Annotated in this window: 50 protein-coding genes, 3 tRNA genes and 1 pseudogene (1 of these 54 running past the window's edge); 30 read left to right on the plus strand and 24 right to left on the minus strand. The window is 45.5% G+C overall.

Annotated elements, in window-relative coordinates; genetic code table 11:
* The 4 genes from B092_RS0101355 to B092_RS0101375 all read left to right on the plus strand — a co-directional run.
* A partial coding sequence (locus B092_RS0101355; RefSeq protein WP_018573449.1) for an IS200/IS605 family transposase occupies positions 1 to 275 on the plus strand: 275 nt, incomplete at its 5' end.
* A gap of 595 nt (positions 276 to 870) precedes the next feature.
* Positions 871 to 3,486, plus strand: a complete 2,616-nt coding sequence (gene mutS / locus B092_RS0101365; RefSeq protein ID WP_115148583.1) for a DNA mismatch repair protein MutS — start codon at positions 871 to 873, stop codon at positions 3,484 to 3,486.
* Positions 3,487 to 3,577: 91 nt separating this feature from the next.
* Positions 3,578 to 3,654: transfer RNA gene (locus B092_RS0101370), tRNA-Arg, on the plus strand.
* Positions 3,655 to 3,755: 101 nt separating this feature from the next.
* Positions 3,756 to 3,831 (plus strand) — tRNA-His (locus B092_RS0101375).
* Positions 3,832 to 4,100: 269 nt separating this feature from the next.
* Here B092_RS0101375 and B092_RS0101385 read toward each other — a convergent pair.
* Positions 4,101 to 5,627 (minus strand): aldehyde dehydrogenase family protein, encoded by a 1,527-nt coding sequence (locus B092_RS0101385; protein ID WP_018573452.1) that lies wholly within the window; start codon positions 5,625 to 5,627, stop codon positions 4,101 to 4,103.
* A gap of 260 nt (positions 5,628 to 5,887) precedes the next feature.
* On the minus strand, positions 5,888 to 6,337 hold the full coding sequence (locus tag B092_RS0101390; protein ID WP_018573453.1) for a single-stranded DNA-binding protein: 450 nt from the start codon (positions 6,335 to 6,337) through the stop codon (positions 5,888 to 5,890).
* Positions 6,338 to 6,567: 230 nt separating this feature from the next.
* On the opposite strand from B092_RS0101390, the gene B092_RS0101395 reads away from it, so the two are divergent.
* The 3 genes from B092_RS0101395 (at position 6,568) to bamC (ending at position 9,424) form a co-directional block, all read left to right on the plus strand.
* Positions 6,568 to 7,191 (plus strand): L-threonylcarbamoyladenylate synthase, encoded by a 624-nt coding sequence (locus B092_RS0101395; protein ID WP_018573454.1) that lies wholly within the window; start codon positions 6,568 to 6,570, stop codon positions 7,189 to 7,191.
* A 160-nt stretch (positions 7,192 to 7,351) separates the two neighbouring features.
* Positions 7,352 to 8,248 carry a 4-hydroxy-tetrahydrodipicolinate synthase gene (gene dapA / locus B092_RS0101400; protein WP_018573455.1) on the plus strand — a complete coding sequence of 299 codons (897 nt, stop codon included), beginning with the start codon at positions 7,352 to 7,354 and terminating at the stop codon, positions 8,246 to 8,248.
* Positions 8,249 to 8,281: 33 nt separating this feature from the next.
* Positions 8,282 to 9,424: an outer membrane protein assembly factor BamC gene (gene bamC, locus B092_RS0101405; RefSeq protein ID WP_018573456.1), complete on the plus strand. Its 1,143-nt coding sequence runs from the start codon at positions 8,282 to 8,284 to the stop codon at positions 9,422 to 9,424.
* Between the two features lie 62 nt (positions 9,425 to 9,486).
* Here bamC and B092_RS0101410 read toward each other — a convergent pair whose 3' ends face one another.
* Positions 9,487 to 9,690: a hypothetical protein gene (locus B092_RS0101410; protein WP_018573457.1), complete on the minus strand. Its 204-nt coding sequence runs from the start codon at positions 9,688 to 9,690 to the stop codon at positions 9,487 to 9,489.
* A 199-nt stretch (positions 9,691 to 9,889) separates the two neighbouring features.
* On the opposite strand from B092_RS0101410, the gene B092_RS0101415 reads away from it, so the two are divergent.
* Positions 9,890 to 13,537: an indolepyruvate ferredoxin oxidoreductase family protein gene (locus B092_RS0101415; RefSeq protein ID WP_018573458.1), complete on the plus strand. Its 3,648-nt coding sequence runs from the start codon at positions 9,890 to 9,892 to the stop codon at positions 13,535 to 13,537.
* A gap of 82 nt (positions 13,538 to 13,619) precedes the next feature.
* Positions 13,620 to 14,972 carry an NADP-specific glutamate dehydrogenase gene (gene gdhA / locus B092_RS0101420; protein ID WP_018573459.1) on the plus strand — a complete coding sequence of 451 codons (1,353 nt, stop codon included), beginning with the start codon at positions 13,620 to 13,622 and terminating at the stop codon, positions 14,970 to 14,972.
* A gap of 93 nt (positions 14,973 to 15,065) precedes the next feature.
* On the opposite strand, the gene accD is transcribed toward gdhA, so the two are convergent.
* The 4 genes from accD to B092_RS0101440 all read right to left on the minus strand — a co-directional run bounded on the left by accD (position 15,066) and on the right by B092_RS0101440 (position 20,382).
* Positions 15,066 to 15,938 (minus strand): acetyl-CoA carboxylase, carboxyltransferase subunit beta, encoded by an 873-nt coding sequence (gene accD / locus B092_RS0101425; protein WP_026253523.1) that lies wholly within the window; start codon positions 15,936 to 15,938, stop codon positions 15,066 to 15,068.
* 5 nt (positions 15,939 to 15,943) lie between these two features.
* Positions 15,944 to 16,777 carry a tryptophan synthase subunit alpha gene (gene trpA, locus B092_RS0101430; RefSeq protein WP_018573461.1) on the minus strand — a complete coding sequence of 278 codons (834 nt, stop codon included), beginning with the start codon at positions 16,775 to 16,777 and terminating at the stop codon, positions 15,944 to 15,946.
* A 12-nt stretch (positions 16,778 to 16,789) separates the two neighbouring features.
* Entirely contained in the window at positions 16,790 to 17,989 is a 1,200-nt protein-coding gene (gene trpB / locus B092_RS0101435; RefSeq protein WP_018573462.1) for a tryptophan synthase subunit beta, read from the minus strand.
* 65 nt (positions 17,990 to 18,054) lie between these two features.
* On the minus strand, positions 18,055 to 20,382 hold the full coding sequence (locus B092_RS0101440) for a RelA/SpoT family protein (protein WP_018573463.1): 2,328 nt from the start codon (positions 20,380 to 20,382) through the stop codon (positions 18,055 to 18,057).
* 119 nt (positions 20,383 to 20,501) lie between these two features.
* On the opposite strand from B092_RS0101440, the gene B092_RS0101445 reads away from it, so the two are divergent.
* Complete coding sequence (locus B092_RS0101445) at positions 20,502 to 21,038, plus strand: flavodoxin family protein (protein WP_018573464.1); 537 nt, start codon at positions 20,502 to 20,504, stop codon at positions 21,036 to 21,038.
* Here B092_RS0101445 and pncB read toward each other — a convergent pair.
* Complete coding sequence (pncB, locus tag B092_RS0101450; protein ID WP_018573465.1) at positions 21,035 to 22,237, minus strand: nicotinate phosphoribosyltransferase; 1,203 nt, start codon at positions 22,235 to 22,237, stop codon at positions 21,035 to 21,037. The genes B092_RS0101445 and pncB overlap by 4 nt on opposite strands.
* Before the next feature lie 149 nt (positions 22,238 to 22,386).
* On the opposite strand from pncB, the gene fdxA reads away from it, so the two are divergent.
* The 6 genes and pseudogenes from fdxA (at position 22,387) to B092_RS0101480 (ending at position 27,903) form a co-directional block, all read left to right on the plus strand.
* A complete protein-coding gene (gene fdxA, locus B092_RS0101455; RefSeq protein WP_018573466.1) occupies positions 22,387 to 22,710 on the plus strand; it encodes a ferredoxin FdxA in 324 nt (107 codons plus the stop codon).
* Positions 22,711 to 22,729: 19 nt separating this feature from the next.
* A complete protein-coding gene (locus tag B092_RS0101460; protein WP_018573467.1) occupies positions 22,730 to 23,515 on the plus strand; it encodes a ferredoxin--NADP reductase in 786 nt (261 codons plus the stop codon).
* An 85-nt stretch (positions 23,516 to 23,600) separates the two neighbouring features.
* Positions 23,601 to 24,812, plus strand: a pseudogene (locus tag B092_RS0101465) (polyhydroxyalkanoate depolymerase); the annotation flags it as partial.
* A gap of 540 nt (positions 24,813 to 25,352) precedes the next feature.
* The gene (gene rsxB / locus B092_RS0101470) at positions 25,353 to 26,030 is read left to right on the plus strand and encodes an electron transport complex subunit RsxB (protein ID WP_018573469.1); all 678 of its coding nucleotides are present in this window, start codon (positions 25,353 to 25,355) and stop codon (positions 26,028 to 26,030) included.
* Positions 26,023 to 26,718 (plus strand): endonuclease III, encoded by a 696-nt coding sequence (nth, locus tag B092_RS0101475; RefSeq protein ID WP_018573470.1) that lies wholly within the window; start codon positions 26,023 to 26,025, stop codon positions 26,716 to 26,718. Before rsxB ends, nth begins: the two co-directional genes overlap by 8 nt.
* Positions 26,719 to 26,739: 21 nt before the next feature.
* A complete protein-coding gene (locus B092_RS0101480) occupies positions 26,740 to 27,903 on the plus strand; it encodes a metallophosphoesterase (protein WP_018573471.1) in 1,164 nt (387 codons plus the stop codon).
* Positions 27,904 to 27,962: 59 nt separating this feature from the next.
* On the opposite strand, the gene B092_RS0101485 is transcribed toward B092_RS0101480, so the two are convergent.
* The 3 genes from B092_RS0101485 to clpS form a co-directional block, all read right to left on the minus strand.
* Positions 27,963 to 29,111 carry an ABC transporter substrate-binding protein gene (locus B092_RS0101485; RefSeq protein ID WP_051077695.1) on the minus strand — a complete coding sequence of 383 codons (1,149 nt, stop codon included), beginning with the start codon at positions 29,109 to 29,111 and terminating at the stop codon, positions 27,963 to 27,965.
* Between the two features lie 108 nt (positions 29,112 to 29,219).
* On the minus strand, positions 29,220 to 31,532 hold the full coding sequence (gene clpA, locus B092_RS0101490; protein WP_018573473.1) for an ATP-dependent Clp protease ATP-binding subunit ClpA: 2,313 nt from the start codon (positions 31,530 to 31,532) through the stop codon (positions 29,220 to 29,222).
* A gap of 67 nt (positions 31,533 to 31,599) precedes the next feature.
* Complete coding sequence (clpS, locus tag B092_RS0101495) at positions 31,600 to 31,908, minus strand: ATP-dependent Clp protease adapter ClpS (protein WP_018573474.1); 309 nt, start codon at positions 31,906 to 31,908, stop codon at positions 31,600 to 31,602.
* 170 nt (positions 31,909 to 32,078) lie between these two features.
* Here clpS and B092_RS14620 point away from each other — a divergent pair, with 170 nt between their 5' ends.
* Positions 32,079 to 32,594 (plus strand): DUF192 domain-containing protein, encoded by a 516-nt coding sequence (locus B092_RS14620; protein ID WP_018573475.1) that lies wholly within the window; start codon positions 32,079 to 32,081, stop codon positions 32,592 to 32,594.
* 60 nt (positions 32,595 to 32,654) lie between these two features.
* On the plus strand, positions 32,655 to 33,032 hold the full coding sequence (locus B092_RS0101505) for a hypothetical protein (protein ID WP_018573476.1): 378 nt from the start codon (positions 32,655 to 32,657) through the stop codon (positions 33,030 to 33,032).
* Between the two features lie 99 nt (positions 33,033 to 33,131).
* On the opposite strand, the gene sodB is transcribed toward B092_RS0101505, so the two are convergent.
* Together sodB and xseA are read right to left on the minus strand one after the other, a co-directional pair.
* On the minus strand, positions 33,132 to 33,713 hold the full coding sequence (gene sodB, locus B092_RS0101510) for a superoxide dismutase [Fe] (RefSeq protein WP_018573477.1): 582 nt from the start codon (positions 33,711 to 33,713) through the stop codon (positions 33,132 to 33,134).
* Positions 33,714 to 33,718: 5 nt separating this feature from the next.
* A complete protein-coding gene (gene xseA, locus B092_RS0101515; RefSeq protein WP_018573478.1) occupies positions 33,719 to 35,119 on the minus strand; it encodes an exodeoxyribonuclease VII large subunit in 1,401 nt (466 codons plus the stop codon).
* A 733-nt stretch (positions 35,120 to 35,852) separates the two neighbouring features.
* Between xseA and lpxK the strand changes: the two genes are divergently transcribed.
* The 8 genes from lpxK to argF all read left to right on the plus strand — a co-directional run bounded on the left by lpxK (position 35,853) and on the right by argF (position 42,912).
* Positions 35,853 to 36,923, plus strand: coding sequence for a tetraacyldisaccharide 4'-kinase (lpxK, locus tag B092_RS0101520; RefSeq protein WP_018573479.1), 1,071 nt, complete (start codon positions 35,853 to 35,855; stop codon positions 36,921 to 36,923).
* A gap of 41 nt (positions 36,924 to 36,964) precedes the next feature.
* Positions 36,965 to 37,147, plus strand: a complete 183-nt coding sequence (locus B092_RS0101525) for a Trm112 family protein (protein ID WP_018573480.1) — start codon at positions 36,965 to 36,967, stop codon at positions 37,145 to 37,147.
* Between the two features lie 19 nt (positions 37,148 to 37,166).
* Positions 37,167 to 37,949: a 3-deoxy-manno-octulosonate cytidylyltransferase gene (kdsB, locus tag B092_RS0101530; RefSeq protein WP_018573481.1), complete on the plus strand. Its 783-nt coding sequence runs from the start codon at positions 37,167 to 37,169 to the stop codon at positions 37,947 to 37,949.
* 105 nt (positions 37,950 to 38,054) lie between these two features.
* A complete protein-coding gene (gene adk, locus B092_RS0101535; protein WP_018573482.1) occupies positions 38,055 to 38,717 on the plus strand; it encodes an adenylate kinase in 663 nt (220 codons plus the stop codon).
* Positions 38,718 to 38,821: 104 nt separating this feature from the next.
* Positions 38,822 to 39,580 carry an SDR family NAD(P)-dependent oxidoreductase gene (locus tag B092_RS0101540; protein ID WP_018573483.1) on the plus strand — a complete coding sequence of 253 codons (759 nt, stop codon included), beginning with the start codon at positions 38,822 to 38,824 and terminating at the stop codon, positions 39,578 to 39,580.
* On the plus strand, positions 39,580 to 41,181 hold the full coding sequence (gene murJ / locus B092_RS0101545) for a murein biosynthesis integral membrane protein MurJ (RefSeq protein ID WP_018573484.1): 1,602 nt from the start codon (positions 39,580 to 39,582) through the stop codon (positions 41,179 to 41,181). Before B092_RS0101540 ends, murJ begins: the two co-directional genes overlap by 1 nt.
* Positions 41,182 to 41,518: 337 nt before the next feature.
* Positions 41,519 to 41,785 (plus strand): 30S ribosomal protein S20, encoded by a 267-nt coding sequence (rpsT, locus tag B092_RS0101550; protein WP_018573485.1) that lies wholly within the window; start codon positions 41,519 to 41,521, stop codon positions 41,783 to 41,785.
* Between the two features lie 173 nt (positions 41,786 to 41,958).
* Positions 41,959 to 42,912 carry an ornithine carbamoyltransferase gene (gene argF / locus B092_RS0101555; RefSeq protein ID WP_018573486.1) on the plus strand — a complete coding sequence of 318 codons (954 nt, stop codon included), beginning with the start codon at positions 41,959 to 41,961 and terminating at the stop codon, positions 42,910 to 42,912.
* Positions 42,913 to 43,002: 90 nt separating this feature from the next.
* Here argF and B092_RS0101560 read toward each other — a convergent pair whose 3' ends face one another.
* From B092_RS0101560 to B092_RS0101605, 10 genes are all read right to left on the minus strand, one after another.
* Positions 43,003 to 44,154, minus strand: coding sequence for a sensor histidine kinase (locus B092_RS0101560; RefSeq protein WP_018573487.1), 1,152 nt, complete (start codon positions 44,152 to 44,154; stop codon positions 43,003 to 43,005).
* 2 nt (positions 44,155 to 44,156) lie between these two features.
* Positions 44,157 to 44,831: a response regulator transcription factor gene (locus B092_RS0101565; RefSeq protein ID WP_018573488.1), complete on the minus strand. Its 675-nt coding sequence runs from the start codon at positions 44,829 to 44,831 to the stop codon at positions 44,157 to 44,159.
* A gap of 200 nt (positions 44,832 to 45,031) precedes the next feature.
* Positions 45,032 to 45,107: transfer RNA gene (locus B092_RS0101570), tRNA-Val, on the minus strand.
* 220 nt (positions 45,108 to 45,327) lie between these two features.
* Entirely contained in the window at positions 45,328 to 45,606 is a 279-nt protein-coding gene (locus B092_RS0101575) for an HU family DNA-binding protein (protein ID WP_018573489.1), read from the minus strand.
* Positions 45,607 to 45,839: 233 nt separating this feature from the next.
* Complete coding sequence (locus tag B092_RS0101580) at positions 45,840 to 47,081, minus strand: cystathionine gamma-synthase family protein (protein ID WP_018573490.1); 1,242 nt, start codon at positions 47,079 to 47,081, stop codon at positions 45,840 to 45,842.
* A gap of 67 nt (positions 47,082 to 47,148) precedes the next feature.
* Positions 47,149 to 47,886, minus strand: a complete 738-nt coding sequence (gene rlmB / locus B092_RS0101585; RefSeq protein WP_018573491.1) for a 23S rRNA (guanosine(2251)-2'-O)-methyltransferase RlmB — start codon at positions 47,884 to 47,886, stop codon at positions 47,149 to 47,151.
* Between the two features lie 63 nt (positions 47,887 to 47,949).
* Positions 47,950 to 50,322 carry a ribonuclease R gene (gene rnr / locus B092_RS0101590; protein ID WP_169333953.1) on the minus strand — a complete coding sequence of 791 codons (2,373 nt, stop codon included), beginning with the start codon at positions 50,320 to 50,322 and terminating at the stop codon, positions 47,950 to 47,952.
* A 192-nt stretch (positions 50,323 to 50,514) separates the two neighbouring features.
* Positions 50,515 to 51,276: a TSUP family transporter gene (locus tag B092_RS0101595; protein WP_018573493.1), complete on the minus strand. Its 762-nt coding sequence runs from the start codon at positions 51,274 to 51,276 to the stop codon at positions 50,515 to 50,517.
* A gap of 79 nt (positions 51,277 to 51,355) precedes the next feature.
* Positions 51,356 to 51,955 carry an NAD(P)H:quinone oxidoreductase type IV gene (gene wrbA, locus B092_RS0101600; RefSeq protein ID WP_026253529.1) on the minus strand — a complete coding sequence of 200 codons (600 nt, stop codon included), beginning with the start codon at positions 51,953 to 51,955 and terminating at the stop codon, positions 51,356 to 51,358.
* 96 nt (positions 51,956 to 52,051) lie between these two features.
* The gene (locus B092_RS0101605) at positions 52,052 to 53,914 is read right to left on the minus strand and encodes an ABC transporter ATP-binding protein/permease (protein ID WP_018573495.1); all 1,863 of its coding nucleotides are present in this window, start codon (positions 53,912 to 53,914) and stop codon (positions 52,052 to 52,054) included.
* A gap of 144 nt (positions 53,915 to 54,058) precedes the next feature.
* On the opposite strand from B092_RS0101605, the gene B092_RS0101610 reads away from it, so the two are divergent.
* Genes B092_RS0101610 through B092_RS0101625 form a run of 4 tightly spaced genes read left to right on the plus strand, consistent with a single transcriptional unit; the run spans position 54,059 to position 57,289 of the window.
* Positions 54,059 to 54,886, plus strand: a complete 828-nt coding sequence (locus tag B092_RS0101610) for a ferritin-like domain-containing protein (protein WP_018573496.1) — start codon at positions 54,059 to 54,061, stop codon at positions 54,884 to 54,886.
* Positions 54,887 to 54,908: 22 nt separating this feature from the next.
* The gene (locus B092_RS0101615; protein ID WP_018573497.1) at positions 54,909 to 56,204 is read left to right on the plus strand and encodes a D-amino acid dehydrogenase; all 1,296 of its coding nucleotides are present in this window, start codon (positions 54,909 to 54,911) and stop codon (positions 56,202 to 56,204) included.
* Positions 56,205 to 56,224: 20 nt separating this feature from the next.
* Positions 56,225 to 56,695 carry a TM2 domain-containing protein gene (locus tag B092_RS0101620; protein ID WP_018573498.1) on the plus strand — a complete coding sequence of 157 codons (471 nt, stop codon included), beginning with the start codon at positions 56,225 to 56,227 and terminating at the stop codon, positions 56,693 to 56,695.
* A 27-nt stretch (positions 56,696 to 56,722) separates the two neighbouring features.
* A complete protein-coding gene (locus B092_RS0101625) occupies positions 56,723 to 57,289 on the plus strand; it encodes a T6SS immunity protein Tdi1 domain-containing protein (RefSeq protein WP_018573499.1) in 567 nt (188 codons plus the stop codon).
* A 75-nt stretch (positions 57,290 to 57,364) separates the two neighbouring features.
* On the opposite strand, the gene nadC is transcribed toward B092_RS0101625, so the two are convergent.
* Positions 57,365 to 57,671, minus strand: the final stretch of a protein-coding gene (nadC, locus tag B092_RS0101630; protein ID WP_018573500.1) for a carboxylating nicotinate-nucleotide diphosphorylase. 566 nt of this gene lie beyond the right edge of the window; 307 of the gene's 873 nt are visible here — the last part of the coding sequence; its start codon lies off the right edge, out of view; the stop codon is at positions 57,365 to 57,367.

The raw sequence follows: 57,671 nt of genomic DNA on the forward strand, positions 1-57,671 counted from the left end.
TCTTTGTGACTAAATACCGCCGTGACGTATTTACAAAAGCCATCCTTAACGACCTTCAGGAAATTTTCGCTAGTGTGTGCGCTGATTTTGAGGCCGAGTTAGTGGAGTTTGATGGGGAGGACGACCATGTTCACTTATTAGTGAACTACCCCAACATTAAAAAGAAACTGTGGAAAGGGGCTTTATGGTCGCCAAGTTATTTTGCTGGAAGCTGTGGCGGCGCGCCGATTGAAATCATTCGACAGTATATCGAGCAACAGCAAACGCCACCATAGATTCAAAGGACGGCGTTGCCGTCCGCGCTATTCACCCTCGCCCTAAACGACGAGGCTTTCCGCGCATTTTGGTAAATGTCACAGGACATGCAAATTCTTCAATTTCACTTTGAGACATTTCTAATGTCATCGATAATCTCCTAATTTTCTCTGCCTACGCTAGATTATGGTATAAAAAACGCATCTATATAATAAAATTAATGTACAAGCATTATACAGTAGGCAGTGCTTGGTTAAACAGCCTTTTCCATGCAATAACAGGCTGCGCGGCTTTCTTGCAATGCATTCTTTGCTCATATAAAATTAAATGAGGACTGTGCATGCGCAGGTATTGACCATTCCTGTTAAGATCTAACTCGACCTAACAATAAAACCAGCCATCATGTAACGCCTTTTAAACTTAGAATCGTTGCTGATGCAGATCGAATACGTCGACCATTACAAGCTCACCGCCTTGCAAGTCCGGTTAACGCACTACATACCCTACGTCGAATATGCGCATTCTTCTTACTCACAATACGCCTAAAATAAACAACAAGATAGGCACTAAATTACAGCAAGAAGATCGCCAAGTAACACTAACCATTGAATTTGCATGACTACTACTGATTTATCTTCGCACACCCCCATGATGCGGCAATACCTGACGCTCAAACAAGAAGCACCGACGATGCTATTGTTTTACCGTATGGGTGACTTTTATGAAATGTTTTATGACGATGCAGTAAAAACCGCACGCTTGCTCAATCTCACATTAACCAACCGTGGCAAAAGCGCAGGTGAACCTATTCCTATGGCGGGTGTTCCTGTCCATGCGATGGAACAGTATCTCGCGCGTTTGGTTCAGATGGGCGAGTCAGTTGCCATCTGTGAACAGATTGGTGATCCGGCGACTTCTAAAGGCATTGTCGAACGTCAAATTGTACGAACCGTCACTCCCGGTACGTTGACCGATGAAAACCTCTTACCAAGCAACAGTGATCGCCCTCTTTTGGCGATTTACCTACCGACCAAAGGTCGTAATAAAAAATACGGTTTAGCTTGGATGAACTTGGCAAGTGGTGAATTTAAAGTTAATGAGTGCACGGACGAACAATTTGAAACCGAGGTTCACCGCATCGCACCGGCAGAAATAATTACTGCCGACTCGTTTAAGCTCTCGCTCAATTATGATGTGGCCTATAGCAAAACCGCTGACTGGCATTTTGAGCTCAGCGCAGCTCAAGAGAAGCTTTGTGACCATTATGGTGTCGATAATCTAAGTGCTTTTGGCATTGACGAACTAAGCAATGCCACTATCGCTGCCGGTGCCCTATTAAGCTATGTAGAAAACACGCAAAAGCGTAACCTGTCACATATCAAGCCACTGCAATTGGATGATATACAAGAATATTTGATTTTAGACCCGGTAACACGCAAAAATCTGGAAATCACCCAAACCATCAGCGGTGAGACCAGTCCTACCTTATTTAGCCTACTGGATCATTGTCACACGCCCATGGGCAGTCGCTTACTAAGACGCTTTTTACATCATCCCTTACGTCACAACGCACCGATCAAAGAGCGCCAACTCTGCGTACAGGCTTTTTATGATCATCATATCGCCCGTAGTTTTGATGACCCGATTAGTCTATTTGAAAAATTTCTAAAAAGCACGCCCGACATTGAGCGCATTGCCACTCGTATTGCCTTAAGCTCTGTACGCCCTAAAGAATTAGCGGCATTACGTGATACCTTAAGTAGCTTGCCGCAGCTCAATCAGATCATCTACGAGCATTTTAGTGACACGCCCGCGATTCTTAAATTACAGGAAGCACTAAACTTAGCTCCACAACTAGCCGACTTATTGCAAAGAGCAATCGCCGAAGAGCCGTCCACGATGATTCGTGATGGCGGAGTCATCGCAACGGGCTTTGATAGCGAGTTAGATGAATTGCGCAGCTTATCTAATGACAATGGGGAATTTTTACTACAACTTGAGAGTCGCGAACGTGAAGCCACCGGTATCGCCAATCTCCGCGTTGAATATAATCGCGTCCATGGCTTTTTTATTGAGGTCAGTAAAGGTCAAATTGATAAAGTACCTGCTGAATACCGACGCCGTCAGACCTTAAAAAATGTTGAACGCTATATAACACCCGAACTTAAAGAATGGGAAGATAAAATTCTCTCTGCTAAAGAGCGCTGCCTAAGTCGCGAGAAATGGCTCTTTGAACAAATCATCACCGAGCTACAAACCTATGTTGATCCTATGCACAAAACCTCTGAGGCATTGGCGCAATTAGATGTTTACATGGCCTTAGCTCAACATGCTTATCTCAACCAATGGGTTGCACCGGAGCTCGTTGAAGGACCAATCATTAAGATCACTCAGGGTCGCCATCCGATTGTTGAGCGTACGATAGAGCGCTTTACGCCTAACGACTGCCAACTCGATCCACTGCGTCGAATGCTACTTATTACCGGTCCTAACATGGGCGGTAAATCTACTTACATGCGTCAAACAGCACTGATTGTTTTACTGGCTCGCATCGGTAGCTTTGTACCAGCAACCGCGGCACAAGTGGGTTTGATTGATCGTATTTTCACACGTATTGGTGCTGCTGACGACCTGGCTGGCGGACGTTCAACCTTTATGGTTGAAATGACAGAAGCGGCAACCATTTTAGCCTCCAGTACGCCTAATAGCTTAGTGCTCATGGATGAAATTGGTCGCGGCACCTCAACTTATGACGGCCTTTCTTTGGCTTGGGCAATTGCCTGCCGTTTACTGACACACAACCAAGCGTTAGTATTATTTGCCACACATTATTTTGAGTTAACCCGTTTAGCGGAGCAGTTTGACCATGTGGCGAATGTCCACCTAAGTGCAGCAGAATCACCGCAGGGATTGGTATTTTTACATGAAGTAAAAAATGGCCCTGCCAGTCGCAGCTACGGGATACAAGTAGCACAACGCGCCGGTATTCCAATGGCAGTCATCAGACAAGCAAAGCGTGAACTCAACAACCTCGAAATGAGTGCAGAAGACCGTCCTCAGTTAGACTTATTTAGCCTCCCTGAAGAAGAGCTTAACGAACAGGCGAATGACGATCACATTGAGCTTAAAGCACTTAAAGAAGCACTAAGCGCCATTGATCCTGACGCACTAAGCCCACGTGAAGCCCTGGATGTGTTGTACCAATTGAAAAATCAATTTGAGGAGCATTAGAACCTCTTTGCTCAGAAACCACATTAATTTGTATTTTTCTGTGATTCTTTGGACAAAAAGGAATTAGATGAGTTAAGATTACACCTTTCCGGTGCCAGTAGCTCAACTGGATAGAGCACCCGCCTTCTAAGCGGGCGGTTGTGAGTTCGAGTCTCGCCTGGCGCGCCAAACACAATCAAATTAAGTCAATTTGATTAAAATTTTAAGTATTAGCTTTAAATAGCTTGACATAGTTAATTTATCTGCTATACTTATTAATTCTTTCAGTGGTGACCGTAGCTCAGTTGGTAGAGTCCCGGATTGTGATTCCGGTTGTCGTGGGTTCGAGCCCCATCGGTCACCCCATAAAATTACTTTATATCAGTTACTTACAGCTTTATAAATCGTATCCATTTATAAACTGGAGAACGGAAAGCGAATTGGAGAATTTCCAATCAATTGATTTTAAGGTTAAAGCAAATATTGGACGCATTATGCGTCCTTTTTTTATGCCTAAAAACATCAACTCTCACAAGAAGCCATATCCATATACCGTAGAAAAACCACTTAAATAATAAAAAATCAGCACTTGAATAACACGCAGGTGCTGATTTTTATCTTTTAAAGCCTTTGATTTAGAAAAAACCTAACGCTTGATCGCTATAGCTCACTAATAAACATTTAGTCTGCTGGTAATTTGCTAACGCCATCTTGTGTGTCTCACGACCAATACCTGATTGCTTATATCCACCAAAGGCTGCATGAGCCGGATACACGTGATAACAATTAGTCCATACACGACCAGCCTGAATGCCACGGCCCATACGATAAGCTTGCGATCCGTCTCTACTCCATACACCGGCCCCTAAACCAAAAATCGTGTCATTGGCAATCGCAAGCGCTTCCTCTTCATCTTTAAAGGTAGTCACTGCAGCAACCGGACCAAAGATTTCCTCTTGGAATACACGCATTTTGTTATCACCTAACAGCATCGTAGGCTTCACGAAATACCCTTCATCAAGCTCACCACCCTGTCGGTTTCTACTGCCACCAGTTAAGCAAGTAGCTCCCTCCTCTCTTCCCAGATCGATATAACCTAAAATCCGATCAAGCTGGGTTTGAGAGACCTGCGCACCAATCATGGTTGATTTATCTAAAGGATGGCCCTCTTTAATACTCTCTACTCGCGCCACCACTTTTTCAATAAAACGCTCATAGATGGACTCTTGAATTAAGATCCTTGAAGGCGCTGTACACACCTCACCTTGATTGAGAGCGAACATAGCCGCCCCTTCCAAGGCTTTATTTAGAAAAGCATCATCAGCCGACATGACATTTTCAAAGAAGATATTTGGGCTTTTACCACCCAATTCTACTGTCGCAGGGATTAAAGTTGCCGCAGCATTACGCAAAATCTGCTGGCCTACCGGCGTTGAACCGGTAAAGGCTATCTTCGTAATACGATTACTAGTCGCCAAGGCATCGCCGGCCTCTTTACCAAAACCATTGACAATATTTACTACGCCGGGCGGCAATAAATCGCCAACCACTTCCATTAATAACATAATCGAGGCTGGCGTCTGTTCAGCCGGCTTCATCACCACCGTACAACCTGCAGCCAATGCCGGAGCCAATTTCCAACTTGCCATCAACAATGGGAAATTCCATGGAATAATCTGGCCAACAACACCAATAGGCTCTTGGAAATGATAGGCAACAGTATTTGGTTCAATATCAGATATCGCCCCCTCTTCCGCTCTTAGGCAGCCTGCAAAATAACGAAAATGGTCAACCGCCAAGGGTAAGTCCGCACCTAAGGTTTCACGCAAAGCCTTACCGTTATCAAGCGTTTCAGCCACGGCTAGTCGCTCAAGATTTTGCTCAATGCGATCCGCAATACGAAGTAGCACTGCCGAACGCTCTTGCACTGGCGTAGCCGCCCAAGCTTTAAAAGCAGCATGAGCTGCATCCAATGCCAAATTTATGTCATCTTTGTCAGAACGTGCTACCTCACAAAATACCTGACCGGTGATAGGGCTTATATTTTCAAAATAATTACCGTCGACAGGCGGAACCCATTTGCCTCCAATATAGTTGTCGTAGCGTTTTTTAAATGGAAAATCTAGATCAATTCCAAAGCGTTTCAGATCCGTCATACTCATTGCAAGTCTCCTAAGTGAATTTATTGACATCTTCGAACTACATACATCTTCGAACTACATATAAGCGATGCGCTCATCCTTATAAGATAAATATATCGCTTAATACCAATGTAGCAGTATTGTCATAAACCACTAGACGTACCCTCACTTAGGACATGGATATGATAAAAATCAATAACATAGGGTGATTTTTGACAGACGGCATATTATTTAAATACCAAACAATAAAAAACAGTACACCGTCAGTCTCCAACCAGTATCTAATTTAATTTTTCCTCAATCATCATTGAAACTGTCTGATTTTCTTGTGCTAAAAACTCCGCTTCCAGATCATCAAAGTCAGCGTCATCCACCATAATTGATTTAGGCTTATTTTTTGTCCAAATCATTTTTAACTCACGCGCATGAATCTCACTAATACTTCGCACCACACCGTCATCATCAGTATATTGACGATGCTTAATACGCCCTCTTAGCCATAGCTTATCGCCAACATCCATAAAGTCACTCACACGCTGTGCCAAATTACCCTTAAACAAAACAATATGCCACTGCGTATCCACAAACAACTCACCGCTTGAACGATCACGCCATTTGTCAGTGGTTGCCAGTGATAAACGAAGGTGTGCTGTGCCGTCTTGAAAATACCTAAGCTCCGGTGGATGTCCTAAATTACCCATCAAAACTACTTCATTAATGCAAGAAGTCATATGACGCTCCTCTGATAAAAATAAAAAACACTTATCCAAAAATGAAAAAGCGTAAGGCCTAGTGACCTTATTTATTACTGTAGAACAGTTGAGCGCACACACAGCCTTAGCTGGAGCTATTTATCCACCGTCAAAAGCCCCTGCGACAAACTAACAATTAGATCTAGCAATCTTTTTTTGATTACTTTAAGATGATCGTATTGTCTTTAACAACTAATAAAGGATGTGCGATGGCTATTGTATATAACCTACACCCTGATGACCCACAGCAGCGTTTAATCAATCAAGCAGCGGGCTTATTGGCTAATGGCGGTATCTTAGCGATACCAACCGATTCAAGTTATGCCTTAGTAGCCAGACTGGATGATAAGGATGCAGCTGATAAACTACGCACACTACGCGGTTTAGATGATCGCCACCACTTAACATTACTTTGTCGTGACTTATCAGAAATCGCCAAATTTGCCCAAGTAGATAATCAACAATACCGTCTACTAAAAGCAGCTACCCCAGGCCCTTGGACCTTCATTCTTGAAGCTACTAAGGACGTACCAAAGCGAGTCCACCACCGTTCACGCAAGACGATAGGTATCCGTGTACCAGAGCACAAAATTGCCCTTATGTTTTTAGAAACAGTCGGTGAGCCGTTACTGGCAACTACGTTTATTGCTCCCGGCGAAGAAACACCCTTTACTGACATTGCAGATTTCCAAGCCGATTATCAACATGAATTAGCAGGCATCATCGATGCTGGCGCTTGTTTAGGTATCGGCACTACCGTTATTGATTTAACTCAAACACCTGCCGAAATAGTCCGCCGTGGCTCCGGTGACCCGACCACTATCGGCTTATAAACTCCCTACGACAATCTATTTGCACATTAAGGCACACCGCTTAACAATTTGTTATAGCCTGTGCCTTAATATTCTGCATGTCAGGATGTTTTTTTAATGTAAACTAAAGAGCTAAGATTATTATTCAGTTTCTGACGTTTTGTTATTTAAGGATGTAATTATGTCAAGCAACCCTTACCCAGTTTTTAGGGGTAGTATTCCAGCGCTAATCACCCCGATGCTGCAAAATGGCGAAGTGGACTTTGAAGCGTTTAAAAAGCTGGTAGATTGGCATGTACAAGAAAAAAGTGACGGCTTAGTAATTATCGGCACGTCAGGCGAATCTCCGACCATCGATTTTAAAGAGCATGCTGCGTTACTCTCAACTGCTGTAGAGTTTGCTGCTGGCCGCATTCCTATTATTGCAGGCGTTGGTGGCAATTCCACCAAAGAGGCGCTGCATCTAACCCAAGAAGCAGAAAAAGCCGGCGCTCAAGCGGGTCTATCGGTCGTACCATACTACAATAAGCCGACCCAAGAAGGTCTATACCAGCATTTTAAATACATAGCTGAAAATAGTAGCTTGCCAATTATTTTATATAATGTGCCCGGACGTACGGTCGCTGATATGTCGACTGAAACCATATTGCGTTTAGCAGAGGTTCCAGGCATTATCGGCATTAAGGATGCCACCGGTGATATCGCTCGTCTCGGTCAAGTCATGAAGCACAAACCGGCAGATTTTCAGGTACTGAGTGGTGATGACCCGACCGCTGCTGCGTTAATTTTACTGGGTGGTCAAGGTAATATTTCCGTTACCGCCAACGTCGCTCCTCGCCTTATGCATGACTTATGTTTTGCTGCACTTGAGGGAGATCTTACCAAGGTACGCGAACTTAATGCTAAGCTCTCAACTCTTAACAAAGTTCTTTTCGCTGAAGCTAACCCTATACCGGTTAAATACGCGTTGGCTAAAATGGGTAAAACCGATTTAGGCTATCGCTTACCGCTAGTTGAGCCATCTGATGCGACAAAGGCCTTGGTTGATGCAGCCCTAAAAGAAATTAACTTAATTTAATTAAAAGAGCCATTCCAGAAGGAATTACTATAAATGCTAAAACTGCAAACACACATTCGTTTCTTGGCCTTAGCTGCCTGCACCACAGCTGTGATGACTGGCTGCAGCACTGTTGATGATTTGCTGGGCCAAGACCAAGTCGACTATAAAAGTACTGTTCGCGCGGATCCGTTAAGCTTGCCACCTGATCTATCAGATACTCAGATTAATACACCACAATACAGTATTACCGGTAATACGGCATCTGCGCTCGCTTACAACGAATCACAGGAAAGAGCAGCAGCATCGAATCAAGGCTTAAATGTCTTACCGGAAGTTGACGGTATGAAGGTTGTTCGCAGCGGCAATACTCGCTGGTTGCAGCTTGATGCCGATCCTAATCTGGTCTATCCACGCCTAATTTCCTTCTGGAATAATGAGGGTTTCACAATCAATCGTGATAACCCTCAAGCCGGGATTATCGAAACTGACTGGGCTGAAAACCGCGCCAAAATTCCTGGCAACTTTTTACGCCGCGCATTAGGCTCTATTGTTGATATGGTGTCAGATAGTGGCGAACGCGAGCGCTTCACTACCCGCTTAGAGCGTTATGGTAATACCACCGAAGTTTATATTAACCACCAACGCATGATTGAAACTGCTATGGACCGTGACGGTACCACCTTTAAGTGGTTACCCGCTGAAGAGGACCCCGGTCTAAACGCTGTTATGCTGTCGCGTCTAATGGCCTTTTTAGGGGCTGAAGAAAAGCGCGCACAAAATGCTGTACGCAATGCACAGGAAGTTTCTTCAGGTGCCTCAGCAGATACAGCAACACAGCTACTAAGCCCTGTCCCCGGTCAAACAGCATTGAGCTCATCGCTCTCAGCTGATGACACCTGGCGTCGTGTAGGTTCATCACTAAACAGCGCCGGCTTCACTATCCACAGCTCAGATCTGGCAAGCGGTACGTATACTGTTCGTTACCTGGATACTGATACCGGTGAAAAGCGCCAAGCTAGTAACTTCATCAGTCGTTTATGGGGTGATCAGGGTAATATCACACCGGTACCCTATACGATTAGAGTGACGCCTCAAGCAAGCGGCTCCATCATTTCTGTCTACAACAAAGAAGGCCAAGAGGAAAACTCTGCCACCGGCGCACGCATCCTGAGAGTCATCTCCGAGCGCTTCTAAGCTAATCGTATACTATTAACCGCTCTCTCAAAGACTCCGAAATCAATTTTTCGGAGTCTTTTTTAATTTTTATCCTTTGGTTTCTGCAGCAAGATAATCGCGTGAATCATTATCAGAAAAACCACCACAAAAAAACCAAGCATAAAGCCCACTAAAATATTGCTCGTCACAATCCAAAAAATAATTGTTAAGAGCAATGTGCACACTATCCAGCGGCGATTAATCCACTCAAATAAAATAGACACACCAGATTTAAACTTACTCATTCTAAAACCTTTTATTTAATCCTCTAAAAACGTTTCTAAGCGTTGATACAAGCTGTTACTCATACAGTTCTTATCGGTTTAACCCTAATAATAAAAACTCTCATAATAGAGCATAATGAACGGTAAGCGTTCACAAGACGCTAGCGATAAAAACGCAGATTATCCATTTGCGTAAATCACAGATTAGGAGACAGTACGGATGAATAAAGCAATTAATAATCCGTTTGATGATACTACTTCAACAGCAGACAAACAAAGTGGAGCTGATATTTCAACATCAAAAACAACCAATTTAGCTCCGGGTCATGAAGATATTAGTCTAGATACCAAATACACTGCCCGTTCCGGCCGTGTATTTATGAATGGTACACAAGCATTGGTTAGGCTTCCTCTAATTCAAAAGTTGCGAGATGAGCAAAACGGACTAAATACCGCAGGCTTCATCTCAGGCTATCGCGGTTCGCCTTTGGGTAATGTTGACCTAGCCTTATGGAATGCCCAAAAGCATCTTGAAAAGCACGACATCGTATTTCAGCCTGGGCTTAATGAAGACCTCGCAGCCACCAGTGTCTGGGGCTCACAGCAGCTTAACCTTTTCCCCGAAGCAACCCGTGAGGGTGTATTTTCCATGTGGTATGGTAAGGGGCCCGGTTTAGATCGCTCGATGGACGTTTTTAAACACGCCAATAATGCGGGAAGCGCAAAGTACGGCGGTGTCTTATTAATCGCAGGCGATGATCATGGCGCCAAGTCCTCAACCGTTGCATACCAATCCGAGCATGTACTACAAGCGGCGGGCATTCCTGTCCTCTACCCTTCTACTGTTCAGGAGTATTTAGATTTCGGTATTCATGGCTGGGCCATGAGCCGCTACTCCGGGCTATGGGTTAGCATGAAATGTGTCACAGACGTCGTCGAATCCAGCGCCTCGGTTGATGTCGATATTAGCCGTGTACAGATACAGTACCCCGAAGATTTCAAATTACCCGACGATGGTTTAAATATTCGCTGGCCTGATACTCCCTTGGCTCAAGAAGAGCGTTTAAACAACTATCGTTGGTATGCGGCACTCGCCTACGTTCGTGCCAATAAAATTGACCGTATTGTCATAGACTCTCCCAATGCAAAGTTCGGCATTATGACGGCAGGCAAGGCCTACCTTGACGTGCGCCAAGCATTAATTGACTTAGGCCTAACCAAAGAAACTAGCGCCACCCTAGGCATTCGTCTATACAAGGTAGGCTGTGTGTGGCCTTTAGAAGCCCAAGGTGCACGCGAGTTTGCAGAGGGTTTAGACGAAATCCTTGTTGTTGAAGAAAAGCGCCAAATCATGGAATACGCTCTCAAAGAAGAGCTTTACAACTGGCGCGATGACGTACGCCCCGAGGTTTACGGCAAGTATGATGCCAAAGAAGACGGCGGTGGCGAATGGTCTGTACCTAGAGGCCCATGGCTACTGCCTCCAAATGCTGAATTATCTCCTTCTATTATTGCTAAAGCCATTGCGCAGCGCTTATTAAAACGTGATTTACCCGCTGATATTCGTGCCACCATTGAAACTCGCCTAGCGATCATTCGCGCCAAAGAAAAAGACAGTCAGCGTATTTCAGTTGTGACCGAACGTAAGCCTTGGTTCTGTTCAGGTTGCCCACATAACACCTCAACTCGTGTACCCGAAGGCTCTCGCGCAGTCGCCGGTATTGGTTGCCACTATATGACCATCTGGATGGATCGTAATACCGAGACCTTCACTCAAATGGGTGGTGAGGGTGTGACTTGGATTGGTCAACAGCACTTTACCAACACCAAGCATATTTTTGCCAATTTAGGTGACGGTACTTATTTCCACTCAGGTATTCTTGCTATCCGTGCTGCCATTGCCGCAAAAGCAAATATTACCTATCGTATTTTATTTAATGACGCAGTGGCAATGACAGGCGGTCAACCGGTTGATGGCACCCTGACCGTGCCAGCGATCAATGCTACATTAATCGCTGAAGGGGTCAAAAAGATCGTGATCGTCAGTGATGAACCGGAAAAATACAAGGGCGTATCATTAGTCAATAATCCTGAGATTCATCATCGCGATAATTATGATGCCGTCATGGAGGAGCTACGCAATACCGAAGGCACCACCATTATTATTTATGATCAAACCTGTGCAACAGAAAAGCGTCGACGCCGTAAGCGTGGCACTTACCCTGATCCACAGCGTCGTGTTTTTATTAATGATGAGGTATGTGAAGGCTGCGGTGATTGCAGTGAAAAATCCCACTGTTTATCAGTCGAACCTTACGAAACACCACTAGGCACGAAGCGCCAAATTAACCAGTCCAGCTGTAACAAAGACTTTTCCTGTGTGAAGGGCTTTTGTCCAAGCTTTGTGACTGCTGAAGGCGCTGAAATGATAAAACCGAAGATTGACGGCGCTAATATTCCGGTATTAGACAGCAACATGCCGAAGCCGCAGTTACCTACGATTAATCGAGCCTACAACATTTTAGTACCGGGCGTAGGTGGAACCGGCGTTGTTACCGTCGGTGCTATTCTCGGCATGGCCGCACACTTAGAAAGTAAAGGTGTGCATGTCTTGGACATTACCGGATTAGCTCAAAAAGGTGGTGCTGTGATTAGCCACGTACAAATCGGCTATCAGCCATCCGACCTTTATGCTACTCGAATCGGGATTGGTGAAGCAGACTTAATTTTAGGTTGTGATTCACTGGTTGCCGCATCCAAAGAAATTACCTCAAAGGCACAAAAAGGTCGCACTTGGGGGGCCATTAACCAAGCCAAGGTACCTACCGCAGAGATTATCGCTAATCGCAAATGGCGTTATCCCAGCAAAATTACCGAGTACGATATTAGAGATGTTTTGGGTGAAGAAAATGTCAGCTTCTTTGATGCCAATCGCAAAGCATTGAAACTACTCGGCGATACTATCTTTGCAAACCCCTTATTAATGGGTTATGCATGGCAGCTGGGTAAAATACCTTTGCAATACGAGAGTCTGATGCGGGCGTTTGAGTTAAATAACGTAGCGATCGAGAAAAATAAGGAGGCCTTTGAATGGGGTCGTCATTTAGCCATTCACGGACCCGACTCCGTCAATACCGATCCGGTTTCAAAAATCACGATCGATGATGATGACGCAGCCACCACCAAGCCTATTGCGATGGTTGAAAGTCTTGATGCGCTTATCGAACGCCTAAGTAATCGTTTAATAGATTATCAAAATGCAAAGTATGCGGAGCAATTTAAGCAAGTAGTCGCCTCAGTTCGCGAGGTAGAGCATCATATCGCCGGTAGTCATGCTCGCCGATTGACTCAAACGGTAGCACGAAATCTGCACAAACTGATGGCCTATAAAGACGAATATGAGGTCGCCAGACTCTATCTACGCAAAGAGTTTTTTGACCGCTTAAGACGCCAATTTGAGGGTGAACCGGGTAAGGACTATCAATTATATGTCCACCTGTCACCGCCAAGCTTAAAGATGAAAGATAGCGATGGCACACCTCGTAAGAAAAAATATGGTCCTCGTATCTTTACGCTATTTAAGATATTGACTAAGTTGAAGTTCTTACGTGGTACAGCGTTTGATCCGTTTGGCAGACACCCGGATCGGGTGTTAGAGCGTCAGCTCATTGTTGAGTATCTTGATACGCTGGAACAAATCAAATCATCGCTAAACGATCACAATTACGATATTGCTTTGGAATTGGCTAATTATCCTGACGATATTCGAGGATATGGCCCTGTCAAAGAAAAATCGCTCGTGGCGGCGACGCAGAAAAAAGAAAAACTGCTTAAGCAATTAATTTCTAATACTAATTTAGCGGCATAAGAAATTTTTACTTGCTTAAAAGTAGCTTACAATAGGAAAATAGATAGTCGATAAAACTTCTCTATTTTCCTATTACAAGATCATGAGCTACTTAGATAACGTCTTCAGTCACTTTCATCAACATAATCCACACCAGCCCGAATTTACCCAAGCGGTACATGAAGTGCTGGAGACTTTAGCACCTTTATTTGAGCGCGAATCAAAGTACGAAGAACACAGCATTTTAGAGCGCATCATCGAACCTGAAAGACAAATTGTTTTCCGTGTGGCTTGGACGGATGATACGGGCAAAGTGAGAGTCAATCGAGGTTTTCGTATCCAATACAACTCAGCCCTCGGTCCATACAAAGGGGGTATTCGCTTTCACCCGACGGTTTCCCCCAGTGTAATTAAGTTTCTCGGCTTCGAGCAAATCTTCAAAAATGCACTCACCGGTTTATCAATCGGTGGCGCCAAAGGCGGCGCTGACTTTGATCCTAAAGACAAATCACCAGGTGAAGTGATGCGTTTTTGCCAAGCTTATATCACGGAGCTTTATCGTCATATAGGTGCGACGGTCGATGTACCTGCCGGTGATATCGGCGTCGGCTCCAGAGAAATTGGTTATATGTTTGGTCAGTATAAGCGCATTACCGGCCGCTATGAGGGTGTACTGACAGGCAAAAGACCTCTCTGGGGTGGTTCCCTAGCTCGTACCGAAGCGACCGGCTATGGCTGTGTGTACTTTGCTCAGCATATGCTTAAAGCACGCAATAGAGACATGGAAGGTAGAATTTGTGTCGTTTCCGGTGCTGGCAATGTAGCAATCTATACCATTGAAAAACTGCAACAACTAGGGGCAATTCCCGTTACCTGTAGCGATTCTCGCGGCTTTATTTATGATAAACATGGTATCAACCTTCAAACACTTCAATCGCTCAAAGAAGGTGCCAATGAGAGCTTAGAGCTTTATTTAAAATATCACCCTGACGCAGTTTATACGCCGGTGAGTGACTACCCGGACGGACAAAACGGAGTTTGGTCGGTGCCATGCGATTTGGCCTTTCCTTGTGCAACACAAAATGAACTTAATGCCAAGGATGCTCAAACCCTCCTAGCTAATGGTTGCTTTTTAGTGTCCGAAGGTGCCAACATGCCTTCTACACCTGAAGCAGTTGAACTGTTTTTGAACGCTAAAATTTTATACGGCCCGGGTAAAGCGGCTAACGCAGGCGGTGTTGCTACCAGTCAATTAGAAATGGCGCAAAATGCCAGCATGCAACAATGGAGTTTTGAACAAGTGGATAGTCGCCTTAAGCTGATTATGGAAAATATCTATCGCCAATGCGCTCATACTGCTGAAGAGTTTGGGGAGCCTAATAACCTAGTATTAGGGGCAAATATTGCCGGATTCCGTCGCGTTGCCGATGCAATGATTGAGCAAGGCGTTTATTAATTTTAATTTTCCAAAGGTTGGGGAGTTAATCAAGAGCCATGATCAAAATGATCATGGCTCTTCTTTAATCACCTGGTAGCGTGTGAAGCAGTGCTACTCCGCCACCGCCTCATAGGATTTACGTGTAAATAAAGCAATCAAATGGGCGATGGTTGAACGCATTTCATTACGATGAACCACCATATCAATTGCGCCTTTTTTCAACAGGAATTCAGCGCGTTGGAAGCCCTCGGGCAGCTGCTCACGCACCGTTTGTTCAATAACGCGAGGACCAGCAAAACCGACTAAGGCGTTTGGCTCAGCAATGACTACATCACCCATAAAGGCGAAACTGGCTGATACGCCCCCCATTGTCGGGTCAGTTAAGACGCTGATAAATGGCAAACCGGCATCCGATAAACGAGTTAACATCGCATTGGTTTTAGCCATCTGCATAAGAGAGAATAAACTTTCCTGCATACGTGCGCCACCTGAAGCACTAACGCAAATAAAAGCGGTACGATTATCAATTGCGTACTGAACACCGCGCGCAAAACGCTCTCCGACGACAGACCCCATCGAGCCACCCATAAAGCCAAACTCAAAGCAGGCTAAAGTGGTCGGAACATGCATGATTGTACCGCCAACCACAACAATCGCGTCATTTTCTTGGGTATCCTTTATGGCTTCAGTTAAGCGGTCAGGATAACGACGAGAATCTCTAAACTTTAGAGGATCCTTGGAACGCAAATGCTCGCCAATTTCTACTCTACCCTCTGGGTCTAATAAAGAGTTGATGCGAGCACGGGCATTGATGCGCATATGGTGCCCGCAATTTGGACATACATTTAATGCTTTTTTAAGCTCATCGCTGTATAGCGCTGAGTCACAACTAGGGCATTTAACCCAAACCCCTTCTGGTACGCGTTTAGTGTTTTTATCTTCGCGATTAATTCGTGGGGGTAAAATTTTATCTAACCAACTCATCATTTTTACTCTTTTGTTACGGTTTCAAGGCCTTGGCGGATAGAAGCTAACCATTCGCCGGCACTGCTGGCCGCTACGTGATCATGCTGATCTTCAGTATGTCCTTCAATCGCAGCTTGCATGGTATTAATTAACTGGCTGCCAATGACTACTGCATCAGCAACAGACGCAATGGCACGTGCACTCTCAACATCTCGGATACCAAAACCCACACCAACCGGAATATTAACAAAACGTTTAATATTTTGTACTTTTTTCTTAACATCTTCGGTATCTAAGGTAGCGGAACCCGTCACACCTTTAAGTGAAACATAGTAAACATAGCCCTTAGCGATTTCACCGACCTTTTTGATACGTTCATCCGTGGAGGTTGGTGCGATTAAGAAAATAGGTGCTAAATCAGCTGCTTCAAAATATGCGGCAACCTCATCAAACTCTTCAGGCGGGAAATCCACGACTAACATCCCATCGACTCCGGCTTGGGAAGCTGACTGAGTAAAGTGCTCCCACCCCATCGCTTCAATAGGATTAGCATAGCCCATCAGCACAACCGGCGTTTCCTGATTTTCCTGACGGAATTGCTTAACCACCTCTAATACACCATTGAGTGTCATGCCCTTAGCCAGAGCACGCTCAGAGGCTAACTGAATCACTTTACCATCGGCCATAGGGTCCGAGAAAGGTACGCCTAACTCGATGATATCAACACCCCTTGCAACCATCTCATGCATAATAGCCACAGTGGCAGCGGCACTGGGATCACCGCAAGTAATATACGGTACTAGAGCAGCGCGCGTATTACAGCGAGTAAAAACATCATCAATTCGTTTAATAGACATCTTCTGCGCCCCTTACAACTCGATATTGCCATACTCGGCAACCGTGTGAATATCCTTATCGCCACGACCGGATAAATTAACTAAAATAATCTTATTTTTATCCATCTGCGGAGCCACGCGAGCCGCATAAGCTAAGGCGTGAGAAGATTCAAGCGCCGGAATAATGCCCTCAATTGAGCAACAGTCATGAAACGCTTTAACGGCTTCGCCATCATCAACAATATCGTAAGTAGCTAATTCCAATTCTTTTAATAAGGCATGCTCAGGACCCACGCCCGGGTAGTCCAATCCGGCAGATACTGAGTGTGTGCTTTGAACCTGGCCATCGTCATCTTGAATCACTAAGGTGCGATTACCGTGTAAAATTCCGGCCTTGCCGATATTAAGTGAGGCAGAATGAAGGCCACTCTGCACGCCCTTACCGCCCGCTTCAACGCCCACTAAACTCACATTTTCATAGGCTAAGTACGGGTGAAAAATACCGATAGCATTGGAACCCCCACCGACAGCAGCGACCACCATATCAGGCTGACGACCTGCAGCCTCCTGCATTTGCTCAATGGCTTCACGACCAATTACACACTGGAAATCTCGAACCATCTCGGGATAAGGCATAGGACCGGCAACCGTACCGATGATGTAAAAAGTATCATCAACATTGGTGACCCAATCACGCATCGCTTCATTTAGAGCGTCTTTAAGCGTTCTTGAGCCGCTCTCGACAGGAACCACTGTCGCGCCCAAAAGCCTCATACGATAGACATTAAGTGCCTGACGACGCACATCTTCGGCGCCCATATAAACGACACACTCTAAACCATAACGTGCAGCCACTGTGGCGGTCGCTACACCGTGTTGACCGGCACCGGTTTCTGCAATAATACGTGTCTTGCCCATGCGACGAGCAAGCAAAATCTGACCGATACAGTTATTAATTTTATGCGCGCCGGTGTGATTTAAATCCTCACGTTTAAACCAAATTTGTGCACCACCCAGCAACTCGGACCAGCGCTTGGCATGGTAGACCGGACTCGGGCGTCCAACGAAGTGCTTGAGCTCATAATCATACTCAGCTAAAAACTCAGCATCGTCTTTGTATTTTAAATAGGCTTCTTTTAGCTCATCTAGAGCGTGAACCAAGGTCTCCGCCACAAAGCGGCCACCGAAACGCCCAAAATGTCCTGACTCATCAGGATAGTTGTACTCTCTCAAGAGACCTCCGCTAATTCTTCAAGTAAATAGTTGATTTTACCTCAATTTGCTTAGCAATATACTGACTAAGAGCGATTCACCGAATGCACCTCAGGTAACTCTGAAATTGCACTAATGACTTTACGCACATCACTACCGCCTCGCACTTCAACGGTATATAACAAATTGGCTTTGCCTTGCCGACTTTGTGTATTGAGACCCGCAACATTAATCTTATGCTTGGAAAACAATTCCGTAATATCGCGAATCAAACCCGGTCGGTCCAACGCTGATACAGAAATATTGATAGGATACAAACGATCCTCCGTGTTACCCCAATCAACCTCAATAATTCGCTCAGGATGCTTTAATTCTAAAGCCTTGATACTAGGACAACCCTCGCGGTGTATGGTCACCCCACGTCCACGAGTAATGAAGCCGTGAATCTTATCGGGAGGAGCGGGATGGCAGCAACCGGCCAACTGAGTTAGGAGTGAATCAACACCAACGACTAAAACGCCATTTTTGCTATCTGTATTGATTTGCGATTGATGCTGACGGCTCAACACCTCTTTGTCAGGACTTGGCTCTTCCTGCTCAACAAAGGCTTGGGCAATATTGCGCAGGCTAAACTCTTCTTTTGCTGCTGACACGTACAAGTCCTCAGCATGACTAAAGCCAAGCTTCTGCGCTAACTGCTCAAGATTGGTGGCAGTTTTACCAAGCCGCTGCAACTCTTTTTCTACCAAATCCTGACCGGTAGAAATACGCTGTTGCAACTCAACGGCATTAAACCAAAGCCTGACTTTCGCTCGCGCTCTCGGGCTGGCTAAATAGCCCAATTGTGTATTGAGCCAATCACGAGAGGGACCGCCTGACTTTGCGGCAATAATCTCGACGGTCTGACCCGTTTGCAACGGTGTATTTAATGCCACCATATTGCCATCTACCTTGGCACCACGACAGCGGTGGCCCAGATCGGTATGCAATCGATAAGCAAAGTCGACCGGCGTACTCCCCTCGGGTAGCTCAATAACTCGTGCTTGAGGAGTTAAGACATAAATACGTGAGAAATTTTTTTGATCGACCGGCTTCCCAGGTATAGACTCCTTGTCTTTAATAAGGTGGCCTTCAGCGCTCTCTTCTAAAGCGAATTCTCCAGTAGAAGCACCTAAAATTTCCTCTTGTAATTGTGAGGCTTCCTGCTCGGACAAGCCCTCTTCACGGCGCCATGACAGCAACTGTCGCATCCACGAGATCTGTCGATCATATAAGCTTGAAGCGGATGTTTCCCCACCCTTGGCTCCTGATTCCTTGTAGCGCCAGTGAGCTGCCATGCCATACTCAGCAAACTCATGCATTTCGTGCGTGCGAATTTGCACCTCAAAATTACGACCATGCTCATCCTGAACGACCGTGTGTAATGAGCGATAACCGTTAGGTTTTGGCCTTGCAATATAATCATCAAACTCATTCATAACCGGTGTCCAAAGGGAATGAGCCATGGACAATGCCGTATAACAATCTCGCTCCGTACCAGTTACGATACGAATCGCATGCAAATCATAAATTTCTTCAAATGAGAGATTTTTATTGCGCATCTTATTGTAAATACTATAGATATGCTTGGCTCGACCTGATACATCAGCCTTAACATTGAGCTGATGTAGGTTTTTCTTGAGCTTAGCAATAAAATCCTCCACCATTGACTCACGCTCGGTGCGTCGAACCTCAAGCTTTTTGGCAATATCTCGATAGATCTCAGGTTCTAAAAATCGTAATGACAGATCTTCTAACTCCCACTTAATTTGCCATATCCCTAAGCGATTGGCCAAAGGAGCGTAAATATCACGAGTTTGTTGGGCTAAAATGACCGGGCACTGGCGCTTTGACTCGCTGTACCAACGCAGCGTTTGCAGGCGTGATGCTAAGCGCAGAATCACAATACGTAAATCAGTGGCTAATGCTAATAACATCTTACGCAGCATCTCTTGCTGGTCTTGGACAGAGTCACTATCCGTATTTTCAGCTAAGGTTGCTTGTGCACCGACACGAATTAAGGTGCGTGTACCTTGAACTAGGTTAAGTACTTCCAGACCAAAAAGATCCAAAATCTCCTGACGAGTGTCATGCGATACTTTGGGGTCCTCGCTGCTGGGCAAAACGGCTAGAATGCCGGCAATCATCGACGTGACATCCATCTGCAACAACGACAAAGAATGCAAAACGCCTTTTGCATGGCGCACACACGGTTCAGCGGTAAACATCTCTACCCCTGAAAGACGCTTTTCTGCCCACTCAATAGCTAATTGCAACTTAGCGGCATCCTTTTCACCTAAATCCTGATAAATTGGAGCTAACCAAGATTCGCTGAAGTGATGCTCATCCTCACCCGCAAGTACTTTTTTAATCATTTGAACTACTTATAAAAATCCAATCACTATCATGCTTTAGTTATAGTCATAATAGCCATTATCAACTAAGATGATTGCTATTATTTATATTAATAAGATATTTTACTTCTTAAAACAGAATGAGCTCAAATACAAAAACGTTATTAGTTATATGGCATAGTCGCACCTCCGCGTCAAAACAAGCAGCCTATGCAGCGGCTAGGGCTGCGGAAGCAACGATTGGAGAATTACTGACACTTGAGGACAGCACACAGAATCCCGACAAATACGCTGTTTTATTAAGAAAGTCATCAAAGGTCACACTGGATGAACTGCTCAAAGCGCAAAGTTATTTATTTTGCGCGCCGGAAAACCTTGCCAGTCTAAGTGGACAAATGAAGGAGTTTTTTGATTCTTTTTATTATGATTTATTAGGGAAAATTGAGGGTAGACACTATAGTGCAATCATCGCTGCAGGCACAGATGGTGCCGGCGCAAAAAAGCAACTTGAACGTATTTGTACCGGCTGGCGCTTAAATCAGGTGGTACCGAGCATCATTCTCAACACCGCCAGCGCTACCGAAGAGGAAATCCGCGCCCAAAAGCACCTCAGCCCGGAACAGATTGCCCGAGCTGAGGAAATTGGCAGTACATTGATCGCTTTATTATCGACTTAATTAGCCGTCTTCACCATCTCTTCCGGGACCGGCAAATTAAACACGTGACGTAAATAAGCCAGATAAGCCGGGTCATCACACATGGTTTTACTTGGCTCATCTGAGACCTTAGCGACCGGTTGCCCATTGCAGCTAACCATCTTCATAACAATTTGCAGCGGTTGTACGCCCATATCATTTGTTAGGTTTGTGCCGATACCAAAAGAAACCTTGGTGCGCCCCTTGAATCGCTCAGCAATTTCCATCGCCAAAGGAATATCCAAGCCGTCTGAAAAAATTAAGGATTTGTTTCTTGGGTCAACTCGATGCTTTGTGTAATGTGCAATCATCCGCTCACCCCAATCAAACGGGTCGCCTGAATCATGACGCGCGCCATCAAACAACTTGCAAAAATACAGATCAAAGTCATTTAAAAAGGCATCCAGACCGTATACATCGGATAAAGCGATGCCTAAATCACCTCGGTACTCCTTGGCCCACGTCTCAAACGCAAACACTTGTGAATCACGCAAACGCGGCCCTAAGGCCTGACAAGCCTGCAAATACTCATGCCCCATTGTCCCTAGCGGCAAAGTATCATACTCTCGTGCTAAAAGCACATTACTTGTGCCGACAAAACTGGGCCCCATCTCTTCGCGTAATGTCTTTACAACCTCGTAATGCCATGACCTTGAAAAGCGTCGTCGCGTGCCGTACTCAGCGACTTTAAAAAACTCTCCCTGCGGGTCAAAGCTTCTGATCATCTGAATTTTATCTTGCAAACGCTGTCGCCCCTCTGCCAAATCCAAATCAGGATAAGTATTGCGAAAATAAACTTCATTAACAATGGCTAAAACAGGGATCTCAAACAGAATGGTATGCAACCAGGGCCCTTTAACCTCAATCGAAATTTCATTGGGCCCTTCACCTTCACTGATAAAAAAGTTCCGCTCAGATAACTGAAACAGCCCCAAAAAATCTATAAAATCGGGCTTGATAAAACGCAGCGTACTGAGATAATCCAGCTCATCCTGCTTGAAGCGTAGGCTGCATAAATGACGAACTTCTTCTTTGATCTCATCAATATAGGGACGTAAATTTATATTTTCATTGCGACATTTAAAACGATAACCAGCATGTGCTGATGGAAACTGATGCAAAACGACCTGCATCATACTGAACTTATATAAATCCGTGTCCATTAATGAGTTGATAATCATTTTCATTCCGATAAAAGACGTAATTAATCAATACATTACCACAGTAAGGGGTTTTCGACACTTGCGGGCTTAGTATTGGTTAAAATACAAGTTATAAGTTTTAAGGGTGCGTATTTATCTACCCTATTTTATTTGGAGTTGTCTGAATCATGACACATGTAGTTACTGAAAACTGTATTAAGTGTAAATACACTGACTGTGTAGACGTTTGTCCCGTTGACTGTTTCCTCGAGGGTCCTAACTTCTTAGTGATCGACCCTGATGAGTGTATTGACTGTGCGGTCTGTGTCCCCGAATGTCCTGCCAACGCGATTTTTGCCGAGGAAGATGTGCCCGAGGATCAAGTCAGCTTTATCGAACTCAACGCAGAGTTGACCCCGCTATTCACACCCATTACACGCACGCGCGATCCTCTACCTGACGCCGACGAGTGGAATGGTGTCGAAGACAAGTTAAAGTATTTAGAAAGATAGTTATTAAGCAAGGAGCAAAATGACTGATTTACCATATACCGTTCAAACCGTTGTTGAAAAAAAGATCTGGGTTCCGGGCAAGCTTTTCTCAGTCAAAACGACAAGAGATCCTGCCTTTAGTTTTAAACCCGGTCAATACGCTCGTTTAGGCCTGGCCTTAGGTCTGGATGAGGACAACAAGACACCGCCGGCATCTGATATGACTTGGCGTGCTTTTTCTATGGTAAATCAACCGGATGACGAGCATCTTGAGTTTTTCGCCACCTTGGTGCCCGACGGCTTATTTAGCCCAAGTCTTTATGAGCTTGAGGTTAACGACACGATCTATATCGACAAAACAGCCTTCGGCTTTCTTACGATCGATCAGTTCCCTCAGGGCGGTACACTTTGGTTAGTCTCTACCGGTACAGGGCTGTCGGCTTTCTTACCCATGCTGGGTGATGAAAAAACATGGCAGCTTTTTGACAAGGTCATTTTATGTCACGGCACACGCCAGATCGATGAGTTCGCTTATACTGACTTAATTGATGAGGTCAAAGCGCGCTTTGGTGAGCGTTTTACTTATCTACCCATTTCCACCCGTGAAGCGCATAAAAATTATCCACAAAAGCGTTTTACTGATTTAATTGCCAGTGGTGAATTAGCAGAACTCGCCGGTCACCCCATGGATCCAGAAGACGGCCGTTTTATGCTCTGCGGCAACCCGGGCATGACCACAGAAGCACGAAAATTATTAGGTGAACTCGGCTTCAAATCAGGCAGACGGGGCAATTTAGGTAATTTAGCGGTTGAAAAGTACTGGTAATCATTAGCTGTTAACTTTAATTAATTGTAGTTTTCGTTTATTCCATTGAGTATTTAAAGCAAATATCACTAAGGAGATATTTAAAATGCTGTATACCTTGCATGAAATCAATCGTATTGCGCTGTCGCCATTAACTTACGCATCGTCACTCGTCGCTGAGGCTTTTTCTAACCCCTTTAGCCCTTATTCTTACTTACCGTATTCTCGTCGAGTAGCCGCACGTTACGATTTATTTAACCGTATCAGCAAAGAATATCAGAAGCCTGAGTGGGGTATCGATGAGGTCGAGATCAATGGCCAGTCTGTGAGTGTCACGCCCGAAGCTGTTATTACCAAGCCTTTCTGTCACTTGATTCACTTCAAACGCAGCGCTTCTAAAAATCCCGGTGGCGATCCTACTGTACTCATTGTTGCCCCAATGTCCGGCCATCATGCGACCTTATTGCGCGATACCGTGCGGCGTATGCTAACTGACTTTGATGTATACATCACAGACTGGGTAGATGCCCGTAACGTACCGGTAAACCAAGGTGCTTTTGACTTAGACGAATACGTTTACTATATTATTTCATTCTTACACGCATTAAATAAGCGCGTACATATCATGGCTGTCTGTCAACCAAGCGTACCGGTGTTTGGGGCAGTATCGCTTATGTCACAGCAAAATGATCCTTTAGTACCACTTAGCATGACACTAATGGGTGGTCCTATCGATACAAAGCGCTCACCTACCGTTGTTAATGACTTAGCTGATAAGCGCTCGCTTTCTTGGTTTGAAACTCAAATGATTCAGCGGGTACCGTCTCGCTACCCCGGTGCCGGGCGCTTAGTTTACCCAGGCTTCATGCAGCTCATGGGATTCATTGCAATGAATCCACGTAACCACATGAAGTCCTACTATGAATACTATCTTGATCTCATGCGCGGCAATGAACCTGAAGCCGAAAAGCATCGCTCTTTTTATGATGAGTACAATGCCGTCTGTGACCTACCTGCTGAGTTTTACTTACAAACAGTCAAAGTGGTATTCCAAGACAATGCCTTAGCAAAAGGCACATGGAAAGTCGGCAGCCATTTAATTAATCCTAGTGCCATCACGTCCACCGCCCTCCTCACGGTAGAGGGTGAATTAGACGATATTACCGGCATCGGTCAAACCAGTGCAGCCCACGATCTTACCCCCCATCTTCCAGCCGACAAAAAAGAAGCTTTTGTTGCTGAAGGCAGCGGCCACTACGGGATTTTCTCCGGTAGTCGTTGGCGTAATAATATCTTTCCCGTGGTCGCTAATTTTATTAATGCGGCCCAAGAAGACGAAGAACAGCAGTTACTTGCCCGCCTAAGGGCGGAAGTTGAGTCAGCTATTCGCAAAGAAAATGAAGCCAAGGAGCGCGCTAAAATGCGCGAACAGGCACGTATGCAACGCAAAGCCGCTGAAGAGGCCGAGATAGCCAAAGCTAAAGCCCGTGAGGAAGCGTTAGAAAAAGCAAAACAAGAGGCACTCGAAGCCGCTGAAGCGGAAGCCAAGTTATTAGCTAGCGCCAGATCTAAAGCAGCCGAAGATGCTAAAGCCAAAGCCGAAGCTGAGAAAAAAGCAGCGGCAGAAGCTGAACGCTTTGCCAAGACAGCAGAAGCTAAAGCACAGCCCCAGGCAACGACTGTCGTCGCTAAGCCTTCATCCCCGCAAACTGCATCAGGCGAGGCGGCTCAACGCACGATAGACGGTTTAGCCGCAAAGACAACCACAGCTGCAAGCACGCCCAAACAGGCAACCAGAAAGCAAGCTGCTCGCAAAACAACGCCACCTGCAGCAAAGAAGTAACATTATTTTTAAGCTATGACATCTTTAGTTGAAAAAGTGCACTCTGTTTTACCACAAACACAGTGCACTAAATGCGGTTATGATGGTTGCCTACCCTATGCCAAGGCAATAGTTGAAGGCGAAGAGATTAATCGCTGTCCTCCGGGAGGTGACGATGGCATAGCAGCACTTGCTAAGCTACTTAACCGCTCGCCTCTACCATTAAATACAGAAGAATGTGGTGAACATATTCCATTACAGCTCGCTCTCATCGAAGAGCGCCACTGTATTGGCTGTACGCTCTGTATCCAAGCCTGTCCGGTCGATGCGATTGTTGGTGCCAACAAATTTATGCATACCATCATCCCTGACCTCTGCACAGGCTGTGAGCTTTGCGTGCCACCCTGTCCGGTTGACTGCATCACAATGATCCCTGCCAATCGACAATGGAGCAATGACGATGCAAAGCATGCTTGGAAAAATTACCAAGCGCGTGAAGAGCGTTTGCAAAAGAACAAGCAAGCTGAGCTGGAGAGACTGGCCACAGCGGCTGAACGCACATTGAAAAACACATTAAATAAAAACAAGGCAACTGCTGACGCAGCCCCCGACACCACAAGTAAAGACACTAAGCAGCAAGCCATTGCAGCAGCTTTGGCAAAAGCCAGGGCTCGTCGCCAACCAACTGCTTCCTCAGAAAAAACGAATGAATAAACAAAAACGTCAAGAAATATTTGAGCGTTTCCGTGCTGCTAACCCCGAACCCACCACTGAGTTAGAATACAGTAATAATTTTCAATTACTCATTGCTGTTTTGCTATCAGCCCAAGCGACGGACGTTTCGGTCAATAAAGCCATGCAGCCTGTTTTTGCAACCGTTAAGACTGCTCAAGACTTAGTGGATATGGGGCTTGAAGATTTTACAGAAGCCATAAAAAGTATTGGCCTGTACAAAACAAAAGCAAAAAATGCACTAGCAACTGCTAAAATCCTTGTTGATCAATATGATGGCATCGTTCCTAACAGCCGCGAGGCACTGGAATCATTACCCGGCGTCGGACGTAAAACAGCAAATGTCGTATTAAATACCGCTTTTGGTCAGGTTGCCATGGCTGTCGATACGCATATTTTTCGAGTGTCAAATCGCACCGGAGTAGCCAAAGGTAAAAATGTCTTAGAGGTAGAGCAAAGGCTACTACGCTTGGTACCCAAGGAATTCTTACTGGATGCTCATCATTGGCTAATCCTCCACGGCAGGTATGTCTGTACAGCACGCTCACCCAAATGCTGGCAGTGCGGTATTAGTGATCTATGCGAATTTAAGGACAAACAGCCAAGCCCAGCTGCCAAAAAGCGCACGACTGCCAAAAAAACGACAAAAACACAAGCAAAAAAACAGTAGGTCTACAGTAAAGGAGTTAAGTTGGTTATTCATCTTGTCGGTTTAATTATATTTGTCTATATCTTTATCCGCTTGATTCGCCCCCTTCCACTGCGTTGGTGGTTCAAGCTAAGTTACGCCGGCATTGCCTTTTTAGCGACTCAAGTTCACTTATTACAAAAATATCTGCTTGGTGGTTTGGCCGCTCCGGAAATTCCGGGTTGGCTAATCATGACCCTAGGCTGGGCCTTTGCCTCTATGATGCTCTTGGCATGCTCATTATTACTGCGAGATTTGCTACTTTTATTAACCTATTCCCTTAACAAAGGGGAGCGGATTAGGCAGAAAATTCTGTCTCCTTTAAATAGTAGTTTCATGATCATGTTCTCGACATTTATTTGTGCTGTTGGCGTCTGGCGAGCGGTCAGCTTTCCTACCGTTAGCCACATTGAACTGTATTTTGATAAATTACCACCTGCTTTTGATGGCTATCGTATTGCCCACCTCACCGATCTCCATGCGAGTCGTTTATTACCGGAATCATGGCTCGGCGAGACTCTTAGAATCACAAGTCGTTTAAAACCGGATCTGGTTCTGATAACCGGTGACTTAATTGATGGCACACCGGAAAAGCGGCGTCAAGATATGCGTGCTTTTAAGAAACTCGATGCACCTGACGGAGCGTGGGCTGCCCTAGGCAATCATGAGTATTATTCGGGGCTAAATGATTGGCTTGAGGCCTTTAAAACGATTGGTCTACCGGTGTTGGTTAATGAAAATATTCGTATCCAACGCGGCTCAGAAGAAATTGTGATTGCGGCAATCTCAGATATAGCGGCCAAACGCTTTGACGAAGAAATGCCGGACATTGATAAGGCGCTTGCAGGCACAAAAGAAAGCGATATGCTTATTTTAATGAGCCACCGCCCTATCAACGCTCAGACCCATGCTGACAAAGGGGTCAGCCTTCAATTGTCCGGTCACACACATGGCGGACAGATTATTGCCTTGAACTTACTTACAAAAATAATGAATCAAGGCTTTTTAATGGGTCTATATAAAGTTGACGATATGTATCTTTACTTAAACCGTGGCACCGGTCTCTGGGGCGGCATGCCCGTACGCATCGGCGTAGAAGCAGAAATTGCTGAGATTACTTTACGTACAACAAAAAAGACCGAGCCAGAGACTGAGGCTACTCACTAAGCAGCCGTCAGCATACGCAACAGACTGAAGTGGGCCGCCCACTACTCACGATGGAGCACTCAGTCTGCAGCGTAAACGAACCTGCCGTCTTTGACTTGGCCCATCACCGCCGCACGCTCATCAAAACCTTGGTGGTCTTGAGGCGTAACATTTAACACTCCGGTGGGTACGACGAGATCCTTAGTGTTTTCAAGTGCTTCTCGTAGAGCAACACGAAACTCAACGGTACCGGGCTTATGACCTTGCGCCAAGGTGCGCTCTACAGCTGCATCCGCTAGGATCCATGCGCCCCATGCATCGCTAGTGAATTGAGTCGCGGTGCCCTCGCCATAGTTTGCTTCATACATCTCAACAAATTTAACTGCTTCCTCTTTGACCGGGTGATCTGATGCTAAGGTCCTAGCAACGACACTTGGTCCGGTTGGAAATAGCGTATCCTCGACCACTGCACCACCGACCTGCAAGAACTCAGGCGTCGCAATACCATGTGTCTGGTAAATTTGGCCTTGGTAACCTCGCTCTTTTAATGTTTGCTGAGGCAATACGGCGGGTGTACCGGAGCCTGCGATTAAAATGGCGTCGGGCTTAGCACTCATCAACTTCAACACCTGACCCATGGTGCTATTATCAGTACGCTGAAAGGACTCTTTAGCCACAATATCAAGCTTATCCACTGCTGCATCAGAAAACTCACGCCACCAACTATCACCATAAGCGTCAGCAAAACCGATATAAGCCACTTTTTTAAAGCCTCGCTTTAGCATATCTTCAACGACGGCTTGTGCCATGAGATCGTCATTTTGGGACATTTTATAAGCCCATTGACGACCACCCTCACCTACCGGTTGCACCACGCTACCCGATCCCACTAAAGAAATCATTGGCGTTTGAGTTTCTCGCAACACATCCAAAATAGCCAAAGCCGCAGCGGTAATATTTGGTCCGACCAAGAGGTCTATTTTGTCTTCAGAGGTCATTTTGCGAACGTTACGGACTGCTTTACTGACATCAGTCGCATCATCAAGAATGATATAACGTGCAGGCTCGCCACCCAATGTATCAGGCCACAATGCCATCGCATTTTGCGACTGAATACCAATCGCCGCAGCAGGCCCTGTATTAGAAATAGTGACACCGACAACAACCTCAGCCATTGTCACCGTAGGTAAGACAAGAGCTAGCAACGTACTGATTAGTATTTTTTTCATTTTTATAGTAACTGAAGAAATTAATAATGCGCGTTTATCTAAACACAAAGACTAAGCTAAACCAAGCGATTGAGCCGATTTAGCTTAATTAATTACATGCTGACTGAATTAGTTAACTGCTTCAGCCTTCTTTTTCTTTTTAGGTTTTGGAGCTTCAAAATCAAGTTGGATTTTATCCTCATCCGTGATATCAACACTCACAAAACCGCCATTTTCCAAGCGACCAAAAAGCAGCTCATCGGCTAAAGCACGGCGGATCTTATTTTGGATCAGACGGTGCATTGGTCGTGCACCCAGATGCGGATCAAAACCATGCTCAGCCAAATAAGCACGCAACTTATCACTAAAGACAACATCAACTTGCTTAAGCTGTAACTGCTGCTCAAGCTCAATTAAGAACTTATCCACCACTCGTAAAATAATATCACGGTCGAGTGCCGCAAAAGAAATAATAGCATCGAGACGATTACGAAACTCCGGCGTAAAGGTCCGGTTAATCTCTATCATCTCATCACCTTGCTGACTGCTTTGTGTAAAGCCAATGGTGCTTTTACTTAAGCTCTGAGCTCCAGCATTGGTGGTCATAATAATGACCACATTGCGGAAATCTGCTTTGCGACCATTGGTATCGGTCAAGGTACCGTGATCCATCACCTGCAAGAGGATGTTATAAATTGCCGGGTTGGCTTTTTCAATCTCGTCAAGCAGCAACACACAGTGCGGATGCTTGTTGATTTGCTCGGTCAGTAAGCCGCCATCATCATAGCCCACATAGCCCGGAGGCGCACCGATGAGACGTGAGACGGCGTGCGCTTCCATGTATTCAGACATATCAAAACGCACCAACTCAATCCCTAACGCCTCGGCCAACTGCTTAGAGACCTCGGTCTTACCGACACCTGTCGGACCGCTAAATAAGAACGAACCGATGGGCTTATCCTCTCTACCCAAGCCGGAATGCGCCATTTTCATCGCGGCAGCTAAGGTGATGATAGCCTCATCTTGACCGAAAATAGTGGCTTTAAGCTCTGCCTCCAAGTTTTGTAATTTGCTACGCTCATCACTGGATACCGCTGCCACCGGAATTCTGGCCATCTTGGCAATTGTCGCCTCAATCTCAGGCTTACCCAAGAGCTTTTTCTGACGCGATTTAGGTAATAATCGTTGTGCTGCTCCTGCCTCATCAAGCACATCAATGGCCTTATCGGGTAAAAATCGATCATTGATATAACGCTCTGATAACTCGGCCGCTGCCTCAACTGCTGCTTGACTATAGCGTATCTCGTGATACGCCTCAAAACGGGACTTTAAGCCCTTAAGGATATCAATCGTTTCCTCTACGCTTGGCTCAATCACATCAACCTTTTGGAATCGACGCGACAAGGCGTGGTCTTTTTCGAAAATGCCACGATATTCTTTGTACGTCGTCGCCCCCATACAGCGCAACTTACCGGACGATAAAGCAGGCTTTAATAAATTACTCGCATCCATCGTGCTGCCGGAGGTAGAGCCCGCACCAATCATGGTGTGAACTTCATCGATAAAGAGAATAGAATTATCGATCGTCTCTAATTGCTTTAGTAACGCCTTAATTCGTTGCTCAAAATCACCGCGATACTTGGTGCCTGCCAGCAACGAACCCATATCCAGAGAGTAAATCTTGGCTGTTTTTAAAACATCGGGAACCTTGGCACTCACAATCCGTTGAGCTAATCCCTCCGCAATCGCTGTCTTGCCGACGCCGGCTTCACCCACTAGTAGAGGGTTGTTTTTGCGACGACGACATAGCACCTGAACCACGCGATCCAACTCGTGCTCTCGACCCACGACGGGGTCTAATCGACCTTGTCTGGCCAATTCATTTAAATCAACCGCCCACTGCTGCAAAGGACTGCTCGCCTCATCTTCGGGTGCTTCGCTGGATTCATTGCTGATCACTCGTGGTGCCGGTGCCTTTGACTGGTTGTCTTTGCTGGCACCGTGCGATAAATACTCAATAATATCAATGCGGCTAATCTCTTGTTCTTGTAAATAATAGACCGCATGAGAATCTTTTTCTGAAAACAAAGAGACCAGAATATGGGCCCCGGTCACCTGCCGTTTGGCATTATCAGAGCCTGCTGAGCCTTGGGTCGCATTGACATGCATAACGGCTCGCTGTATCACTCGCTGAAACCCTAATGTTGGCTGCGCATCACCATGATCATCATCGGCAACGACGGGCGTATTATCCTCAATAAAGGTTGAAAGCTGCTTTTCCAGCAGGGGAAGATTAGCGTGGCAAGCATGCAGAGCTTCTACTGCCTCGTTATTGTCCAACAAAGCCAATAGTAAGTGCTCAACTGTCACGAACTCATGACGTCGCGTACGAGCCGAGACAAAGGCTAGGTGAATCGTCACTTCGAGTTCTTGGGAAATCATAATTGTACCTCTGTTAATATCAGCCGGAGCAAAGCTTCATAACTGATTATTCTACTAGTAATTGCATTTAAACTGGTTCACAGGAACAACGCAAGGGATATTCGTGCTGCCTAGCATAATCCCTAACTAGCTTGACCTTACTCATCGCAATATCGCGACTAAAGACACCACATACTGCCTTGCCCTCATGATGAACCTTAAGCATAAGAGCAACTGCACGCTCAACATCAAAGGAAAAAAATCGTTGTAAAACCTCAACCACAAAGTCCGTTGTGGTGAAATCATCATTGTGCATAAGGACTTGATAAAAAGAAGGCGGCTTCAATTTAGCTGTTTGCTTCTTTTTTGTGGTGACAATTTCTGTGTTAGTAGACATTTTTGATAAGACAATAAATTAAAATCGACCTAAGAAAACTAAATAATCCAATCTATTATTAGAGTAATCTATTATGTTTAAATAGTGATTAAATTGAGTCTAAACAGTAATAATTCAAGCCAATCCTTTAAAATCAATCCGAACTGTTTAATCTGACAATGACTCAATCTATGCAATATTTTCTTCGACGATTCGTTTGGCTTAGCCTTAGTATAGTTATTTTTATCGCACCGCGTATTAGCTTAGCCCAATTTCATCATACAGACGCCAATTCATCCCTCGAGCTTAGGCCTTTACACATCGGCGATGCAGCCATCTTAGCAGAAATTGCCGATACTGCTCGACACCGTCAAATAGGCCTAATGCACCGTCGTTTTATGCCTGAGCACCGTGGCATGCTATTTGTTTTCAAGGAACCCCAACCACTCTGCTTTTGGATGCGCAATACCCTTATCCCACTGAGTATTGCTTATATCGATGAACATGCTAAAGTAGTCGATATATTTGACATGCAGCCTCTGGATGAAAGCAGCGTCTGCTCAACCGCACCGGCACAATTTGCCTTAGAGGTTAACCAAGGGTGGTTTGAGCACCACCAGGTTAAGGTGGGCGATCACCTACAGCAAGGCCAATGGCAGGACACAGAAGACGCTGAAAAAGCTTGGCGACAACAGCCATCCCACTAAGCAGTTATCCTTGCCTTCACATATAAAATCAAACAATCAATTCATTGGAATTAACAATATATGAAAAAAACTTTATTACTAGGAATCTGTGCAGTTGCCGGTATCGGCCTGAGTGCTTGTGGCTCTTTTAGCAATAAAACCGTTGGTCAAGAAAATTACATTAACACCATTGATCAACCGACAGACAAAACACCGGTTGCCTTAGCTAAATGTATTGACATGAACCTCAAAGAATACCAAGCAAGCGCTTATATGCGTCCTGAAACGGTCGATATTTGGTCCGGTGCCGTACCGAGTGCCGACAGCAACCAACCACAAGCGACGGTTGAAGTAGCCATACCGACCTACGGTAGAGGTACGATTCATGCCCACTTAAAAGTCTTTCAGCGCCAACCCGTCGTAGAAGACATTAACGAAACCATTAGGAAATGTTTATAACCCCTATGGCAATTAAAAGCTCCTTGAATTTAAAACCCAAGGAGCTTTTTACAATCAACGACTCACCTAATGTAAGTCGCTTAAGCAACTATTAAGCTATTAGGCAAAGTTTTCTTCAACAAACTGCCAGTTCACTAGTGCCCAGAAATTCTTTAAGTACTCCGGACGTGAGTTACGCGTATCGATATAGTAGGCGTGCTCCCAAACATCACAGGTTAGTAGTGGCTTATCCTCGGTAGTTAACGGGGTAGCCGCATTGCTCGTATTAACAATATCAACACTGCCGTCAGCCTTTTTAACCAACCAAGTCCAACCCGCACCGAAGTTACCGGCCGCAGAAGCATTAAACTTTTCTACAAAGGTCTCGAAATTACCCCATTTAGCATTAATCGCTTCTAGTAACGCACCGCTCGGCTGACCGCCACCATTGGGTGCCAAACATGACCAGTAGAACGTATGGTTCCATACTTGGGCTGCGTTATTGAAAATACCGCCACTAGACGTTTTAACAATCTCTTCTAACGACTTACCCTCAAACTCTGTACCGGGTACCTGATTATTTAAGTTGGTCACGTAGGTCTGATGATGCTTACCGTAGTGGTACTCAAGCGTTTCCTTAGAGATATGTGGCTCTAACGCATCCATCGCATAAGGTAATGGGGGCAAAGTGAAGTTACTCATAACTTTTATTCCTCTGTGTGTGAATTTAATGATTTTACATAGGCTGCAGCACGACCGCTCGCAAACTCAAGCTGAAGCTCCTGCCCAACATCCAGCTGCTCAATCGTCTGAACTACGTGACCCTCAACATCATAAACGATTGAAAAACCGCGTTGTAATACCTGCTTTGGGTTCATCGTATGCAATAGTTGCTTATGCTGAATAAATGCTTGTTGATGCGCCGATAACTGCTGATGAATCGATCGATTGAGACGCTCCTGCCACTGTAACAAACGCTCGCGCTCCGCCTCTATATTAGGTTTTTTTGCCTTTAAACGCAAGGTTAGCTGCTCTAATTGAGTAATTTTGTTTGTACACAGGGCTTGCCAATTACGCAGCAAAGCGAGTTGCAGCTGTAGACGACGCTCTTCGTACTGATCGAATATACGTTGGGGTGCGACCAAACGCGACTTTAACTCATCAAAACGCATACTCTTATCAAGTAATAAACGCTCTATCCGATGATGCAATCTTGGCATGGTATCGCTGAAGCGCGCGTAACTATCGCTTCTTACCTGACTCATCACCCTATGTATTCGTTGTGTAAACTCGCTTAACGTCGCCGGTAATGCATAAGCCGCCTTGGTGATTAACTCAGCGGCAGCAGTCGGTGTCGCTGCACGCAAATCAGCCACGTGGTCCGCGATGGTGGTGTCAGTCTCATGACCTACGCCGCTGACAATGGGGATACTACTGGCCGCAATCAGTCGTGCCAAACGCTCATCATTAAAACACCACAGATCTTCTAAACTCCCGCCACCACGTACTAATAAAATAACATCCACCTCGTGGCGTAACTCGGCTTGTGCCAACGCCCTCATCAACTCATCGGCCGCATCAGCACCCTGCACAAGACTAGGATAAACAGTGACAGAAAATTGCGGTGCACGCCGCCTCAATGTCGTCAAAACATCTTGCAAAGCGGCTGCCTGCAGAGAAGTGATAATACCGACTCGACGGGGGTAAGGAGGTATTGCCAACTTATGCTCTGCGTCAAATAGCCCCTCTTGCTTTAATTTATCCAAAATTCGGAGGTATTGCTCAAAAAGGGTTCCCATCCCTGCCCGTCGCATTTCATCAACTTGGATTTGCAAAGAACCTCGAGCAGCAAACAGGGACAACTTACCTTTTAACTCAACCATATCACCTTGTTTAGGCTGAAAATCCAAGTTTGCTGTGCGACCTCGAAACATAACCACACTCATGGCGCTGAGATCGTCTTTGATAGAAAAGTAATAATGACCTGATGAGGCTTTGGTGAATTGAGAAATTTCTCCTGCGACTCTAAACGTGGGTATTTGATAGTCCAAGGTATGGCTTATCAAGCGACTTAATTCTGTAACAGAAAGTATTTTTTCTTGGCTCATAACAAATATTTAACTAAAAATCCAGTGTTAATACAAAATTTATTTAATACTTTTCCACAGTCTACAATTAATCAGCTTTTCATTGGGTAAAATCCATTTTTAGCGACAACTTCTTAAGATAAGCTTTAAAAAAATCACGCAACACTATGATTTATAATGATTAATTTTATTTCATTAATATTGCACCTATTTTAAGCAACACCTCGCTTAGTACGTAGAAACAGGGAGATCAACAAGTTTATTCACAAAGTTATCCACAATTTTTGTGGATTAATATTTATTCACAAAAAGATTCATAAATACCTAATCAATCTAAGCACTTAATCCACTTTTTTGAAAAAACAGTTAACTATGTGCAATACATCTTACAAGATTTTTCTCTGCTAAATGAATTTACTCATGCCTAATAAGTTTTTGCCTCTCACTCACCTCCCTTAGCAAATTTTTCCGTCAAAAGCTAGGGGATAGCACAAATAAAAAAACATAGTTGTCCACAGCCTGTCAAAACCTTGATTTCGCTGGAGAAAAACTTTTTTTATCACGCTTCTCTCAAGCTAAGCATTACAAAAACATCGTAACCCATTGATATTAATGGGTTTTGTATATTTCTCTTAAATTGCACCCCATTTGAGCAATCCCCGTCCAGATACGTATAATGACAGACATACAGTGATTTATTCACAAAGTTATCCACAACTTTTGTGGGTAAGTCCAATCATTGATTAAAATACCCATGCAAAGCGAACAACAAGACCATAAACAGCAAATTAACAAAAGCCTAAGCGCTAGGCTACAAGCACAATGGCAGCATGGTGGCTGCTTAAGCAAAAGCTTACGCCCCTTATCCGCGATTAACAGTGTCATACAGCTCAGCAGAAAAGTGCTTTATAAAACAAACATCAAAACATCCTATCGCGCACCGTGCCCTGTGATCGTCGTGGGTAATATTTATGTTGGCGGGACCGGTAAAACGCCGGTGGTCGCGGCACTTATTCAAGCACTGCAAGATAAGGGCTATCAACCAGGCATTATTTCCAGAGGCTACGGCGTCAAGATAGGTAAAGAAGCACGTGTCGCCAAAGGGGCTAATGCCGACGCCACACTCATCGGTGATGAGCCGGCATTGTTAGCTCAATACGCAGCGATTGGTGTACACCCTAAACGCTCCTTAGCGATCGAAGCACTTTTAGCACACTATCCACAAACAAATGTGATTATTGCCGACGATGGCCTACAGCACTTGGCCCTGCAACGGGACATAGAGATCATTGTCCAAGACGAACGTGGCATTGGTAATGGACTGCTGTTGCCGGCGGGCCCCTTAAGAGAGTCTGCCGGCAAACTCGCTGACGTTGATGTGGTGATTACTAACCGCAATCATCAACACGTCCAACGCCAGTCCGCAGAAAACACTGCGGCAAAGCCCTTGCATATCGATATGCGCCTACAGCCCACTGCTTTTGTCCATGTTAAAACTCACCAAAAACAATCGCTTGATGACTGGCTGTCGCAGCATAAAAACAAATCAATCGCCGCAGTAGCCGGTATTGGCAACCCACAACGCTTTTTTAATACCTTAACTGACTTAGGTCTAGCGATAGAAAAACAACAGGCATTCCCCGACCATCACGCGTTTCAAGCCGACGACTTGACTGAATTTGATCAAGATCTTGTTTTAATGACCGAAAAAGATGCCCTTAAGTGCCGACACTTTGCCGATGAACGCTTTTACTTCTTAAAAGTGGAAGCAGAGTTTTCTGATGAGGATTTCTTTAACAAGATAGAGCGACGCTTAAAATTTTGACTTATACTTGATGCTTATTCTGTTCTAACCTTGGGAAAATTATGCACGAATTAATTACCAAAACCCTTGTTTGCCCAATCAGCAAGGCCCCGCTTAAACTAAGCGACGATCGCAACTACTTAATCTGTGAGCAAAATGGTAAAGCCTACCCTATTGAAAATGGCTTACCGATTTTGTTGCCTGAACGCGCTGTGGATAGTGCGACACTGGAAACCCAATCATAACGCGACGTGTTTAATAACCATGGATTCAGCCATCAACAACAATAAAGACCTTGATTTTATCGCCGTCGTGCCTGCTCGTGCTGCCTCTACTCGACTACCGGGTAAGATGCTCGCAGATATTGCCGGCATGCCGATGATTGTACGCACTGCGCAGCAAGCCCAAAAATCAAATGCTCGGGCGGTGTATATTGCAACCGATGACCAAGCAATCTTTGATGTGGTCAGCTCGCACGGCTTCACAGCCCTGATGACCGATCCTAACCACCCCTCCGGTACTGACAGACTGTCCGAAGTTGTTAGGCAGTTGGCTTTACCCGAGGAAACTGTCGTTGTGAATGTACAAGGCGATGAGCCGCTCATTGAACCGGGCTTAATTGATCAGGTGGCCGGCACCCTATTAGGCAATCCTGAGGCGGCCATTGCGACTGCTGCCTACCCTATTCGAGAGCTCGATAAGCTCTTTAACCCCAATGCGGTCAAAGTCGTGTTAAATCAGCATCAGCAAGCGTTGTATTTTTCTCGCGCACCGATTCCATGGGCTCGCGACGCTTTTCAAGGCGACGACAAGCAGCTTCCAAGCAATATGCAGGCCTACCATCACATTGGTCTCTACGCCTATCGAGCGCATTTTTTAACGACTTTTCCGATGCTAGCTCAAGGTTATTTGGAGCAACTGGAATCGTTAGAGCAACTAAGAGCCCTCGAAAACGGCTATAAAATTCAGCTGATGATCACTAATGACGCGCCGGCCCCGGGAGTTGATACAGCCGACGACTTAGAAATGGTTCGTAATTTTTTTTAATATCCTGAGATAGATCACCATCTTTTGTTAGCGCTTGAATTAAACTTGTGCACTGAAGCATTCTTTTAGTTGCAATTATAATTATATTAACTTAGAGGAAAACTTATGCGTTTAATTCTATTAGGCCCTCCGGGAGCAGGTAAAGGCACTCAAGCCAACTACATCACTCAGGAGTTTAATATTCCCCAAATTTCAACCGGCGATATGCTAAGAGCTGCGATCAAAGAGCAAACTCCTTTAGGCTTAGCCGCCAAAGAAGTGATCGATCGTGGTGATCTAGTATCCGATGACATTATCATCGGTTTAGTACAAGAACGCCTCAAAGACGATGATTGTAAAAACGGTTATCTATTTGACGGCTTCCCACGTACGATTCCACAGGCTGACGCACTGAAAGAGTCAGGTGTTGCCTTAGACTACGTCATTGAAATTGATGTACCTGCCGAGGATATCATTGAGCGCATGAGCGGTCGTCGTGTACACCCCGAAAGCGGTCGTACCTACCACACCAAATTCAACCCACCAAAAACAGAAGGTGTGGATGATGTCACCGGTGAGCCCTTAGTTCAGCGCGATGACGACAAGGAAGAAACTGTACGCAATCGCTTAGAGGTCTATCAAAACCAAACTCGTCCACTCGTCGACTACTACTCTAAGTGGGCAGCAGAGGCTGATGCAAATGCACCTAAATACGTTCGTATTGAGGGTGTTGGCAAGGTTGAAGACATTACCAAACAAATTATGGACGCCCTCAAAAGCGATAAGTAATTTAAACAACAACTGAGCAGCAAATTGATAGCGGTTTAGGCTAGAAATATATATTTCATCCTAGTACCGCTATTATTTTTTGACAATACCAAGGAGGAACAATCATGGACATCAAAAATAAAGTCTTTATCGTCACAGGCGGTGCATCAGGCTTAGGTGCCGGCACCGCAAAGATGCTGACAGCACAAGGAGCCAAAGTTATTTTGGCCGATCTCAATGACGAGGCCGGCACAGCCCTTGCTGAGGAGTTAGGACAGCACTATATTCATTGTGATGTGACTAACGAGGCTGACGCCCAAGCCGCTATCGACGCTGCCCTTAGTGCAGGCCCTTTATATGGTTTGATTAACTGTGCCGGCATTGCTCCCGCTGAACGCGTTGTCGGTCGCAATGGTCCGCACGGTTTAGAGAGCTTTCAGCGCGTGATCAATATTAATTTGATCGGCAGCTTCAATATGATCCGCTTAGCCGCTGCCAGCATGGTTGATAATGACCCGCTTGAGACAGGCGAACGAGGTGTCCTGATCAATACCGCCTCAGTTGCTGCTTATGAAGGTCAAATCGGTCAAGCAGCGTATGCCGCTTCCAAAGCCGCTATCGTCGGCATGACCCTACCCATTGCGCGCGATATGGCCAGACATGGCGTACGATGCGTAACTATTGCCCCCGGCATTATGGCTACCCCTATGATTTATGGCATGCCACAGGAAGTCCAAGATGCCTTGGCGGCAGATATTCCATTTCCTTCCCGTTTAGGCGCACCGGAAGACTTTGCCAAATTAGTGCAAAGCATCATCACGAATGAAATGATTAACGGTGAAACTATTCGCTTAGACGGAGCCATTCGTTTACAACCAAAATAATGAGTTTATTCAGATCTGCCGCTACCATTAGTAGCCTCACTTTTTTATCGCGTCTAACCGGATTGGCGCGCGACATCATCATTGCCCGAGCTTTTGGTGCCAGCGCCTTGACTGACGCTTTTTGGGTCGCCTTTAGAATTCCGAATTTACTTCGTCGTCTATTTGCCGAAGGGGCTTTCTCACAGGCATTTGTCCCCATTTTGGGGGCATACAAAGAGCAATACTCAGAAAAAGAAGTCAAACACCTCGTGGACCATGTCGCCTTGATTTTAGGCGCGACATTGCTGCTAGTCAGTTTATTGGGCGCCCTCTTTGCTCCTTTTATCGTGGCTATCATGGCGAGCGGCATCGCCCGCGAAGGTGGGCAACCCTTTGAAGCGGCAGTGTGGATGACTCGTGTCATGTTCCCCTATATCTTCTGCATGTCCTTAGTGGCCTTAGCATCCGGGGTTCTAAATACTTGGCGTAAATTTGCTATACCGGCATTTACACCGATACTATTGAATCTTTCCATGATCGGCGCTGCGATAACACTGGTCAATCAGTTTGAACTTCCCATCTACGCACTAGCCGCTGGGGTGATGATTGGCGGCTTTTTACAGCTAGCGACCCAATGGCTTGCTTTAGCTAACATCGGTATGCTGCCAAAGCCGAGTTTACGCATTGGCGAAGCGTGGAAAAACAGCACCGTGCGTCGTGTTATTAAACTCATGGGACCGGCAACCATCGGGGTCTCTGTGGCTCAAATTTCACTATTAATTAATACTAATATTGCGACTTGGCTACCCGGTGGTAGCGTCAGCTGGCTCTCATTTGCTGATCGCTTGATGGAGTTTCCTACTGCTCTACTCGGCATTGCCCTAGGCACTGTGCTGTTGCCAAGCCTAGCGGCAGCGCATGCCAAGGCAGATCATCTGCGTTATAGCCAATTAATGGATTGGGGCCTGAGGCTAATTTGTTTATTGGGCCTGCCTTGTATGGTGGGTTTAGCCCTCCTCTCTGAGGGCTTAGTAGCTACGTTATTCAATTATGGTGCCTTTAGCAGCCACGACGTTGCCCAAACTCAAGTCGCTGTTATTGCTTATGGTTTCGGGATTTTAGGAATTTTAGCGGTAAAAATACTCGCACCGGGCTTTTATGCCAAACAGGATATTCGCACACCGGTCAAAATCGCCATCATCGTCTTAGTCCTCACCCAACTGATGAATATTGTCTTGGTTCCGCTATTAAAACATAGTGGCCTAGCGCTATCGATTGGCCTGGGGGCTACGATTAATTCCTTGCTGCTATATCGAGGTCTACGCCGTCGCAACATCTACCAACCCAGCGGCGGTTGGTTGACGTTTTTTATACGCCTATTGCCGGCCTTAGCTCTGATGGGTCTATGGCTTATCTTATGTAGTAGCGTCATTAGCTGGGGGCAAGACAGCACCTCGGGGTTAATCTATACATTAAGCCAACAATGGGCCATCTTTGCTTCAGCCAGCTTTGTTATTTGGCGCTTAATCGTGCTTTTTGGGGTCCTATTAGGCAGCGGATTAATTTACTTCATCGCTTTATTTATCAGTGGTTTTAGAATACGTGATTTTCTTAACCGCTAAAGTGAGCCGCTAAATAGCGACCTTAGAAAAAATGTGTAGGTCATCGCTTCGACCCCTGTAGCAGCCTCTAGCAGTGTTCAAGCGACCTACACTGTTCCCTTATACCTACACTAACCCGTTCAAAAGCAGATTAATTACGATAAAAGCAACTAATTCATTGAATTTATTTACTAATGTGCTAAAATCTTTTGCTTACCGTTAGCACAATAATAAGATATCCTAATAAAATACCTTATACTCATACGATATTAATATTATTAGGATAAGTAAGTAGCCTGTCCTTTCGCTACTATCAATTTATTCACGAAGAGAAGAATTCTAGGAAAGTTTTACTACTATGGCAAATACCAATCAAGCTCGCAAACGTGCACGTCAAGCAGCAGCACGTAACAAACACAACTCTAGCTTACGCTCTATGATGCGTACTGCTATCAAGCAAGTGCGTCACGCGATTGATGCCGGCGATCAAACCAAGGCTAACGAAGCATTTGTTAATGCAACTAGCATTATCGATCGCGTTGCTGATAAAAACATCATTCACAAAAACAAAGCAGCACGTCAAAAGAGCCGTTTAGCGGCCGCTGTTAAGGCTATCTCTGCCTAAGAGATTTTAAGCCTTCTCTTCTTCAAAAGGCGCATCATCTGATGCGCTTTTTTGCTTTTAAAAGCAGCGTTAAGCAAGACTTAAAATTTCATTGAATCAAAACTATTTTTAAGCAGCAATTCTTTTGCTTATGTTAAGCTTGACGATTATGACTAGTTAGAGATTTATTCACCATGAGCTCAAAGCAAAGTAATAGTACGATTCGCCACTTTTTACAATTGACCGACCTCACTTTAGACGAGCTAAAGTATGTCCTCAAACGCGCTCAAATTATTAAAAACAAGTTTAAGCGCTATGAACCGCACATGCCCCTTTACGATCGCACCTTAGCGATGGTATTTGAAAAGGCCAGTACACGCACCCGCGTTTCTTTTGAAGCCGGCATGTACCAAATGGGCGGCTCTGTGATTAACCTCACCTCAAATGACTCCCAATTAGGTCGCTCCGAACCGATTGAGGACACAGCAAGAGTCGTGTCACGCATGGTGGATATCGTGATGATTCGTACCTTTGGCCAAGAGCGACTTGAGCGCTTTGCTCACCACTCTCGCGTCCCGGTGATTAATGGCTTAACCAATGAGTTTCACCCGTGTCAGATTCTAGCTGATGTACTGACCTTTATTGAAAAGCGCGGTGATATTGAGGGCAAGGTAGTCACTTGGATTGGTGATGCCAATAACATGTCATATACCTGGCTACAAGCAGCACAAATGCTTAACTTCAAACTCCACATATCCGCTCCCAAGGGCTATCAATTAGACCCTGCCCGTATCCAAGGAATTCCTCAGGAGTTTTATCAAGAGTTTGACAACCCGCTCGATGCCTGCGTGGGCGCAGACCTAGTGACGACAGACGTCTGGACCAGCATGGGTTACGAAGAAGAAAATGAAATCCGCCGTCGCGCCTTTGCTGACTGGCAAGTAGACAATCAGCTCATGGCTCGCGCCAAGCCCGACGCTCTCTTTATGCATTGCCTGCCCGCCCACCGCGGCGAGGAAGTGACCGCTTCAGTGATTGACGGTCCTCAGAGTGTCGTTTGGGACGAAGCAGAAAACCGCATGCATGCTCAAAAAGCATTGATGGAGTTCTTGCTGTTAGGTCGTTTAGACGAAGAGGAAAACGCGTAAACTACGCGCTAACCAAGAGCGACATGGCAATACAGAGGTTTACCGAGCATGGTGAGCCTCTTTTTTTGTCCCACCACCCGTAGCAACCGACTAAACCGGATAAAAACCCATTTTAAGTTTAGAAAACACCAGCGTAAAACGAGTTCCCTCAATCTGAGGTCGGGTAAATAGGCTTAATTCTGTTCCATGCGCTTTCGCAATTTCTTTAACGATAGCAAGACCTAAGCCTGCACCGGCCGTATCGTTACTATTACCTCTAAAAAACATCTCAAAAGGCATATGCTCGTCTCGAGTCTCAATGCCACAGCCATCATCCTCAACGATCAAACTTAACGGTCCGGTTTTTACGGCAATGGTGACAAGCGTAGCGCCTTTAGCGTATTTAAGAATATTATCTAATAAATTTGCCAACAACTCTTCAAGCAACATCGGATCAGCCTCAACCAAAAGCTCCTTATCGGCTAATTGACGACCAATCGCCGTTGACGCAAAGAGACCCCTAGTAGGCCCAACAAATTGCAGCTCAATGCCCGCACGACGCATTTTAGGAACCCATTTAGAGCCCACTTCCATCGCCCAATCTGCCAAGTCAATACGTGTAAAACTATCTTTAATACGCTGACCGGATTCTGCTTTGGCCAAAAGCAACAACTGCTCACCCAAATGAATTAAACGATCTGAAATCTGATGGATACGCTCAGCGCGCTGACGCACATCAGGACTGTAATCCTGGCCTAACATCAACTCTGACTCCATACGTAACGCAGTCAAAGGTGTACGAAATTGATGAGACGCATGGTAAACAAAACGGCTTTGAGCCTGCATGGCCTCCTGCAAATCAGCTAATAATAAATTGGTACGCTCCACCAAAGGCTTCAACTCAGTAGGCAGATTCTCCACCTCGATGGGCGATAAGTCATCATAACTACGCTGCGAGAGCTGCTGACCCACCTCTTCGATCGTATGTAGCGCCTTACGCACAAAATAAGTCACTGCGACCGCACCAATTAAAAAGAGGAATACCTGACTGACAACTACTAATAAAAATAAATTATTGTCATTCACTGCGCCGGTTGAAACGGTTCGGACTAAACCCCATGTCAGGAGCCAATCCACAAAAACCACCAACACCAGACTCACAGCAAGAAATTTAATCAGCTGCCCAAATAAACTGTCACTTTTAGCAAAAGACCACCAACGACTTCTTTTTACCGATGACTTGTGTTTAGAAAAATCCGCCATGACTAGCTATCTGCAGCATGATCCAACAAATAACCGAAGCCGCGAATGGTATGAATTTCCACATTAATCCCCTCTAAGCGCTTACGCAAGCGATAAACGTATACCTCAATGGCATTGTCACTCACCTCTTCCTCAGAAGCTGATAAGGTCTGTACCATCTGCTGTTTAGTGACCACATGACCTGCTCGAGCCATGAGGCGCTCTAACAAGGCATACTCACGCATGGATAAGCTTAAATGCTGACCCTTATAAAGCACCTCGCGATTAGCCAAATCAAGGCTTAAATCACCCACTCTGAGGACATCACTTATCTGCCCCTCTGCGCGACGACTCAAAGCCCGCAAACGCGCCGCCAGCTCCTGCAACTCAAAGGGCTTAGTCAAATAATCATCCGCCCCCGCATCTAAGCCCTCTACCCTATCAACTAGGCTATCGCGTGCAGTTAGGCTCATCACGAACATATCCATTTTATTTTGACGAATATTACGTAAAACCTCTAAACCACTAATATCAGGAAGATTTAAATCAAGAATCATCAGGGCATGTCGTTTTTTGTAGGCTAACTCGAGCGCTTCACTACCGCACTGAGCCCAATCAACCTCATAGCCCTCACGAGACAAAAACTCGCTTAATGAGCTTCCTAAAAAAACATCATCTTCTACCAACAATAATCGCATAGCCTATCCCCTGTTCAAGATACAGTTGATTATACGCCCTAAGTGCAGTGAGAGAAAACGAGGGAGAAAATAAGAAAGTGCTGCAGTATGCAGACACCCAACGCGCCAACTTTTGCATACCAATCTAATTTTAGGCATAAAAAAAGCAGCTATCTAAATGACTTAGATGCTGCAATTTTTAGAGCACTTGATGGAAATCTTGGTGGGTGCTACAGGGGTCGAACCTGTGACCTACGCCTTGTAAGGGCGCCGCTCTACCAACTGAGCTAAGCACCCATCTGTGCTGAACTAAAGATATAATTATAGGTAGCTTTTAGACTTCTGGCAAGCCCTTTTTGTCATTTATTCGTAATTTGATGTTTATATGACAAAAAAGCTACAAAAGCACAACATAAACACAACACATTGATTATATTCTTGCCAAACGCCAGAGCATATAGACAAATAAAAAGCTCGATATATACATATCGAGCTTTTTTAAAAGATACTAAGTGGATTACTTAGTATTAACAGCATCTTTAAGTGCTTTACCTGGACGGAACTTAGGAACGACCGCTTCAGGAATTTGAATCTCTTTACCGGTCTGTGGATTACGGCCGGTACGTGCTGCGCGAACTGAAGTATCAAATGTACCAAAACCGATCAACGTAACTGGCTCACCAGCTTGTAAAGTAACTTTTACTTGGTTGATCAGTGCGTCTAATGCGCGGCCGGCAGCAGCTTTAGAGATTTCAGCTTCGTTAGCGATTGCTTCGATTAACTCTGTCTTATTCATTCAGGTAACCCCTTATTTAATTAATATTGTGAAATAGTGAAAATTGCGACAGTTATATAGTGTATATATGTATGTCTACCGCGACTAGCACTATAGTCTCTAGAAATCAGCAGCTTGTCAAGAAAAAATTACTACAACAAGCTACTGGATACGGTAATCACAGAAACTCACCACACTTCAATGTGACTCCTTGACTTATACCTTTAATCTTAGGTCATTATGCAGTCTTCAAGCTATATATAATAATTCAAAGCTTGCGCAAAATCACCAATTAAATCGTTTTCATTCTCAATTCCAAGGGAAACCCTTAGTAAACCGTCTGCAATTCCCATCATCCGGCGTTTTTCAGGGCCCATTTCGTGATAAATCGTCTTCGCAACCGGCAGACTTAAGGTACGTGTATCACCTAAATGTGTTGCCAATAAAACGATATTTAAGCGATTTAAGAAATCAATGCAATCAATCTGTGGCTGCAATTCAAAGGCTAAAAGACTACCGAAGCCCCTATCCGCAAACAACGCTTTTGCTCTTTCGTGTTGTGGATGAGACGCTAAGCCGGGATAGCTGACAGAGACCACGCCGGGGTGCTGCTCCAAAAAAGTCGCCAACGCTAAAGCATTGGCACAGCTTCGCTCCATGCGCATTTCAAATGTTTCTGCTCCGATGGCAATACGTTGTGCCGCATCAGCACTTAAGGTCGCTCCCATATCGCGCAATCCTTTTTTACGAATCTGTAGCAACCCCCAGTTCTTAGCATCACCACTTTGGTAGTCTTCATAAATATTAGGATAGTGAGACCAATCAAACAGCCCGGTATTAGTCACGGCACCGCCAAGAGCATTAGCATGGCCACAAATTATTTTAGACAAGGAATTCATGACCAAACCTGCCTTAACCTCCTTACCCTTTAGTAAATACGGTGTGGTCATTGTGTTATCAAGCACATACAAAAGCTGTTGCTCTTCACACAACTCACCAATCGCTGCCAAGTCCACAAGTTGTGTGCCCGGGTTTGCAATCGTTTCCATAAACACCATGCGTGTATTAGGGCGAATAGCTGCTCTCACCTGCTCAATATCACGCGCATCGACCTGCGTCACCTCAACACCTAAACGCGCTAGGTTCATTAATAAACTATTGGTATTGCCAAAAATAAACTGGCTGCTGATGATATGATCACCCGCCTTTAATAGGGTATAAAAGATCGCTGTCAACGCCGCCATACCGGTGGCAAAACTGCACGTCCCAACGCCACCTTCCATTTGGTCGATTGTCTTTTCTAAGGCAGCTGTGGTGGGTGTGCCTTGGCGCGCATAAGAAAAGCCGGGACGACCTTGGAAAACGGCAACCAAGTCATTTGCATCGTCATAGGCATACTGACTTGAGGTATAAATCGGTTTGTGTACCGCGCCATTTTCTACGCCCTGGCGGCGCTCTGCGTGAACCAATTGGGTGGTTAATCCATATTCTTCCATTTTTTTCTCTGGATACAAAAATAAATAACTAAAAACTGACTAACTGATTGAAGCGCCTAAGGAGGCATTAAGACTTACGTTGGCGTACTGTCTCATACAGACAAACAGCGCTCGCTACACTGACATTGAGACTCTCTACGGTACCCGCCATCGGTATATTAACCAACTCATCGCAGGTTTCTTGGGTAAGACGTCGCATACCCTCTCCTTCGGCCCCCATCACCCAAGCCATCGGGCGCTTAGCCTCAACCGAGTGCAAATCACCCTCGGCCTGATCGGAGGTGCCGACGAGCCAGATATCGCGTTCTTTTAAAGCTCGCATCGTGCGCGCTAAATTAGTGACGGTAATATAGGGCACGGTCTCGGCTGCACCACAAGCCACTCGCCTAACCGTTGCATTGAGACCAACGGCTCGATCTTTGGGCGCAATCACGGCATGCACACCAGCCGCATCGGCTGTACGCAAACACGCACCTAGGTTATGCGGATCGGTGACACCATCTAAAATCAACAAAAGTGCCGGCTCTTCTAATACGTCCAACACCTCATCAACGGTAACTGCCAATGGGGTGTGCGCTGCAAAAGCAAGCACGCCTTGGTGACGCATACCATTAGCCAACTCGTCCAAACGCTCGTTGGGTACGGCCTGTAATTTAAGCCCTGCGGATTGTGCTCGATCCACCAACTGCTGCATACGCTTGTCGCGCCTCTTTTGATCATAATAAATCGTTTTAATTGATTCAGGATGATGACGTACACGGGCCTGTACCGCATGGAAGCCCGCTAAAATTTGTTGTTCACTCATAGTGTATTTACTACTTTTTAAATAAAAACCTGTCCTAACTGATTAATACTGACGCACTAAACCTTAGCGTGATTTATAGGCTGTCTTTTTTGATTTTGCGGCCATCTTTTTCTTCGCTGCCTGTCGTTGCGCCGCTCTACGTTGCTTAGCCGTGGTACCTCGTAAGGCTTCAGGCTTTGGTTTAGCTGCTTTTTTGTAACGCTTGGCAGGCTCCTCGGCACCACGCTGAATCTCGCGCTGAACGGCCTCAAAACTCAAGGGATTTTTGACCAAGGCAAAATCAATACGACGCGCTTCTAAGTCGACCCGAGTAATCTGCACATGCACCTCATCCGTCAAGCGATAACGCTTACCGGTACGCTCGCCGCGCAACTCATGCATCGACTCATTGTATTGGAAGTACTCACTGCCCAACTCAGAAATATGCACCAAGCCCTCGACGTAGAAATTATCCAAGGTCACAAATAAACCGAAATTGGTCACTCCAGTCACCTTGCCACTAAAAACCTCACCGATATGCTCACGTACATACCAGCATTTAAGCCAAGCCTGTACATCATAAGAAGCTTCATCGGCACGGCGTTCGTACGCAGACAAGACAACACCTAGACGCTCCCACACACTGTGCTCATATTCTTTGAGAGGCTCACCCGGCGCTCGTTCTAAACCCTCGACCTTGGGCATGTACTTACGGCGCTTCAACTGCGCTTTAATAACGCGGTGATTTAATAAATCCGGATACCGCCTAATCGGTGAGGTAAAGTGCGTATAACTCTTATAAGCTAAACCAAAGTGCCCTGAATTTTCAGGCGTATAAATAGCCTGTGACATCGATCGCATGATCATGGTTTGAATCACTTCATAATCATCACGTGCCTTAACGGCATTTAATAACTTAGAAAAATCCAAACTACTCGGCTCATCTCCCCCGCCTAAGGTCAAGCCCATACCGCGCAAATACTCACGTAGCTGGCCTAATTTCTCCGGGGTAGATCCCTCGTGCACACGATACAAACCGAGTCGATTGGTACGGGTCAAAAAGTCTGCAGCGCAGGTATTTGCTGCCAACATAAACTCTTCAATTAAGCGGTGCGCATGATTACGATGTAAGGGCTCAATACGCTCAATCTTACCCATGTCATTACACACAATTTGCGTTTCAACCGTATCAAAATCTAAGGCACCACGATTAGCCCGTTGCTGTGCAAAAAGCTGATATAAATCATAGAGCTCTAACACCTGATCCCTAACCACGGCTAACTCACGCGCAGTCGGTCCATCAGGTTGTTGGATAATATCCCACACCTGTGTGTAGGTCGTCCGCGCATGTGAGCAAATAACCGCCGGATAAAACTGATAGCCCTGTACGGTACCGGCATAAGCACCGGTTGCGTGCACCAACATATCGCACACTAAAGCCAAACGGTCCTCATCGGGGTTTAAAGAGCAAATACCGTTAGAAAGACTCTCGGGCAGCATCGGAATCACCCGTCGTGGAAAATACACACTGGTTCCACGCTCGATGGCATCATCGTCAATCGGTTGACCCGGTTGAACATAGTGAGAAACATCGGCAATCGCCACTAATAAACGCCATGCTTGCTTAGTGCCTTTACCGCTTGGTACCTCAGTCAGTTCACCATAAATTGCATCATCAAAATCTCGTGCATCCTCACCATCAATGGTGAAAAATGGTAAATCGCGTAAATCAACCCTACCCTGTAAATCAGCAGCCATCACGTGGGAGGGAAGCTTCGCCGCTTGTGCAAGCGTCGCTTCAGAAAATTGATGCGGTACGTCAAACTTACGTACGGCAATCTCAATTTCCATACCAGGATCGTCAATCTCACCGAGCACCTCTGTGATCTTGCCCTGTGGCGGCACATGGCGACTCGGCTGGCGAATAATTTCGCAGGCCACGACTTGGCCATGCTCAGCACCCGCCAAATCCCCAGGAGCAATATACACATCGTGCTTGATACGTTGATCTTCAGGAACGACGACAAAATGCCCATTTTCATTGAGCACACGCCCCACTAAGGAGCTGGTGCTACGTTCCAATACCTCAACGATACTGCCTTCCAGTTTGCCCTTATAGCTGCCGGTGGGATTAACTCGCACACGGTCACCATGCAGTACTTTACGCATCTCAATCGGCGGCAAATACACATCCGGAAGCTCTTTATTGTCCGGAATAAAAAAGCCAAAACCATCACGATGACCTTGCACCTTACCCTCTAAAATCGCGGGATTGGATTTGACCATATGCCAAGTGCCGGCGCGGTTGGCCAATTGCCCATCACGCACCATCGCAGTCAACCGTCGCTGAAGCCCGATTAAGGTAGCCTCTCGCTCAATCTTGAAGTGCTCAACGAGCATCTCTGTCGTTAAGTCATCACCCTGACTTCGGAAAAAAGCCAGAATATCCTCACGCATCGGCACATCAGGATCATAAGCGGATGCTTGATCACCAGGCACTAATAAAATAGGAATGTTGGCGTCTGAATCTTGTCTGCGGCTGCTCACAATAATCCTTGTGGTTTGTTTATAAAAGATAAAGCATGAATCTCTATGATAAGTGAAAAGCCACTGTGGTTGAACCTTAAGGTGTCGTCACGCTAAGAAAACTTAAAATTTATCCCATAGGTAGCGTATAACCATCAAAAAACACACCGCCACAATAATCGGACGTATCAACCGGGCGCCATGGCTAACCATCACCTTTGAGCCGATGGTCGCTCCGATCACCTGTCCGAGCATCATCGCAACACCAACCGACCAGACGACCTTACCGCCCAACATAAAGACCACTGCTGAGGCAATATTACTGGCAAAGTTAAAAGCCTTGGCTTTGGCCGTGGCTTGGACAATTTTCTCACCACGCAAAGCGACATTGGCTAAAGAGAAAAAAGAACCGGTACCCGGACCGAATAATCCATCATAAAAACCAATCACCAGCACCACCGTCGTGTTAAACGGTTTTTCTGCCATGCGCGGTTTACGCTCTACCGCACCTGCACCTTTTACCAGTAAAAAGTAGAGACCAATAAGTACCAACACGATAGGAATCACAATATCCAGCACCGCCACATTAAGCTGTTGTACTAATAAGGTACCGAGCGCAGCACCAATTAACGACATAATAAAGGGCAAGCGAATATTTTCCAGCTTAATCAAACGCCCCCGGAACATGTTCAAGGTCGCCACCATGGTGCCGAAGGAACTTTGGATTTTATTGGTTGCCAGTGCCTGAATGGGCGGTAAGCCGCTTAATAGTAAGACCGGCACGGTAATTAAACCACCACCCCCGGCTAAGGTATCAATAAAGCCCGCCAACATGGCGATGCCAAATAAAATCAGCAGCATTTCCCACGATAAAACAAAATCCATTTATTCCTACCTAGCATTAAAAAACCCACCACCCAATTGAAAAATCATTAGGTGATGGGTAAACAACCCAAACTCAAACTTAAGCGTTTAACTTAGCCGCAATAGATAATGTCCTACGTGCCTGATGCTGAACCGATGCTTTGAGCTCATCAGTCAAGCCATTACCATCAGCCGTGGCAGACGCTCCGTAGGGATTACCACCCGATGCATAAATCACGCTGTCGCTATAACCCGGCGGTACGATAATCGCTCCCCAGTGCATCATAATCGTGTAAATCGATAATAAGGTCGCCTCCTGACCGCCATGCGCATTTTGTGCAGAGGTCATCGCACTGACTACCTTATTGACTGTTTTGCCGGCAGCCCATAAGCCACCCTGCTCATCAATAAACTGCTTCATCTGTGCAGCCAATACACCGAAGCGAGTCGGTGCGCTCCAGATAATCGCATCAGCCCACGCCAGATCGTCACGCGTGGCGACCGGTATGTCTTGCGTTGCATCAACATGCTCACGCCACGCCGGATTAGAATCAATCGCCGCATCCGGCGCCAATTCTCTCACCTTAAGTAAACGCACCTCGGCACCCGCTGCTTTTGCCGCTTCCTCTGCCCAACGAGCCATTTGATAGTTATGACCGGTTGAGCTGTAATACACAATTACCAACTTGGTTGTAGACATAAATAGTCCTCCGCTTTTACTGATTGAAAAGACACCAACTACTGGATTGACATCCAATTTCATTCTACCCCTATCGCTCGGCAATTAGTAGACTAATCAGTCATTACCCTTAGTCTCATCACACCCCGGCAAGGCTCGGCTCCACACCTGATCAGAAGCCTCTTTTATTGCCTCTTCACACGTCTGCATATGCCATGTCGTATCTGCGGAAAGATTTAAAATATGCGTATGATGCGCCAATAAGGTACTCCGATGACCGACACTGATTAAGCGCATAGTCGGTAAGCGCTCACGAATCAGCTTATACATATAATATTCGAGCCCTTCATCCATGGCTGAGGTAGCCTCATCTAAAAACACCACATCAGGCTTGGTCAACAGCATACGACCAAAAGCTACTCGTTGCTGCTCACCGAGCGATAAGATGTGCATCCAATGATTAACCTCATCAATACGGTGCACTAAATGACCAAGATTCACTAGTTCAAGCACCTTAAGCGCTTCTTCACGGGCATTTTCCGGCGCATGATAAGGATAGTACAGAACATCAATCAAGTGGCCTTCGGGCAGATACGGTTTTTGTGAAAGAAATAAGGCCTCTTCTTTAGGGCAAGTAATCTCACCTTCGGCATAAGGCCATAAACCGGCTGCCGTACGTAAAATCGTCGTTTTTCCCGTGCCGGATGGACCACGGATTAATAACGCCTCACCCGGCTGCACATCAAAACCCAGCTCTTTTACTAGGACACGGCCATTTGGGGTCGTAATGGTGACATTAGATAAAACAACCTCATTGCCTTTTTTCACAACCTCCGGATGCGGCAGATCCTCAGCATCATCCAATGCATCCATAAACTGAGTTAAACGGTCTAAGACTGCTTTAAAGCCGGCAAAATCATCATAGGCAGTACGAAAGAATGATAAATTACCTTGTAAATTATCAAAGGCATTGGACGTTTGAATCATCGCCCCCAGAGTAATTTGACCCGAGAAGAAACGCGGTGCCTGCAAAATAAACGGAAAAATAACCGCCGTTTGCGACACAATAAAGTTAAAGCCCTGGAACTTTAGAGAACGGTAAACGATATTCCACACGTTTTCAATCACGCCCTTAAAACGCTGCGTTAATTTAAAGCCCTCAACCTTTTCACCACCATAGAAAGCGACGCTCTCGGCATACTCACGCACTCGGATCAATGAATAACGATAATTCGCATTTAAACGCTCATCAAGGAAATTCAGGCGAATCAACGGTCGACCGATTTTAAAGGCAAAGACAGTGGCAATCAGCACATAGACAAAGAGGATAAACACCAGCCCTTTGGAGAGTTCAACGCCAAAGACATTCATTGGGCCTGACAAATTCCAAAGGATCACGGTAAACGCAACAGCGGACACCATACTGGTGATTAACCCCAGCACAAGACTAAGTGAGGTCCCCACAAAGCTTGCCACATCCTGCTGAATACGCTGATCGGGGTTGTCGACCTGATGCTTCAGGAAGAACAAACGATAATAGTTTTTGTTGCGCAACCACTTGCCCAGCACCCGTTCGTTGAGATCCTCACGCCAACGAATAGTGAATGCCTGCTGCATGTACATTGCAATCAGTGAACGAAAAATATGGATAATCGCCAACACCGCAAAAACCACGATCTGAATCCAAAAGGTCGACTCATCCTTATCCTGAAGTGCGGTATACATGTTGTTATACCAATTGGAAAACAGCACACTCACACGCACACCGAATAAACTCAAAAAGAGAATAACGGCAAAGTTCAGAATAGCTAAAGGATTTTTGATCGGGTTAAAATACGTGTAGGCAATCTGCCAAAACTGACTGGCCCATCGTGTTGTCCGAATTAGGAGATAGCCAATCACAACCATCAAAACAATCGAGATGGTAAAGGCTACGCCAACCCACGCCATGCTATCAATAAACTCTTTATACCAATTCATACTATCCTTCTGTGCTTACATTCGGGCGATCAAATTAATAGGCAAGTAAAAATTCTACCTTATTTAAGGCACGCTAAGCCCCTAAGCGTTAAAATCAAAGAATGTCACTGATCAAATTTAACATTCAAAGCTATCAGAACAACCATGAGTCACACTAACTGTTTACGACGGCAAGCGCTAGACGCTTTACTATTGCCCGATCCTTGCTCCAAAGTTACTGCCGTTGAAAGCATTAATTTAGAGGGCGATTATTTTATTGATACGGAGGCTGATTATCAGGCCATCGCCGCGCGTGCGCCAATCCCCGGCCGCCCGGTTAAACCGACATTGGTTGACCCTAAAACCGTTGGCATGCGTTCGGTACAAACACCGGAAGGTCGTGCCACCTTACTCCATGCCATTGCTCATATTGAATTTAATGCCATCAACCTGCATTTGGATATTGTGTGGCGCTTTCCTCATCAGAGTAAAGCGTTTTATATCGATCGGATTAACGTAGCCAAAGAAGAAGCCAAACACTTTCGCCTCTTAAGGCAGCGCTTAGGTGCCATGGGTTACGATTATGGTGCGTTTACAGCCCATAATGGCCTTTGGGAAATGGCCGAAAGAACTGAGAATGATTTATTGGCCCGCTTAGCCTTGGTCCCCCGTACACTGGAAGCTCGCGGCCTTGATGTGACTCCTGCGATACAGCAACGATTAGCACAGGTCGGTGATGACAAAAGTGTCGCCATACTGGATATCATTTTAGAAGAAGAAATCGGTCATGTTGACATAGGTAATCGGTGGTATGTGTCTGAGTGCCAATCACGCAATCTGGACCCCATTGAAACCTACGCCGCTTTAATCGACCAATATGCGGTTACCAGCTTACGCGGCCCGTTTAACAAAGAAGCCCGCAAGCAAGCCGGCTTTAGCGATGGGGATCTCGCTTGGCTTGAATCACTCGAACAACACAGTAAAAAACGCTAAAAATTTTAATTACGGAACCACTATGCAAGAATCAACTACCGCTCCAAAAAATGCCCTTATCTTAGGCGCAGGCATCATCGGTTTGTGCAGCGCTTATTACCTACAACAGGCCGGATTTGATGTCACCGTCATTGATCAGGAAAATGAGGTAGGTCATCAAACATCTTTTGCCAACGGCGCTCAACTTTCCTATTCCTATGTCGCACCGTTAGCCGCACCCGGCGTGCTCAGTCAGGTGCCTAAGTGGCTATTAAACCCTCATGCACCAATGCGCATGAAGCCTTCTCTCAATCCGGCAGATATTTGCTGGGGCATCCGCTTTGCCAAGGCCTGCACCGCAGAACAAAGTCTCCAAACGACTAAAGAGTTACTCAGTCTTTCGTTTTTAAGTCGTGATTTATTTCATCAGCTTTTTGAAGAAATCAAGGATGTTGACTTTGACCGTCCCGGCAAGCTGGTTATTCATCGTGACCAAGCGCACTTTCAATCCGCGGTAAAACAACTGGACATTCAGCGCACCTTAGGCTGTGAACAAGAGGCCTTAACAACTGAGCAATGTATCGAAAAAGAGCCGGCCCTCGCTCCTCTGCGCTCAGAAATTGTCGGCGGTATCTGGACACCTAGCGAAGAGGTAGTGGATAGTTATAAATTATGCTTGGCCATTCGCAAAAATCTTGAAGCTAAAGGTGTGACATTTTTATTAGGTCAACGCATACACGCCCTCAGTACCGTAACAACAAGCAGCTCAGGCACGAGTGCTCAAGACATAGAGGTAGTCTTGGCAGATGGACAGCGCTTAACAGCAGACGCCATCGTAGTCGCCTTAGGTTCTTTTGCCAATGAACTATTAAACCCAATTAAAGTCAATATACCTGTGGGTCCACTAAAGGGCTATAGCTTGACCTTAGAGATTGAGGATGAGCAGCAAGCACCTTATGTGAGTATTACCGATTATGAGCGCAAAGTCGTTTATGCTCGCATCGGCAATCGACTACGAATCGCCGGTATGGCGGATAGAGTTGGTTTAGACAAAAGCCTTGACCCTAAGCGCATCAGCACCTTAATGGCTGAAGCTAAAAAGCTCTTCCCCGGTGCCGGTAATTACGCTAATGCCACGCAATGGGCCGGTTTACGACCGGCAACACCAAAAGGTAAACCGATTATTGATAAAACACAGTATGGCAATCTGTGGCTCAATGTCGGTCACGGTGCTTTGGGCCTTACCCTTGCCAGCGGCTCCGGCAAGGTTTTAGCAGATAGGATCATCGGTAAGACACCGAGCATCTCTGCTGCTCCCTTTAGGCAATCTGAAGCCTAAACTTAAGGATCACGTTATTTATGTTAAAAAATATCTTACTAAGTATTGTTATTTTTGCGGTTGTACTTATCGCCCTGACCTTTGGTGAAAAAACCTTCAATGTGTTTGCAGAGTGGCTTTATGAGTTAACCGGCATTGCAGTGATCAATCTACAATCACTTTATATGAGTATCAAAGGCTATGTGCTGGACGATCCGTTTAAAGTCGTGGTGGCACTCATTATTACCGCGATTATTTGCTTTTGGCTCTTTAAAAATAATGGCGCTAAGCTCAACGAAGAAGGTACACCACGCAAAATAGCGATTATCTTAGCCATCTTTTTAGGTTGGTTGGGCGTACATCGTTTCTATCTCAACCAACTCATCACGGGTTTGTTGTATTTAATTATTTCTCAAATCTTCTTACCACTCGCTGTTATCCTCAGTCTCATAGATGCAGTTCGATATTACTCCATGAGCGAAGTAGACTTTCAGAAAAAGTTTAAGCCCTAACCCAACACACCAAGAGGAATAGCACCAATGTCTACCGACAAAACCAGTTTTACAATTAGCGATATTACCGTTGATCACCGCTCCATTAGTAAAGCAGAATTATTTAAAGCTTGGACTTGGTTATTGCCTGCGCAATTAGAACCTATTTTTATCACCATTTTTGGCGATGCTTTTTTAATTGACCCACAGTCATCTGAAGTCTTTTTTCTAGACACAGTCGATGGAGACTTAGAGCCTATCGCTGATAATTTAGCCGAGTTTACCGAGCTGTTAGAAAACAACATCGACTTTATTAAAGACTACTTTAGTGTTGCTCCGTGGCTCTTACACAAAGATAACATTCTTGACGGCCAAGACATGCCACAAGGCATGGTATTTAACTACCTAACACCTTTTGCTCTCGGCGGTGAAGCAGAATTAGACAATATCGCGCTTTTCCCGCTACAAGAGTATTTTGATATGAGTGGCGAATTTTGGGAACGCATGCAGGATCTTGAAAAAGCAGTGGCCAAGGAGCTGGACGCCGTCGGAGAGGATGAGGTGTATCAATTTTCGTCTGAATCAGACAGTCCGGATAATCCGACAAAGCACTAGCCGGACGAGTTCATATTTAATTAAGGCCGGGGGCGCTACAGCTATCAGTGAGCGGCCCCTAGCTTTGTTGACCAATCAAGCCACATCTAAGCCAATATCCAATATCGGTGCGCTATGCGTGATCCAACCGATGGCTATTTGATTCACCCCCTGTTGCGCGATGGCTATGGCAGATTCCGGTGTGACCCCACCGCTGGCCTCACTAATCGCTCGCCCGTCAATACGGCGAACTGCTTCAGCTAACTGCTCAAGCGACATATTATCCAATAAAAGTACATCAACACTTAACGCTAAAGCCTCATCAAGCTGCTCCAAGCTATCCACCTCAACCTCAATCTTTACTAAATGACCGACTGCCGCTCGCGCACGCTCAACCGCTAAC

The sequence above is a fragment of the Oligella ureolytica DSM 18253 genome (genome assembly GCF_000373745.1).
GTDB lineage: Bacteria > Pseudomonadota > Gammaproteobacteria > Burkholderiales > Burkholderiaceae_B > Oligella > Oligella ureolytica.

Bases quoted from the DNA above. Each gene is read 5' to 3' on its own strand.
- B092_RS0101505 (WP_018573476.1), top strand. From the start codon at position 32,655: ATGAAAAAAACTTTATTACTAGGAATCTGTGCAGTTGCCGGTATCGGC.
- sodB (WP_018573477.1), bottom strand. From the start codon at position 33,713: ATGAGTAACTTCACTTTGCCCCCATTACCTTATGCGATGGATGCGTTA.
- B092_RS0101565 (WP_018573488.1), bottom strand. From the start codon at position 44,831: ATGCGATTATTGTTGGTAGAAGATGATGTTTTTTTAGGAAGCTCATTA.
- accD (WP_026253523.1), bottom strand. From the start codon at position 15,938: ATGAGTTGGTTAGATAAAATTTTACCCCCACGAATTAATCGCGAAGAT.
- rnr (WP_169333953.1), bottom strand. From the start codon at position 50,322: ATGCGTGAGGATATTCTGGCTTTTTTCCGAAGTCAGGGTGATGACTTA.
- bamC (WP_018573456.1), top strand. From the start codon at position 8,282: ATGCTAAAACTGCAAACACACATTCGTTTCTTGGCCTTAGCTGCCTGC.
- murJ (WP_018573484.1), top strand. From the start codon at position 39,580: ATGAGTTTATTCAGATCTGCCGCTACCATTAGTAGCCTCACTTTTTTA.
- lpxK (WP_018573479.1), top strand. From the start codon at position 35,853: ATGCAAAGCGAACAACAAGACCATAAACAGCAAATTAACAAAAGCCTA.
- mutS (WP_115148583.1), top strand. From the start codon at position 871: ATGACTACTACTGATTTATCTTCGCACACCCCCATGATGCGGCAATAC.
- B092_RS0101620 (WP_018573498.1), top strand. From the start codon at position 56,225: ATGTTAAAAAATATCTTACTAAGTATTGTTATTTTTGCGGTTGTACTT.
- B092_RS0101385 (WP_018573452.1), bottom strand. From the start codon at position 5,627: ATGAGTATGACGGATCTGAAACGCTTTGGAATTGATCTAGATTTTCCA.
- trpA (WP_018573461.1), bottom strand. From the start codon at position 16,777: ATGTCTATTAAACGAATTGATGATGTTTTTACTCGCTGTAATACGCGC.
- nth (WP_018573470.1), top strand. From the start codon at position 26,023: ATGAATAAACAAAAACGTCAAGAAATATTTGAGCGTTTCCGTGCTGCT.
- B092_RS0101445 (WP_018573464.1), top strand. From the start codon at position 20,502: ATGAGCTCAAATACAAAAACGTTATTAGTTATATGGCATAGTCGCACC.
- rlmB (WP_018573491.1), bottom strand. From the start codon at position 47,886: ATGAGTGAACAACAAATTTTAGCGGGCTTCCATGCGGTACAGGCCCGT.
- B092_RS14620 (WP_018573475.1), top strand. From the start codon at position 32,079: ATGCAATATTTTCTTCGACGATTCGTTTGGCTTAGCCTTAGTATAGTT.
- B092_RS0101525 (WP_018573480.1), top strand. From the start codon at position 36,965: ATGCACGAATTAATTACCAAAACCCTTGTTTGCCCAATCAGCAAGGCC.
- B092_RS0101540 (WP_018573483.1), top strand. From the start codon at position 38,822: ATGGACATCAAAAATAAAGTCTTTATCGTCACAGGCGGTGCATCAGGC.
- B092_RS0101575 (WP_018573489.1), bottom strand. From the start codon at position 45,606: ATGAATAAGACAGAGTTAATCGAAGCAATCGCTAACGAAGCTGAAATC.
- B092_RS0101395 (WP_018573454.1), top strand. From the start codon at position 6,568: ATGGCTATTGTATATAACCTACACCCTGATGACCCACAGCAGCGTTTA.
- clpA (WP_018573473.1), bottom strand. From the start codon at position 31,532: ATGATTTCCCAAGAACTCGAAGTGACGATTCACCTAGCCTTTGTCTCG.
- fdxA (WP_018573466.1), top strand. From the start codon at position 22,387: ATGACACATGTAGTTACTGAAAACTGTATTAAGTGTAAATACACTGAC.
- rsxB (WP_018573469.1), top strand. From the start codon at position 25,353: ATGACATCTTTAGTTGAAAAAGTGCACTCTGTTTTACCACAAACACAG.
- clpS (WP_018573474.1), bottom strand. From the start codon at position 31,908: ATGTCTACTAACACAGAAATTGTCACCACAAAAAAGAAGCAAACAGCT.
- B092_RS0101440 (WP_018573463.1), bottom strand. From the start codon at position 20,382: ATGATTAAAAAAGTACTTGCGGGTGAGGATGAGCATCACTTCAGCGAA.
- B092_RS0101610 (WP_018573496.1), top strand. From the start codon at position 54,059: ATGAGTCACACTAACTGTTTACGACGGCAAGCGCTAGACGCTTTACTA.
- B092_RS0101410 (WP_018573457.1), bottom strand. From the start codon at position 9,690: ATGAGTAAGTTTAAATCTGGTGTGTCTATTTTATTTGAGTGGATTAAT.
- B092_RS0101580 (WP_018573490.1), bottom strand. From the start codon at position 47,081: ATGGAAGAATATGGATTAACCACCCAATTGGTTCACGCAGAGCGCCGC.
- B092_RS0101615 (WP_018573497.1), top strand. From the start codon at position 54,909: ATGCAAGAATCAACTACCGCTCCAAAAAATGCCCTTATCTTAGGCGCA.
- pncB (WP_018573465.1), bottom strand. From the start codon at position 22,237: ATGATTATCAACTCATTAATGGACACGGATTTATATAAGTTCAGTATG.
- B092_RS0101605 (WP_018573495.1), bottom strand. From the start codon at position 53,914: ATGAATTGGTATAAAGAGTTTATTGATAGCATGGCGTGGGTTGGCGTA.
- xseA (WP_018573478.1), bottom strand. From the start codon at position 35,119: ATGAGCCAAGAAAAAATACTTTCTGTTACAGAATTAAGTCGCTTGATA.
- B092_RS0101595 (WP_018573493.1), bottom strand. From the start codon at position 51,276: ATGGATTTTGTTTTATCGTGGGAAATGCTGCTGATTTTATTTGGCATC.
- B092_RS0101390 (WP_018573453.1), bottom strand. From the start codon at position 6,337: ATGACTTCTTGCATTAATGAAGTAGTTTTGATGGGTAATTTAGGACAT.
- B092_RS0101485 (WP_051077695.1), bottom strand. From the start codon at position 29,111: ATGAAAAAAATACTAATCAGTACGTTGCTAGCTCTTGTCTTACCTACG.
- gdhA (WP_018573459.1), top strand. From the start codon at position 13,620: ATGAGCTACTTAGATAACGTCTTCAGTCACTTTCATCAACATAATCCA.
- B092_RS0101625 (WP_018573499.1), top strand. From the start codon at position 56,723: ATGTCTACCGACAAAACCAGTTTTACAATTAGCGATATTACCGTTGAT.
- argF (WP_018573486.1), top strand. From the start codon at position 41,959: ATGAGCTCAAAGCAAAGTAATAGTACGATTCGCCACTTTTTACAATTG.
- adk (WP_018573482.1), top strand. From the start codon at position 38,055: ATGCGTTTAATTCTATTAGGCCCTCCGGGAGCAGGTAAAGGCACTCAA.
- B092_RS0101460 (WP_018573467.1), top strand. From the start codon at position 22,730: ATGACTGATTTACCATATACCGTTCAAACCGTTGTTGAAAAAAAGATC.
- wrbA (WP_026253529.1), bottom strand. From the start codon at position 51,955: ATGTCTACAACCAAGTTGGTAATTGTGTATTACAGCTCAACCGGTCAT.
- rpsT (WP_018573485.1), top strand. From the start codon at position 41,519: ATGGCAAATACCAATCAAGCTCGCAAACGTGCACGTCAAGCAGCAGCA.
- kdsB (WP_018573481.1), top strand. From the start codon at position 37,167: ATGGATTCAGCCATCAACAACAATAAAGACCTTGATTTTATCGCCGTC.
- dapA (WP_018573455.1), top strand. From the start codon at position 7,352: ATGTCAAGCAACCCTTACCCAGTTTTTAGGGGTAGTATTCCAGCGCTA.
- B092_RS0101560 (WP_018573487.1), bottom strand. From the start codon at position 44,154: ATGGCGGATTTTTCTAAACACAAGTCATCGGTAAAAAGAAGTCGTTGG.
- B092_RS0101415 (WP_018573458.1), top strand. From the start codon at position 9,890: ATGAATAAAGCAATTAATAATCCGTTTGATGATACTACTTCAACAGCA.